The sequence below is a fragment of the Mucilaginibacter sp. P4_D1 genome (assembly GCF_056401935.1).
The window spans coordinates 57,672-103,312 of sequence record NZ_JBFUIJ010000023.1; the positions used below are offsets into that span (position 1 = coordinate 57,672).

At 41.7% G+C, this 45,641-nt stretch carries 28 protein-coding genes (1 of these 28 only partly in view); 7 read left to right on the plus strand and 21 right to left on the minus strand.

What is annotated here, in order from left to right:
• The 12 genes from AC1DV1_RS18950 to AC1DV1_RS19005 form a co-directional block, all read right to left on the minus strand.
• Positions 1-105, minus strand: the 5' portion of a protein-coding gene (locus AC1DV1_RS18950) for a cellulase family glycosylhydrolase (RefSeq protein ID WP_477362066.1). It extends 1,431 nt beyond the left edge of the window; 105 of the gene's 1,536 nt are visible here — the first part of the coding sequence; its start codon is at positions 103-105; the stop codon falls past the left edge of the window.
• A gap of 77 nt (positions 106-182) precedes the next feature.
• Entirely contained in the window at positions 183-1,655 is a 1,473-nt protein-coding gene (locus tag AC1DV1_RS18955; RefSeq protein WP_477362068.1) for a glycan-binding surface protein, read from the minus strand.
• 26 nt (positions 1,656-1,681) lie between these two features.
• Positions 1,682-3,298: a RagB/SusD family nutrient uptake outer membrane protein gene (locus tag AC1DV1_RS18960; RefSeq protein ID WP_477362070.1), complete on the minus strand. Its 1,617-nt coding sequence runs from the start codon at positions 3,296-3,298 to the stop codon at positions 1,682-1,684.
• Between the two features lie 29 nt (positions 3,299-3,327).
• Entirely contained in the window at positions 3,328-6,501 is a 3,174-nt protein-coding gene (locus tag AC1DV1_RS18965; protein ID WP_477362072.1) for a SusC/RagA family TonB-linked outer membrane protein, read from the minus strand.
• An 895-nt stretch (positions 6,502-7,396) separates the two neighbouring features.
• Positions 7,397-11,599, minus strand: coding sequence for a two-component regulator propeller domain-containing protein (locus tag AC1DV1_RS18970; protein WP_477362074.1), 4,203 nt, complete (start codon positions 11,597-11,599; stop codon positions 7,397-7,399).
• Positions 11,600-11,932: 333 nt separating this feature from the next.
• Complete coding sequence (locus tag AC1DV1_RS18975) at positions 11,933-13,612, minus strand: cellulase family glycosylhydrolase (RefSeq protein ID WP_477362076.1); 1,680 nt, start codon at positions 13,610-13,612, stop codon at positions 11,933-11,935.
• A gap of 657 nt (positions 13,613-14,269) precedes the next feature.
• Positions 14,270-15,817: a carboxylesterase/lipase family protein gene (locus AC1DV1_RS18980; RefSeq protein ID WP_477362078.1), complete on the minus strand. Its 1,548-nt coding sequence runs from the start codon at positions 15,815-15,817 to the stop codon at positions 14,270-14,272.
• Between the two features lie 202 nt (positions 15,818-16,019).
• A complete protein-coding gene (locus AC1DV1_RS18985) occupies positions 16,020-17,033 on the minus strand; it encodes a zinc-binding alcohol dehydrogenase family protein (RefSeq protein WP_477362080.1) in 1,014 nt (337 codons plus the stop codon).
• Positions 17,034-17,043: 10 nt separating this feature from the next.
• Complete coding sequence (locus AC1DV1_RS18990; RefSeq protein ID WP_477362082.1) at positions 17,044-17,379, minus strand: L-rhamnose mutarotase; 336 nt, start codon at positions 17,377-17,379, stop codon at positions 17,044-17,046.
• 14 nt (positions 17,380-17,393) lie between these two features.
• Complete coding sequence (locus AC1DV1_RS18995) at positions 17,394-18,410, minus strand: aldo/keto reductase (RefSeq protein WP_477362084.1); 1,017 nt, start codon at positions 18,408-18,410, stop codon at positions 17,394-17,396.
• Between the two features lie 16 nt (positions 18,411-18,426).
• Positions 18,427-19,695, minus strand: coding sequence for an L-fucose:H+ symporter permease (gene fucP, locus AC1DV1_RS19000; protein ID WP_477362086.1), 1,269 nt, complete (start codon positions 19,693-19,695; stop codon positions 18,427-18,429).
• Between the two features lie 9 nt (positions 19,696-19,704).
• Entirely contained in the window at positions 19,705-21,348 is a 1,644-nt protein-coding gene (locus tag AC1DV1_RS19005; protein WP_477362088.1) for an alpha-L-fucosidase, read from the minus strand.
• Between the two features lie 330 nt (positions 21,349-21,678).
• Here AC1DV1_RS19005 and AC1DV1_RS19010 point away from each other — a divergent pair, with 330 nt between their 5' ends.
• From AC1DV1_RS19010 to AC1DV1_RS19020, 3 genes are all read left to right on the plus strand, one after another.
• Complete coding sequence (locus AC1DV1_RS19010; protein WP_477362090.1) at positions 21,679-22,560, plus strand: helix-turn-helix domain-containing protein; 882 nt, start codon at positions 21,679-21,681, stop codon at positions 22,558-22,560.
• Positions 22,561-23,343: 783 nt separating this feature from the next.
• Positions 23,344-26,487, plus strand: coding sequence for a SusC/RagA family TonB-linked outer membrane protein (locus AC1DV1_RS19015; RefSeq protein ID WP_477362092.1), 3,144 nt, complete (start codon positions 23,344-23,346; stop codon positions 26,485-26,487).
• Between the two features lie 11 nt (positions 26,488-26,498).
• Entirely contained in the window at positions 26,499-28,052 is a 1,554-nt protein-coding gene (locus AC1DV1_RS19020; RefSeq protein WP_477362094.1) for a RagB/SusD family nutrient uptake outer membrane protein, read from the plus strand.
• Between the two features lie 842 nt (positions 28,053-28,894).
• Here the strand turns inward: AC1DV1_RS19020 and AC1DV1_RS19025 are convergent.
• Entirely contained in the window at positions 28,895-30,364 is a 1,470-nt protein-coding gene (locus AC1DV1_RS19025; protein ID WP_477362096.1) for an RICIN domain-containing protein, read from the minus strand.
• Between the two features lie 919 nt (positions 30,365-31,283).
• Here AC1DV1_RS19025 and AC1DV1_RS19030 point away from each other — a divergent pair.
• Both AC1DV1_RS19030 and AC1DV1_RS19035 read left to right on the plus strand, forming a co-directional pair.
• Positions 31,284-35,354 (plus strand): two-component regulator propeller domain-containing protein, encoded by a 4,071-nt coding sequence (locus AC1DV1_RS19030; RefSeq protein WP_477362098.1) that lies wholly within the window; start codon positions 31,284-31,286, stop codon positions 35,352-35,354.
• Between the two features lie 312 nt (positions 35,355-35,666).
• Positions 35,667-37,490, plus strand: coding sequence for a glycoside hydrolase family 35 protein (locus AC1DV1_RS19035; RefSeq protein ID WP_477362100.1), 1,824 nt, complete (start codon positions 35,667-35,669; stop codon positions 37,488-37,490).
• A 379-nt stretch (positions 37,491-37,869) separates the two neighbouring features.
• Here the strand turns inward: AC1DV1_RS19035 and AC1DV1_RS19040 are convergent, their stop codons facing one another.
• Together AC1DV1_RS19040 and AC1DV1_RS19045 are read right to left on the minus strand one after the other, a co-directional pair.
• Positions 37,870-38,130 (minus strand): hypothetical protein, encoded by a 261-nt coding sequence (locus AC1DV1_RS19040; RefSeq protein ID WP_477362102.1) that lies wholly within the window; start codon positions 38,128-38,130, stop codon positions 37,870-37,872.
• A 263-nt stretch (positions 38,131-38,393) separates the two neighbouring features.
• A complete protein-coding gene (locus AC1DV1_RS19045; protein WP_477362104.1) occupies positions 38,394-38,966 on the minus strand; it encodes a hypothetical protein in 573 nt (190 codons plus the stop codon).
• A gap of 193 nt (positions 38,967-39,159) precedes the next feature.
• On the opposite strand from AC1DV1_RS19045, the gene ppnP reads away from it, so the two are divergent.
• Together ppnP and AC1DV1_RS19055 are read left to right on the plus strand one after the other, a co-directional pair.
• Entirely contained in the window at positions 39,160-39,441 is a 282-nt protein-coding gene (ppnP, locus tag AC1DV1_RS19050) for a pyrimidine/purine nucleoside phosphorylase (RefSeq protein ID WP_477362106.1), read from the plus strand.
• Between the two features lie 62 nt (positions 39,442-39,503).
• Positions 39,504-39,833 (plus strand): YbjQ family protein, encoded by a 330-nt coding sequence (locus AC1DV1_RS19055; protein ID WP_090652012.1) that lies wholly within the window; start codon positions 39,504-39,506, stop codon positions 39,831-39,833.
• A gap of 96 nt (positions 39,834-39,929) precedes the next feature.
• On the opposite strand, the gene AC1DV1_RS19060 is transcribed toward AC1DV1_RS19055, so the two are convergent.
• From AC1DV1_RS19060 to AC1DV1_RS19085, 6 genes are all read right to left on the minus strand, one after another.
• Positions 39,930-40,127 carry a hypothetical protein gene (locus AC1DV1_RS19060; RefSeq protein WP_147052093.1) on the minus strand — a complete coding sequence of 66 codons (198 nt, stop codon included), beginning with the start codon at positions 40,125-40,127 and terminating at the stop codon, positions 39,930-39,932.
• A 34-nt stretch (positions 40,128-40,161) separates the two neighbouring features.
• Positions 40,162-40,653 carry a hypothetical protein gene (locus AC1DV1_RS19065; RefSeq protein WP_477362108.1) on the minus strand — a complete coding sequence of 164 codons (492 nt, stop codon included), beginning with the start codon at positions 40,651-40,653 and terminating at the stop codon, positions 40,162-40,164.
• Between the two features lie 260 nt (positions 40,654-40,913).
• Positions 40,914-41,102 carry a hypothetical protein gene (locus tag AC1DV1_RS19070; RefSeq protein ID WP_295716248.1) on the minus strand — a complete coding sequence of 63 codons (189 nt, stop codon included), beginning with the start codon at positions 41,100-41,102 and terminating at the stop codon, positions 40,914-40,916.
• A 424-nt stretch (positions 41,103-41,526) separates the two neighbouring features.
• Positions 41,527-42,126, minus strand: coding sequence for a GIN domain-containing protein (locus AC1DV1_RS19075; RefSeq protein WP_477362110.1), 600 nt, complete (start codon positions 42,124-42,126; stop codon positions 41,527-41,529).
• A 269-nt stretch (positions 42,127-42,395) separates the two neighbouring features.
• Complete coding sequence (locus AC1DV1_RS19080; RefSeq protein WP_477362112.1) at positions 42,396-44,288, minus strand: RecQ family ATP-dependent DNA helicase; 1,893 nt, start codon at positions 44,286-44,288, stop codon at positions 42,396-42,398.
• Positions 44,289-44,428: 140 nt separating this feature from the next.
• The gene (locus AC1DV1_RS19085; RefSeq protein ID WP_477362114.1) at positions 44,429-45,598 is read right to left on the minus strand and encodes an alpha/beta hydrolase-fold protein; all 1,170 of its coding nucleotides are present in this window, start codon (positions 45,596-45,598) and stop codon (positions 44,429-44,431) included.
• Positions 45,599-45,641 lie beyond the last annotated feature (43 nt).

The following is a 45,641-nucleotide window of genomic DNA, read 5'->3' on the forward strand; positions in this document are numbered from 1 at the left end:
TAGCTGTGCGGGCCCTGTTGCCGATTTTTTACAGGAAACCACCACTAAAATTGCAAAAAACACGCCCAGTATCTTATAGGCCGTCTCTATTTTCATTATCTTCATATCCGTTTTTTATTAAAAAATCATCTTTCAATTAGTTAAGCCCCACAGCAATGTGCTACCGTGGGGCCTAAGCTGTTTTATTTAATTTTAACAACTCTAAAATTGTCAAAAGCACCGTAAAAACCTGTGGCTGTAGCCGAAGCGCTATAGTTGTGTATGTACACAAAGCACGATGTATTTCCTGATGAGGTTACCAAATCGGCAAGTTTAGTTATAGATTCCCCTTTGCCCTCGCCAAGCGTACCATCTGGTTTACGGAACGATGAAAGAGGAATAGTTACCGTTATCCACCCTTTTGTTGAATAAGGTGCCGTGGTAGCAGCGTCTTTTTGCCATGGCTCCCACCTGGCTATAGGGCTGCTATCTATCCCGCTTAGAATATCAATGGTACCACCATTCCAGGGTTTTGAAACATTAACTTCAAATTTAAATGCCCAGTTGCTAACGGGATCATTAATATTGGCTGTTGGTACCCACTGTGCTCCATTCATACGTATTGCATAACTGGAGTAAGTATTTCCTTCGCCCGCAGCCAAAACACCAGTTTTCAGCACCATGTATTGACTTGAATTGCCAGGAAAATCAGAGCTGCCACTTGTATAATAGGAACCGCCCCACCATTGCCAGTTAAAATTTCCGCCCCATTCCCAATCTGATATTCTGCCGGTTGCAACATCGTTTACATTGTACACGGTAGCAGTGTTACCAAACTTTGTAGTTACAGCTGCCGGCCCGCTTTTGCTTAGTGCAGGCAAAACAAAACGAACAGAACTTCCATCACTTGTTTCTTTAAAAGAAGTAATTGGGGTACCTGCAAATGATAGTGACTGGATGTTTTTAAGATATGTACCATAAACAAATACCGAATCGCCCTGGCTGGCATTTTCGTTTGAAATGCCGGTAATGGTTGGCGTGGCAACTATTTTTAAATTAATAGTACCAGCCTTGGCTACTATTAATAACTGATCGGTAGGCGTTGTTGCCGGCATAATAAAGTCGAGGGAAGTGCCGTCGGAGTTTGATTTAAACGATGTAATTGGAGTTCCTCCATACACAAAGCGTTGAACCAGTACTAAATTTACACCATAAATGTGAACAGAATCTCCCGGGGCGGCAAATACGTTAGATATAGCCGTAAATACAGGTGCTGCCGGGCCTAATTTGAAAGCGAACGTTGCTGAACCCGCCGTTGTAACATACTTTACTGTATATAGTTTGGCAGTATCAATTATTGAAAACTGTATGGCTGGGATTTTCACCACAGCACTGCCGGGGGCAAATAAAGCAATGTTAAAAGAGGCGGGAACTCCGTCAAAATAAATTTGAGTTGCATTTTGCAAATTCTGCCCGGTTATTACCACCCATTGGCCATTGGCCACAGCGCTATGCAAAACCGTATCATTAGGCGAGGCTACATAACTTTTAATAGCTGCGATAACCGGAGGAGCACCGCTGCCGCCATCAGCATTCTTTTTACAAGCTGGTGATAAGGCCACTATCATGAATAAAAGCGGCAAAAAAAACAAGCTTAGGTATGATTTCTTTTTCATAACAATTTATTTAAAGTGTTTCTTAATTAATAATATGGTACCGGTGGAGCTGCCAATTTGGGATCGGAGGATAATTCGGATGCCGGAATTTGCAATGTAAATGAACTGATGGATGCCGGAACCGTAGATGGAGCAGTAGTAGTATCCCTTGTGGCCTTACGCGTTGTAGCATCATAACTAAACGTTTGGCGGCTGTGGGTGGCATCCTGATCGTTAAGCAACTTCACAGCTGCCATCGGACTGTAAAAAGAATACCTAACCAGGTCTATCCAATATTGCCCTTCAAAAGCAAGTTCAACTCTTCGCTCTTTAAGTATTGTAGTGCCGTCCAACTTATTCACAGGGGTTACGCCAGCCCTTGTCCGCACCTTATTAAAATAGGTTAAGGCATCCATGTCTACCGTAATACCGTTGTTACCCAAAATAGCTTCGGCATACACTAAATACACATCAGCCAACCTGAGTACTGCGTCATGCTCAATGGATGACGTATAAGTCATTGTTGGGGCGTTGTTATCCACTTCGTTGCCAATAATGTGTTTTTTCAAGCCAACGCCTGTTGATTTAAAACCACCACCTGCAGCATTCAATTCGGGATAAAAATCTCCGTTGAGCATTATAGTGGCTTTGCGCCTTATTGTATCATCAGCCGAGTACATCTTATACAGATCCCAGGTTGGAGCTAAGCCAAACCAGGCACCGTTTTTTTGAGGATTTATAGCATTGCTTGGTGAAAAGGTTAAATACATGTTACCAGTTTCCCAACTCGTTTGATCTGGCGACCACTGAAAAGCAAACAATGCTTCGGGGTTATCGTTGTATTGCGACMTGAAAAGATTATAATAGCCGAGGTGGTTCGGGTCATCCTGCCCAAGAAGCGTTAATCCGCTGTTTTTACATACATTGCCTGCGTATTTTTTTGCACTGTCCAACAACGCCTGGTTGCGTTGCCCTTCCTGTTTGCTGCCCACACCTGCCATTGTTAAATAAGCTTTGGCCAGCATTCCTTGCGCCGACCAGGTGGTTAGCCTGCCTTTGTCATCTTTTAAAGGAAGGTATCGTGCGGCATAAGTTAAATCGATGGTGACAAATTTAAATACATCACCAACAGTATTACGATTAAGCATTGGGTTGTTTATCAATTTGGAATTGTCCTCGATAATGGGCACAGCTCCCCAATAAACAGCAAGGTGGTAATAAGCTACCGCACGGATGAACTTAGCTTCGGCAATAGCAGCATTCCTGGTTGCCTGCGGGATAGATGCCGACGCTGTTTGCTGTATGGCATTAATAACATTATTGCATTGACCGATTACGATATACAAACCTGTCCAACCCTCATTTAAAATGCCATTATTCGCCGTAATTGTGCGACTAAAAAGCTGGCCCATATCGTCGTTATAGCCTACATGACCGGTTCCGCTCAATATATCGCCCAATTGCAGCAATGCATTATAATGCCATTGCCCCCAGGGCGCGCCACCGTACAGACTGGCAGTGGCCAACCTTAAATCATTGGGGGTTTTGTAAAAATTAGTAGAGCTGATTTGAGAGTTGGATGGACGGTTCAGGAATTCCTTTTTACATCCGGCAATTGCAGCTCCGAGTAGCAAAAAAAGTACAATTTTATTAATTGGTTTCATAAAATATCTTTTTAAAATTGGTAATCATTTTATTTGTTAAAGGTTAGGCTTGCACCAATCGTAAATACGCGTGGCAGCGGATAGTTACCGCCATCTATACCACCCTGAAGGGGATTCCATGTACCAATTTCAGGATCCATCCCTTGATATTTTGTGATTACAAATACGTTGGATACGTTAGCATATACACGTACCGAATGCAAGAAGATTCTGGACAACATGCTTTCTGGAAAACTGTAATCTAACCTGATATTTTTACAACGCAGGAATGAAGCATCCTCGATCCACAAATTAGAAGGGCGGTTATTAAAGTTGGTGACGTTATCCTGTCTTAAACCCACAACCGATGTATTCGGGTTTGAAATATATACGTTGTTGATATCAGATGATGAACCTTTGGGATCTACCATCGCATATTTGGCGTAATCTAACACCTGTACAAAATAGGACGTGTTATTTTGTGAACTGGTTTGTGATACAGCCAATTGGTTATAAACTTTGTTGCCATAACTACCACTGAAGAAGATATTCAGGCCGAAATTTTTGTAAGTAAATGAGTTGTTGAACCCATATTGGAATTTAGGGAGAGGCGAGCCCAGGAAAGTTTGGTCTTTTGTATCGATAATACCATCACCATTCAAGTCTTTAAACATACGGTCGCCGTACCAGATACCGCCATAAGCAGGAGTAATTGGGTAAGGTTTTCCGCTTTGATCAGCACTCCGTGCATGGTTTTGAAAATCACTTGGCTTTGCAAATATGCCATCATATATGTAGCCGTAAAATTCGCCGATTGGTTGCCCCACTACGGTTTTTTGAACAGAGGTAGTTAAGCTTGCATCACTTCCGCCAGAGCCTAAACTGAGTACTGTGTTCACATTTCGTGAAAAGGTAAAGTCAGTTTTCCATGAAAAGTTTCTGATGTTGGTATTAGTAGTGCTAATACGGAAATCAAATCCTCTATTGCGAATAGAACCAACGTTTACATAAGGTGCAGCCATGGCCCCCGGCGACCAATTGGTGGTAGTACCGCTAAATTCAGGAAGAGGAACTTTTAATAAAAGCCCTTTTGTTTCGCGGTCGTAAGCATCGAACGACAAGTTTATGCGGCCGTTAAAAAACGTTGCGTCAAGTCCGGCATTATAATAATTTGTTTTTTCCCAGGTTACATCTGGATTTGGCAAATTGCTTTGAAACTGCGAAACACCTGATAAACCGGTTGGAACTGTTGTAAGTTGGGTTGCATAAGTATTGCCCGGGATACCCTGGTTGTTGGTAAGCCCATAACCAAGTCGCAGTTTCAATTCATCTATAGATTTTACACTTTTTAAAAATGCCTCGTTATTAATTTTCCAGGCAAATGCTCCTGAATAGGTAACAGCCCAATTATGGTTAACCGGAAAGTTTGAAGAACCATCGTTGCGCAGGTTACCGGTGATCAGATATTTATCATCCCATGAAAAATTAACCCGGCCGAAATAAGATTCAGATGCGCTACCGGGACCATGATCGCCACCATTTGTTACTACAGTAGGATCACCGGCACTGATGGCCTGCACATTATTTGAAACAAAATTTTTACGCCCGGCGCTTATATTTTCATAATAATCTGTATTTGCTTCGTGCCCTCCTAAAATACTGAATTTAGATTTCTTGAAATTATGGTTGAAAGTTAAATATTGGCGCCATGTGGTGGCGTAGTCGTGATTCATATCCGAGCCGGCACTGTTGACGGGGTTGGAGACATTGTTAGTTGCTGTTCCAAATAGAAAAACCGGGTTAAAAGTATTGTGGGAACCAAATGTGAAGTTACCAGATACTTCTGTGCGGAATGACAGATCCGTAGTAAACTGTATTTCTGCATAAGCGTTGGTATAAGCCTCATATCTTGCAGATTCGTTTTTTAGAAGCGAGGCTAAGCCTACGGGGTTTGCAACAGGTGGTACCCAACCATCCGACGTGGTAACACCACCATAGGAACCGTCGGCGTTTTTTACTGCAACATCGGGTGTCATGCTTAACGCCTGGCCAATTACACCGCCGTCAGTGGCAACTGTGTTTTCATAAACACGAAAAAACTGAAGGCTGGTTCCCAGTTTTAACCATTTAGTGGTTTTAGTGTCCAGGTTCAAACGTACCGAGTATCTTTTGAAAGCGGACCCAAGCGCTATACCTTGCTGGTTGAAATAAGACCCCGATATATAATATTGGGTTTTTTCATCACCACCGCTTACAGAAAGTGTATGACTTGTCATCGGTGCTTTACGGAATAACTCACTTTGCCAATCTGTACCCTTACCTAAATATTGCGGGTTAGCTAATTCCGGCCTTGTACCGTAGCCCCAAACTTGTGCGCGGGCATTCAAAAATGTTGCTAACTGTTGTAAGTCTACGGTAGGGAGCCGGTTACGAATCTCCTGGTAACCGGTATAAAAATCGTAATTTACTGTTGGGCGCCCTGCTTTGCCTCTTTTTGTGGTAATAACAATTACACCATTGGTAGCCTGCGAACCATATATGGCCGTTGCGGAAGCATCTTTCAACACATCGAGCGATTCGATGTCGTTAGGATTGATACCACTTAAGGGGTTGGAACCGTGACCCGGGTCGGTAGCCGGAGGAATAATAACACCATCTATAACCACCAATGGCGCATTAGCCCCTGATATTGACGATACGCCACGTATTTGAATAGATACGCCACCACCCGGCTGGCCTGATATCTGTTGCACTACTACACCTGCAACTTTCCCTTGCAGAGCCTGATCAAAAGTAGTGGGTTGTGTTTGGCGCAATTCGGTACCTGATATTGAACTGATAGAGCCCGTTACATCAGGCCTTCGCGATTTACCATAACCAATAACGACTACTTCGTTTAAATTACTGGATGTTGAATTAAGCCTGACGTTAATTTCTCCGGCTTGTTTAACAGTTATCTCCCGTTTCGCGTAGCCTAAAAAATTAAAAACAAGCACTTTGCCCGGTTCGGCAGCTATATTATAGCTACCATCAACGCTGGATATGGTGCCGAGGCCTGTGCCTTTAACTTTAATGCTTACTCCCGGTATTGGCTGGCCGTCGTCTGCGCTTGTTATTTTTCCGGTGATATTGACGGTTTGTGCATGGGCTGAAAAATAAAGAAATATGCCCGCGATAATTAATGAAAACTGGTATTTCACTCTTCTTTGTAAATTTTTATCCATCTGGTAACAGGATTTTAAGGTTTGATAATTGGTTCATTGTTGTTTTGGTTAGTACTTAATTGGTTTTTCTTTCATTCATAATTATCTTAGTTATCACAACTTTTTGGTTAAAACACATCCAAAAAGGCACCTGAAACTATCTACCTGATAGGTTCTTCACATGAAACGACTGCCTAAACAATCGGTAAAAACTTCAGGTGCAGCCAGAGACATGCTTATTAATTCAAAAAAAATTAACTGTTGGTCCTATTGGTAATTGGTGGTACATCGTACAAAAGCAACTTCTTTACAGACATTACCTTAAACCTTTGTTCCGGGGGATGAAACTATGATAACTTAAAAAAGGGGACGTGGCAGAGTTGAGCAAAAATATAGACCAAATGTTCAAAAAAACATAACTCATTGTAAATAAATAAATTACAAATAAAAAACATGATCATTACACCTTGTATCGTTATAAAAAACTTATATAATAATTCGGGGCCAAGGAATCCCTGGAGGACTTTGTGGACTATTAGCTAATTGGAGCCAAACACGAAATGGATAACGGCGTTACAACGATGTGAAACGGGGCAAACGCATCTAAATAGTTAACGGCGATAAGTGTTATTTAATAATAGCTAACGGAGTAAGCTTATAGCGTCGGGAAAGTATAAGCATCAAACAATACCTTGTTTCTATTGGCTGGTCCTGGTTACATGATCCAGGCACCAACGGGACTTGTGTTGGCTAACAACAGGCACAAGTATTATGGTACAACTAAATTTTGCGATCAGTTTAGTGTTAACCATGTTTAAATATAAAATATTGATTATAAAATACTTACAAAAAAAATATCTGAAATGTGTTAAGTTATGTTAACCCAATTAGATGTGTTTACCCTGTGATGTGAAAGCTATTGTTCTTCAGCTTCGGATAGTTTCTTCTGGCGAATAGAACTGATATAGGATGAGGGAAGCATGTTATACTCCTCTTTGAATAGCTTTGTGAAATATTTGGGGGTGTTAAATCCTACCTCATAGCAAATCTGGCTAATGGTCATCTGGCTGTTTTCAAGCAGATACACCGCTTTTTTAAGCCTTATAGAACGAATAAACTCGACAGGCGATTTGCCGGTAAGCATTAATACCTTGTTATAAAGCGATCCACGGCTCATGTTCATTTTGCGACTTAATTCTTCTACCGAAAGGTTATCATTTAAAATATTGAGTTCTATATACTCAACTATACCCCTTAACAGTTTCTCATCTTCATTTGGCAAACGTATTTCCTGTAATTGCACATCCATTTGTTTTTTGTAGGTACGTTTATAGGTATCCCGCAGCGTAAGGATGTTTTTGATTTTGGAGAGCAGTATTTCGAAATTAAATGGTTTTGTCATGTAATCATTCGCGCCAATTTCCAGTCCTTTTACCTGTTCTGCCTCGCCGGTCAATGCGGTTAACAAAACAACGGGAATATGCGACGTGCGCTTATCATTTTTTAGTTTTTTGCACAATTCAATGCCGGTCATCTCGGGCATACTGATGTCACTAACAATAATGTCCGGATGTTGCGAAAGCGCTTTTTGCCAGCCTTCCCTTCCGTTTGAAGCTTCGATTAAAAAAAATATATCCTTTAAATTATCTTTCAGATAAAAACGAAAATCATCATTATCCTCAACCAAAAGGACCACAGGCATCTTATTTGTACGCTGCTGTTTGGATACAACTTTACTTTCAGAATTAATGACGTCGTTCGGGCTTTCACTATCAACTTCATCTTCAACCGGTAGTTCAATCGCCGTGCCGTCATAAATAATCAGCGGCAGTTTAATAATAAAACAGCTGCCGTGATCCGGCTCACTTTCTACTGTTATTTCTCCTCCATGCATCTTTACAAACTCCCGTGTTATAGCAAGGCCGATGCCGCTGCCCTGGTTAATCATCGACTCGGGAATATCGTGCTGAAAAAACCGTTCGAAAATTTTATTCTGCTTTTCTACCGGAATGCCAATACCTGTGTCTATCACTTTTATTTCAAGAACAGCATCACTATCGCTCTGCTTATCCATATTAAGTAAAACACTTACCTGGCCGCCGGCCTGCGTAAATTTGAAGGCATTTGATATCAGGTTGAACAGTATCCTTTCTATCTTATCATGATCAAAGCTGGTAAACAACAAATCAACCGTAGTGTCAAATACAAAAGCAATATCTTTTTCTTCAGCAATATCTGTGAATGACATGCTTATTTCGCTGATGAACTTTACTATATCGCCCGGCTTACTGTGCAGTTTCAACTCCTGGACTTCCATCTTACGAAAATCGAGCAGCTGATTTACCAGGTTTAATAGCCGCCTGGCATTTTTTCTTATCATACTCAGCTGTTGCTTTTGTTCCTGGTCAGCACGGGTAAGCATTTTATCAACCGGCGCCATGATTAATGACAGCGGCGTCCTGAACTCGTGACTAACATTGGTTAAAAACTTAGTTTTCAGCTGGTCAAGCTCCTGCATCCGTTTAACCTCCTGGCGCTCCTGTTCAATTATTAATTTTGCTTCCTGCTTCTCTTTTTCAGCCTCGAATTGTCTTTTAATTTTTCGGATTCCTCTTTGCCGGATAAGCAAAAGTATACCCAGGCACACTACAAGGTAAATAACATAAGCCAAAGTTGATTTCCAGAATGGTGGCAGTACTTTTATCCTTAACGAAATGTAATTCGGATTCCACACGCCCTCCGAATTGGATGCCCGTACCCTAAATACATAATTCCCCCCATCCAGGTTAGTATAATTTGCTTTTCGTGTTCTATTATCCGCGTTTACCCACCCTTTGTCGAAACCCTCCAGCGTATACTGATATTTTATTTTGCCGGGATTAAAAAAATCAAGAGCAGCAAACTCTATTGAGAAGACGTTTTCGTTATGATTAAGTATGATACTGTTTGTTAACGACATAGCTTTAGAGAGTACCACATGATTATTTATAGCCTCGTTGGCTGATACACTTTTATTGAATAACTGAAAATCGGTAAATATTAATTGCGGCTTATTGGTATTGAATTCTAAGTTTGCAGGATCAAAAATATTAAAGCCATCAACACCGCCAAATATCAACTCCCCCCTGCGTGTTTTTAAAGCGGAATTCATATTAAATTCGCGGCCCTGCAAGCCATCTGTTTCGTCGAAGTTTGCGAAATGAAAATTAAACCCATTACCTTTTGGGGTTAAGGTGATATGGCTCAACCCGTTTGATGTGCTTACCCACACAGTTCTGTTATTATCTTCCAGTGTTTTCGATATTGAATTTGCCGGGAGCCCATTTTTTTTTGTTAACGAGGTAAAAATATTTGTCTTAGGATTAAAAACACTCAAGCCGCCTGCTGTCGCTATCCAAATCAGGCCACGGCTATCCTCGTTAATACTGTTTATCGTGTTGTCAACTAAATTATTTACGTCGCTACTATTTGAGATATAATGAGTAACTCCTTTTCCATTTTTTAATATTACATCTACACCCCAATATCCTCCAATCCATATATTGCCACGCTTATCCTCAAACATTGCTGTTACCATCGGCGATCTGATGTCGCTTTGTTTAAAAGGATGATAAAAGGTTTTTTTCGTGCGGTCGAAAATTTCAAGACCACCTGCAAACGTCCCTACCCACAAACGGTGCGAGGAGTCTTCCAGGATGGTCCATATTCTGTCGTCGGCAACACTGGTGGCTATATTATCATCATGTTTGTGATGGGTAAATGTGGTTCCGTCAAAACTGTCAAGACCGCCAAAATAGGTACCTATCCATAATTTTTGATCATGATCTACATATAAGTCAAGAATAATATCATTGCTCAGGCTATTTGCATTTCCGGGATCGTGTTTATATTGCGTAAACCTGCCTGTATTGCGGTTAAAATAAATCAAGCCGCCCCCATTGGTGCCAATCCACAGGTTTCCACGCTCATCTTCTATGAATTTGTAAACATCGTTAAAACTCAAACTACCAGGATCTGAGGCAAAATGCCTGTAGAGTGGGAACCTAATAATATTCTTATGATAATAACTTACTCCTTTTTTAAAAGTGCCGGCCCATATAATACCTAAATTATCCTTATAGAGTGCCACGCTGTTTTGCTTTAATGATTTGGGATCATCTTCCCGGTTTAGCAGGTAAGCAATTTTGAAAGTTTTTTTATCAAGTATGTTTATACCGCCATGGTCAGTTGCAATCCATATCAAGCCATCATCGGTCTGAATAATATTATTAATTACCTTCGCGTTTAACTTTGCTCCGGCCGATTCCTTATCAATATGCCGCAAAGCCCCCGTTGAAGGCCTGTAGTAAAATATACCCGATTCCGCATATAATGTATAAAACCACAAATCATTATCCCGATCTACGGTTAAAGAATAATACCCGTCTTTATTGTTTGTTGCCTTACTAAAAACGTCTGTGTGATAGCTAATTTTACTACGCTTAACATCAAACATCTCCACCACGCGCTTACTGTATACTATCCATATGTTGTCTTTAGCATCAGTGGTAATGTCAGTAATGGACCCTGAGTATAATGATGGGATGGAATTAACATGATGATTATAGTGCTTAGTCTGCTTGCTTATGGCATTATACCTGTAAATCCCAGAATCGGGTATCAAAAACCAAAAGTCCGCTGAGCCAGACCGCACTATCTTAGAGACGTACGGATAAGCAGGAAGTTTTAAAGAGCGGAGCAACGAGGGCATATCCCTATTAAACTGTTCCGTTTCCGGATCATAAAAACAATACCCACTACGGGTTAATATCCATAGTTTTTTATCAGGTCCTTCAAAAATTTTGTTTATATAATCGTCGCTAACGGAATTCTTATTATTGCCATCGTGCTTAAATACTTTAAAAGTATAACCGTCATACCGATCAAGGCCCGATGCAGTGCCAAACCACATAAAGCCTTCTGAATCTTTAAATATGCAATTAACCTGGTTATGTGAAAGTCCGTCGCTAATATCAAGGTGCGAAAACCGGTATTGGCTACTTTGCCCAAAAGCATTTGCACATCCGAAAATCAATATAACCGCTAGGAAGAAATAATATTTTACGCGAGTGGAGATCATTATTGAAGGCCCAAAAACAACAGATAAACTTTTTAAAGTCAACACACTAAGGTAGTACAAATGTTATATAATAAGCGGCCATGTTTCAATTTTTACTCCGATTGTCAAAGGACGGGTTATAAAATAAAAAATGCGTCCGTATCTCACCCCGGACGCATTGACCTGCCTTTTTTCAATTAAAATCACAGTATTTACCGTGACGTCTTAAAAAATGTGTCCGTATCGCACCCCGGACGCATTGACCTGTCTTTCTTCAACTAAATCACAGCTATGTTGTGATATCCTGGATATTTTTAAACTTATTGTTTAACCGGTTTGTATTCCGCTTATCCTTTATATTTTCACAAATCCCCATTGCTGATTCTTGCCTCCGGTGTAATCCGATTGATCAACCGCTCCCCCATTTTTGAGCGAAGATTGTTTAACTTCCAAAGCTTTGCCACTATTAACATTGATAATTTTAAAATATCCATTGTCGGTTGGCTGAACTAACCACTTTTGATTATTCCCGCCTGTGCCTGTATAATCCCATAAATCCGCCTGGCCACCGTTAGCATTATTCCAGCCATATATTTCCAAACACTTACCAGAAACGTGCATAGGTGTTAACAGGTAACTGCTGCCTCCGGCAGATTGCACCTTAAATTGTTGGTTTTGTCCGGCTAAATAATCCCATTGATCTGCAGCTGTTTGATTAGCAGTTCCCCAGCCAGCAAACTCTAAAGCTTTAAAACTGTATCTATTAACTATCTGGTAAACGCTTCCGACCTGAATTGCTGAGGATGAGGCCGTCTGCGTTCCTTGCACGAGTGCGGTCAACTGCTGTCGATCTTTTATAGCATACGTCGACCTGTCAATGATAGAGCCGGTGTCCCAAAGAAATGGCAGCATGCCGTTTGCCAATGCCTGGTGCATAACGTAATTATACCAATAGGCTCTGGAAGCAATATGGAGATCATAAGCATCTCCTGTAAGAGACCGGCGCCCGGCCGCAAATTCTCCCATTACCACCGGGATGCCGTGATCAACAAACTTCGTCTTCATCGACTGAAAATATCCATTGAGGTCCGACTCTTCGCCATAGGTGGCGTTGCGCGTAGGATCGGCAGTGGAGTGATATCCCGAACCCCAATAATAAAACATGTTTCCCCATGATGCATCGCCGTCCATCAAGCAAAAGTTGTAAGGGGTATAATAATGCACTTCAACCATCATACGATTGGAAGCCGGATCTGTTGGAAGGGTGTTCATCAAATTGTTCGTCTTTACAATATCTGTACTTGGCCCCTGGATAAGCAAAGTTCTATAACTATTGTGCCCACCTGTTGATCTGACAGCATTGATAAAAGTTTGATGATAGGAAAGCAGAATGTTCATCCCTGTGGCATCTGCAGCAGGAGGTTCGTTCGCGCTGGCAAAAATCAGGTGTTGGTCAAAACCACGCATTTTCGTTGCAATCTGTTCCCAAAGTGCCTTCTGTTTGGCGTTAACTGCAGCCTGCGCGGTTGTTGTAATATTGGCATCCAGCCATCCGCCGTCCCAATGTATATTTAATATCACATACATCCCATCATTAATGCAGTATTGAACAACCTGCTGCACACGGGCGAGCCAGGCCGGATCTATTTTTGCAGTTGTTGAATCCGGTACATGTGACCAATTCCAATTACAAGGAATCCGTATCGCGTTAAAGCCGCTTTGTTTTAACTTGTCAATCAGCGCCTGGGTAATATTGGGATTTCCCCAACCATTTTCATTAGGCGCTGCTTCCATTGTGTTGCCTATGTTATATCCTAATGTGATATTTGCAGCAAGTTGGGCCGCCGTACTGCTCATCCCCGTTTGATCGGGCGCCAATGGCGAAATGTTATAACTCGGATAACTGGTTGCAGTCAACGTCTTTTTACTCGTTTTAACAAACGGCGTAACTGCCGAGCCGGGAGTTTCCTGTTTGTGGCATCCACACGCCACCAGCATGATGGCGATACCGAAAAAATAGTTTAGTGTTCTCATATATTGAATTTAAAATTGGTTTCTTGTAAAAAATGACACCGGCAGTTATGAATATCACATATCCATATAGCTGCCTAATTACATGCCCGGCACCATCTGGGTTGGTTCATATGATAAAAAATATATAATTGGTAATTAATTGTATTTGTTTCCGGTCATAAAAACGACTGCCGACAATACGCTGTCCACTTAATAACAATGCTTTTGTTTCCTATCCGGAAACAAAAGCATTGTTATTATTATTTTGAAAATGCGCTCAGATTTATTGATCTGGCAGCCAAAAATATAGACCGGAAAAGTAGATGAGGGGGTACAAAAGTGAATAAATAGGGCACGAAATGTTCAAAATAACAAAACTTTCCAGCAGAGGTAATTGCGAGACCCTTAATTGAGTACTTTTAATATTATTTGAAAGCGCACCGGTGCAAATGTTGCCAACCTCAACTCAAATTAAGGTTAAAACGAGAACTGTATAATGGATAATGTGTTCATTACTGATCTCAAATAGTTTAGTTTATGGAGCTTAACTTGTCCTTATCTTAAACAATATTCAGTTCAGAGCTTTTGCCTGGCCGTATTTTAGCAGTGCCTCTATATCATTAAAAATAATGATTGCCCTTTGAGATTATGTGCGTATGTTGGTTTATCGCATAAATGTTATTTAATCCCGGTTCCGCCATCGGGCGAAAGCCTCCACTTGAAATAACCATCCAACACTTTTAATGATGTGGCACCCGGTACAGGGCCAGTATGTACGGTTTGCGAAAAGTACAACACAACGGGGTGAGCATCGTTAAAAGCGGGCCATGCTGGCTCTCCCATGCCGTTCGGGTCGCCATACTTGGCAAAATTTGTCCAATATGTGCCCATCGCGTCCGAGATGGCCAGGTCTGTTTTAGTGGTTTGCGGGCTTGAAGTATCGAGCGTACCAAATACATAAGCTACTTCTTGTCCATGCGACGATCCATACCCGGCAAGGGGCGAACCTTCAGGATAGCTGGGATGTTGATCAAAATAATAATAAAAAACCTTCGATTTACCTCTTGACTGTAACCTTGCCCAACTCCAGGTATGCCAACCAAACGCGGCATCCCGCATTAGGTCGCGTGCGGTTTTTGCAACCTTAACGGTACCGGCAGGATAAGCTTTAATAAGCTCGTCGGCAAACTTACCATAGCGGTCTTTTACCGCCGCAACATAATTTTCGGGAGTTTTTGGGGGTGAGAAACTGGCGCCCTCATCGGAGTTATAACCCACCAGGATGGGTATATCGTTATATTTCCCCTCTTCATAGCGTTTATATTGGTCGCCAGGTATTAGCCAACCGTCAATAACTGGCCACGCTAATCCACGCACCGCAGGCAGTTTATCTGCATCAACCTTTCTCAAATCAGCAATCGAAGTAAAGCCGGCCTCTTTAACGTACGCTGCACCCGCGGCTTCAGCAACAGGGAGGCTTTTCATATTTTCACCCGGATAAGTTGTAGCACGCGTAGGCCCAAATGAACCACCGCTTTCGGATATTGCGCCCTTAAAAAGGCCTTTAGTCAAAGGGCTTGCACATAACATACTAACGGCTATACCACCTGCCGACTCACCAAAAATTGTAACTTTATTGGGGTCACCGCCAAAGGCGGCTATGTTTTCTCTAATCCATTTAAGGCCGGCTATCATGTCCAACAAACCATAATTTCCCGAAACATGGTTGGGGTTTTCGGCGCTAAGTTCGGGATGCGCTAAAAATCCAAGCTGCCCTACCCGGTAGGCGATGCTTACCAATATCACACCTTTTTTTGCCAGCTTCTCCCCGTTATAAGTTGGCTCGGCGGTCCCTCCAAAGTTAAAAGCACCGCCATATATCCACACCAGCACCGGTAGTTTGTCGGCAGGTGATTTAGCTGGCGTCCAAACGTTCAGATACAGGCAATCTTCGCTTTTTTTTGAAGCGGGGTTGCTGCCGCCTTGTATAGGTTCCGGAGCAAATTCATCGGCCCGGCGAACACCGTCCCATTTTGCGGCGGGCTGTGGAGCGCGCCAGCGAAGTTGCCCCACCGGAGGCATTGCAAAAGGAACGCCTTTATAAATGGTAAGGCCATTTTCAGAAGTTCCCTGTAACACCCCTTCCTTTACCTTAACAGGAACAGGCTGAGCTTGCGTGAATTGATCAGCAAGCATCGCCACAAGCAAAAAAATCAGATATCTCATAAATATTTAATTGGCTATCAAAACTATTACTGAGTTAATAGTACTAAGTTAAAAGATAAATATTCTTGACTTAGTACTTAAAACTTTCGGCTAAAAACTATCCGTCATTACACGAAAACTTAACACCACGTTAAATGAATGATCTTGCACATTCTATTTCTTAAAGTTTTATCAATTTGCGGCCGCATTTTGAAAGTGCCCGTTATAGCTCTATCATCGCTTTAATTACACCGTTAGCCGGATCGAGCCAGCTTTCAAACACATCTGGCACCGCATCAAATTTTACCCGGTGTGTAATGTAATTAGCCGGTTGTACCAGGCCTTTTTTCATCGATGCAATAACATGCTCAAAATCTTCCCGGGTAGCGTTACGGCTGCTCATTAAAGTGGCCTCGCGCTTGTGAAATTCCGGGTGGCTTACACTAATATCCCCTTTTTGCAAACCAACCAGCACATACCTGGCTCCATGCGCCATATATTGAAAGCCGCTATTAATCGCTTTCAAGCTGCCTGTGGCATCAATCACCACTGTAGGCATATCCCCTTCTGTTATTGTAGACAGTCGCTCCAGTACATCTTCGGTAGATACATTAATAATATGATCTACCTGCAGTATGTTCCTGCAAAACTCAAGCCTCTTTGTGTTAATATCCATTGCAATTACTTTTGCCCCGGCAATGCGGGCAAACTCCATTATTCCGAGGCCTATTGGCCCTGCCCCTATCACCAATACGTATTCGCCGGGTTTTACATCCGCCCGCCTGATACCATGAGCCCCTATCGCCAAGGGTTCTACCAACGCCAGTTCATCATAACTTAAACCCTCGCCATGTACCAGCGAATATGTTGGTACATTCAGATATTCGGCCATTCCCCCGTCTACATGAACACCACAAACATTAATTTTTGCGCAGCAATTAGGCTTTCCCGATTTGCAGGCAATACAAACACCGCAATTAAAGTAAGGGATGAATGTAACGATATCGCCTTTTTTAAAACCGGGCGCTCCATTCGGCTCTACCAATTCACCTGAAAGTTCATGTCCCAAAACGCGGGGATAACTAAAATAAGGCTGTGTCCCTTCAAAGGCATGCAAATCGGTACCGCAGATACCTATCCTTCTGATCCTGATCTGGGCGTAGTCTTCTCTTATTGCCGGCTTATCGCGATGACCGAGTACCAGTTTTCCGGGTTCTTCGCAAACTATTGTGTACATATTATCTATTTTAAAGCTGAAAAATTTGTTCCATCATTACCCACTTCTCCCCTTCTTTGGCCCAGGGTAAGGGCTGCTGGAATTTCCACATTAATTGTTCCCAATCCTGTACTTTAAGGTTAACTGCATCCATTAACGCTTTTCTTTCCGCTACATACTGGTCGGTGGTTTCCATTATCATAAATAAACGATTTCCTGTGCGATAGATCTGCATATCCGTAATCTCAGCATCAAGTATACTCTTCCGTATTTCCGGCCATCCATTTTCAGCTTTATGCCAATATTCATATTCGGCTATCAGTTGCGGGTCATCCTTCAGGTCAAGGGCTAAACAATATCTTTTCATAGTTTATCTCGTATTTATAAATATGTGGAAGCGAAGACTTTGTCAATCAACCCTTGCCCCTTCATTTCATTCCAAAACCCTTCCGGGATTTTTAAAGAAGCCACTGCAACATTCAGCGCTACCCTATCTGCATTAGTGGTATTTAATGCAATGCTTTTAACACCAGGCGCTTTTAGTCCAAAAGCAACACATGCATCTACCGGGCTAATATTAAAATCTTTACACAACTGGTAAAACAGCGCCCGCCACTGATACAAGCTTTGGTCTTTCACAGGGTCTTTCAACTGATAGTTATAGTACGCCGACCCGGTTAAAAAGCCTCCGTTAAAAACCGCGGAGTTTATAATTGCAATTTGTTGTTTTTCAAGTTCCTCCATAAACTCTACCAATTCCTTTGGATGACTGTGAATAGTCATACTGTTGGCTATCATTACCCAATCCAGCTTTACATCATGGGTTATCTTTTTTATGATCCGCCAATCTTTTGACCCTACGCCTATTGCTTTTACTTTGCCTTTTTCTTTTAGTTCATGCAAAGCCCGGTAAGCTTCCAGTATATCGTGGTAACGCCGTGTTTGATCTGCCTCATTCTTTGCCGCTGCGAGGTATTCATCCGGGTCATGTACCGATATCAGTTCGGCACGGTAATCGCCAAGCAGCTCATTACCTTGTTCATAACATTCCAGGATGCCTTCGTAGCTTATTTTTTGCACCGCATCATGTTTCAGGTCACGCCAAACCCCAGGCTCGAAAGTAGGTTCGGCTGTTTTCAGCTCAGTACGCAGCCAGCCCAGTTTATTGCTTATCAGCACATCTGACGGGTTCACATTCAATTGCTTTAAAGATCTACCCAATGATTCCAATGCCAACCCGGCACCGTATTTACCTGCCGAATCAAATACAACCGGCTTCCGCGAGCATTTTATACTCTGGGCAACAATGGCCAATTTGGCTTCTTCCGAAAGGGGCACATATAAATTGCCTAATCCGCTGGTTCCGAAAATCACTTTGGGGAATGTGATATTTTGCATATAAAAATTGGTTATTTTAAAAAACAGTTGAAACAGGTAAACTTTCCGGCTTCACTTTTACGCGATGACCTTTAAATCCAAAAAATGCTACCACCACAAAACAGAGCAATGGCACCACATAGCCATATTGAATATTACCTGTGGCATCGCTGATATAACCAAACACCCTTGGCAAAACAGCTCCGCCGACGATTGACATAATGATGAGGCTACTTCCGAATTCGGTATCAGCCTTTAAATCTTTTATACCCAAGGCAAAAATGGTTGGGAACATAATGGACATAAAAAAGCAGATACCGATGACCGTGTAAACTGTAACCATGCCATGACCTAAAATGGCGATGACACAAAGTAAGATATTAATGCCTGCATATGAAGCCAGTAAAACTGCCGAGCTGTAATACCGCATTAAAAACGTACCGATAAATCTGCCGATCAAAAATGCAGCGCCGCATACACCTAAATAGTAGGTCGCCTTTACTTCTGTAAGGCCGGCTGCTTTTGGGGCGTACAGGATAAACAAACTGAATACACAAACCTGCGCCCCCACATAAAAAAATTGCGCGGCAACGCTCCAGGCTAAATGGCGGTGCTTTAAGGCATGAAAAATATTTTTACTGGCCTTATGACCTTCGTGGTGCTGAATTTTGGGCAGGCGGGTGAAGGCAAACAGGATGGCGATAAACACCAGCACGCTACCCAATATAAAGTAAGGCATTTTCACAGAAGAGGCTTCGGCGGCAAGTGCAAGTTTGCGGCCCTGCTCTGTCATTACGCTTAATTGTGCCGGTGTGTAACCTTTGGTAAGTATAATACGGCCCCCAATTATAGGCGCCAGCGTTGTAGCCAGCCCGTTAAACGATTGTGCAAAGTTAAGCCTTTGGGTAGAGGTTGCCGGATCGCCTAATGAGGAAGCATACGGATTGGCGGCGGTTTCTAAAATGGTGAGTCCGCAGGCAATGATAAACAGGGCAACCAGGAAAAACACGTACTGCTGCGTATTGGCGGCCGGTATAAACAAATAGCACCCAATTGCAAAAATGAGCAGGCCCGTGATAATGCCTGTTTTATAACCATATTTTTTCATAATAAACCCCGCCGGCAAAGCCATCAAAAAATAGGCTATGAACACCGCCGAATCTACCAACGTCGCCTGAACGGTTGTCAAGGTAAATGATTTCTTCAGGTGTGGTATTAATATAGGGTCGAGGTTATGCGCAAAGCCCCATAAAAAAAACAAACTGGTAATCAATATAAAAGGGAAAAGAGTTTTATTCTTTGTCATGATTTGATATTAAATAACCCCTTCAATTTTTAAAACAAACGCATCTTTACCGGGAGCTTGCTCAGGCAATTTTACTTTGAGGCCGGCTGATGTTTGCTCAAAAGTCAAATTACCGTTTCCAAGTAAGCTTACCTTGCTTACCTTGCCCGCTTCATTAGCTGCTAACTTTTTAATCAAAGCTTCGTTCCCTGTCGGCCAACCTAACATTGTGGCATAAAGGCTTTTACCTTTTACAGTAAATCTGATATCTTCGGCTACAAAGGGTTTTCCCTTACCTTCGTTAAAACCCTGCGCATTGATTGGTGCTGCCGATTCAATTGCCGGGCCTTCGCCAAATACTTTCCAGGGACGGGTACCGTAAATCGCCTCGCCGTTAACCTGCATCCACGCTCCTATGTTTTCAACTACGGCGCGTTCTTCACTGTCAATGGTACCATCACCACGTACCGGAATGTTCAACAGCAGGTTGCCATTTTTGCTTACTATATCAACAAGTGTATGCACCACGGTTTTTGCACTTTTATAGCCCTTATAATCAAATATACGGCGGTCATAATGCCAGCCACCAATACAGGTATCCGTTTGCCAGGGCAAAGGTTCTATCTGGTTGCTTTGTCCGCGTTCTATATCCCATATCATGCATTTACGCTGTTGTTCATTCAGTACTTTGCCAAACAGCGCCGCTTGTAGTTTCCCATGCTTTTTAATGCTGGTATTGTACATATGCGCGGCAATTTTTAAGCCGGCATCGCTTACCGGCCAAAGAGGTAAAGCAGTATCATCAAAATAGATCAGCTCAGGATCGTATTTATCTATCAGTTCAATGGTGCGGTTTAAAAATTTATCGCAATAAGCTTTGTTGGGTACACTGGCGCCACTGCCCCAATCCCAGTGGTGGCCCATACTATTATCATCAAGGCTATCCTGGCTCAGGGCGTGGTTTTGCGCGTATAATTCCTGCGGATCGTAGCCATTCCACCATTTGCCAGCACCATTTGCCTTGGTAAGTTTGCCATCATAAGGAATACCCGCATAAGGTCCACTTTTATCAGCGCGCTGGGCAACCTCGTACCAAGTCCAGGGGTGTGATGCATGTACACTGACGCCAAAAGGCAGGCCCTGTTCTTTAGAAGCCTTGGCCCAGCCGCCAATCAAATCTTTTTTGGGGCCTATTTTTGTAGAGTTCCAACTTTGGTATTTGCTATCATAAAGGTCAAAATTGTCATGATGATTAGCCAATGCCATAAAATATTTGGCGCCGGCACGTTTATATAACCCTACCAATTCGCTGGGATCCCAGTTCTCGGCCTTCCATTCATTAATCACATCCTTGAACCCAAATTTTGAAGGATGTCCATATTTTTCAACGTGGTATTTATACTGATCGCTGCCTTCCTGGTACATTCCGCGGGCATACCAATCGCCGCGCTCTGGCTGGCATTGCGGGCCCCAATGCGCCCACATACCAAATTTGGCATCCCTGAACCACTCGGGAACCTGATACCCGGCCAATGAATCCCATGTTGGTTTAAACGGCCTGGCGGCAATGTCCGGGTTTGCATGTGTTTGCAACAAATTGTTAGCGTAAAGTTTTGACAGGTATAAGGAAGATACTCCTGTGGCTAAACCTTTTATTAGTGTTCTTCTGTTCATAATTGGGGTTTGGTAATTCTTAAATATATCTTGAATGCCCGGGCGGTTATCTATAACCCGGAGCGGTGAGTCAGTATTCTTTGGTACATCATAATAATTGGCTGATGAGCAGGTTTTATACCTGCCATCTGATTGAAAGATCAAACTTACTTTGAAATAGCTATCAAATAGATGGCCTAATGGGACTTTTTTTTATACAAAACCGACATTTTGTTTAATATTGCTCTATCGACAGCACGAAGCATCTTTGGGATTTCGCCCCTTAAACCAATTTAAAGATACCCGGACAGGTGAAACAATAGTTTAAAAACAACTTATTTACTGCACATTATGATTAAAAGAGCATTAAAACAAACATATACGCTATTGAATGTAGATCATGTGAACCTTGGCCCTAAATGGAATTACAAAAACGTGATCAGTCCATATTTCAGACTTTATTATATTGATGCCGGTGCGGGTGAAATTTCAGATATTTCAATCACACTAAACCTTGAGCCAGGTTTTTTATATCTGATACCCAGTTTCACGTTGTGCAACCTTATTTGCCAAAATCACCTGAGCCAGTATTTTATCCAGTTTTTTGAAGAGTCATCTGATGGGATCTCCTTATTTGTCAACAACCGGTCTGTCTTTAAAGTAAAAGCAACAGACGTTGACATTTTGAATTTCGTCCGCTTGTTAGAAATAAATCCAGGGAGGGGCATTAACCGTTCTGATAATCCCCGGATATATGAAAAAAATATCTTTTACAAAGAGTACCAGGAACTTAATAACCAGCAAAACATGGCAACTTTTACCGAGACCCATGGCATTCTTTTGCAACTGGTCTCTCGCTTTTTAATACCGGAGATATTTAAACATAAAGAAGTCAACCACATACCGGTTAAAATCCTCGACGCAATCAGTTATATCCAATTGAACCTACACGAGGAATTGTCTGTAACAAGCCTTGCCGAAAGAGCGAATCAGCATACCGATTATTTCTCGCGACTGTTTCAACATTACACCGGAGAAAGGCCCCTAAAATACATTCATGAAAAAAGGATTGAACGGGCCCAATACCTGATGGTTACTACCCAGATGACGTACGCCGAAATAGCAGTTCAGACGGGGTTCGAAAACATATTTTATTTTTCCAAAATATTTAAAAAGATGACCGGCATGTCTCCAGGTAATTATAAAAAACAAATCGATTTTGTCCGCTTTTAGAGATCTGCAAACGCAAGTGCATCCGATACGGGCTAAACTGTCCAGAACTATTAATGCCGCGGTCTAACCTACAACTACATATATATGGTTTATTGCATATTCCGGATTTCTTCGGTAATAACAAAGCCTGTAAATCGTATGATTTACAGGCTTTTAATACGTTTTGACAATCTTTCCAGCGGCGAGGGATTCGAACCCATCTAAGTTTAGAACTGTAAATCAATCACAAGTTTACAAAGTGACTGGCTTTGGCGTAGTAATGTTCGCTTGAATGGAGAAGACTGAAGATACTTACTTCAGCACAGCAATACTCAAAAGATGATAGATGACCGCGAATGCGATATACTATCTTTTTAAAAAAACTTTCACTGCGAAATCATTAAAAAGGATTCTTCAATCTAAAACTCCCTTTTTGCCCCTTCTTTTTTGCAGGTTAGCCCCTTTTGTTTTTAGCGTTTTTCAAAGACTTTGCCCTCTTGAATGGTCGTCTCAAAATGACAATTCATATTAACCAATTACGCTATTAATTAAACACCATCATGAGGAAAATTCCAAGAACAGCTTATGCTTTTAAAAAAGAGAAGCCACCGGCGTCTTATTAAAAACACATCAACGAAAATGCCGGGATAGATTCCTGGCCCGGGCAATTGCTTGTTATTGTTAACTCCGGAGGCTGTGTTGGTATGCCAATATTACGTTTGCCTATGTGCCATCGTCAACAGTATTAACATATAACTGCGCTTGCCTACTGAACCAACCAACTTAAATTTTAATAACCCAATTATGAAACGAAAATTACTTTTCCCAAATTATTTGTATTCCAGAGGGGTTCGCACTACGTTTAAAACTTTGGCATTATTTATATTGCCAATTGGCGCAAACGCGTTAACCCCCAATTTAATAACACATCCCAATAGGCATATAACGGCCCAGATAACACCCGTTAAGACTGCAATAAGCGTAAAAGGATCTGTAGTAGATGCTCTTGATGGCCAGCCGCTGGTGGGTGTTTCTATCAGTATAAAGGGAACTAACAAAGGTACCCTGAGTGACTTAAAAGGCGACTTTCAACTTTTGAATGTGCCCGAAAATGCCGTACTCGTTGTAACCTATATATCTTACGAGAAAGTTGAAATTGTAGTAAGTGGAAAAACTGATATTGCAATAAAGCTTCAACCTTCAATGAAAACCTTGAACGATGTGGTAGTGGTAGGTTACGGAACGCAGAAGAAAGAAAATCTGACAGGATCGGTTGGTGTTGTAAATACAAAGGATTTAGAAAGCAGACCATTGACAAATACCGGGCAGGCGTTACAAGGCACGGTTTCTGGTGTTTTTGCGCTGCAAAGTTCAGGTAAACCCGGCGATGATAATACAGTTATAGACATTCGGGGGGTAGGCACTTTTGGAGATAATTCCCCATTGGTGTTAGTTGATGGCTTTCCTGGCAGCATAGGAGACGTAAACCCCAGCGATGTTCAATCAATTTCGGTGTTGAAAGATGCTGCATCCTCGGCTATCTACGGAAGCCGCGCGGCAAACGGGGTTATCTTAATTACTACCAAGCGTGGATCGGCAGGCAAAATACATGTTAACTATAGCGCATATGCAGGTATTCAAAGCCCAACAAGGCTACCCAATGTATTAAACTCTGTTCAATACACTACACTTTACAATGAGGCCGCGGTAAATACCGGATCGGCACCTGCGTATCCGGATTCGATTATTCAAAAATACGCGGCGCACAACAATCCATTATACCCCGATATCAATTATTTCAAGGTATATTATGGTAATGCCTATATGCAAAATCATCGTGTAAGCGCAACAGGGGGAAGCGACAACGTCAATTATGCATTTATGCTGGGTCATCTGGATCAGGATGGAATCCTGGTGGCAACCAATTACAAAAAAACAGATTTTCGCCTCAACCTTGACACCTACCATCTTAAAGATAAAAGGCTTCGTGTTTCTGGTAATGTATCCGGAAATTTGGGTGTAAAAAGCGAACCGACTGACCTTTGGAATGCCGAATGGTATTCTACCCTGGCGCCTATACATCCGCTTAAAGATGCGAACGGAAACTGGGTATCAGTAAATGGCGAACGTAATTACTACGGTGAGATTAAAGAAGGTAGCACAAGCCTGCAAAAACGTTACGACTTTAACGGGCAGGCAGAAGCCGAGTATAAAATTTTGCCGGGGTTAAGTGCACAGCTTACTTACGGTTATAATGCCATCTATACAAATACAAATGCTTTTCACGCCAATGTAACGTTGCAAAATCAAAATGGAACAACTACACAATTGCCTTCAGACCTTAATGTAACCAACGAGATTGATGGCCATTCGCTGCTTACTGGTTTACTGAAATACAATAAGACAATTAACCGTCATTCATTCAACTTATTAGGCGGGTATAGCGAAGAGGAATTTACCTACGATTGGCAAAGCGGCTTCCGTTCTCATTTTGTTAACAACACGCAACGCGTGTTGAATCTTGGCGATGCGGCCACACAAACCAATAACTCTGGCAGCTACGACCTCGGCCTTCGCTCTTTTTTTGGCCGTTTGAACTATGCGTTCGACGAAAAGTACTTATTTGAAGCAAATATCCGGAGAGACGGTTCTTCCAGGTTTGCACAAGGTAAGCAATGGGGAACATTTCCGTCGTTCTCTGCAGCCTGGGTGTTATCAAAGGAAGATTTTATGAAAAGTGTGAGCTGGCTGGATTTTGCAAAAATCCGCGCCTCCTGGGGGCGTTTAGGCAATCAAAATATTAATAATTACTATAATGGCAGTGATATCCTGAGTTCGGGCCAGAATTACTCGTTCGGCGGAACACTTTACTCGGGTGTTGCCGTTACGGCTATGACCAACAAAGATTTGACCTGGGAAACAGCTCAGCAATTAGATTTGGGGCTCGACATCTCTTTCCACAATAACATTGAAATTACCGCCGATTATTTTGATAAAAGGACCAAAAACTTATTGTTGACCCAGCCAATCCCACTAACAATTGCTCAGTCGGCCCCAATGGCTAACGCCGGCGAAGTGCAAAACAAGGGTTTTGAACTGGGTATTTCCTATAAAACAACGTTTAGCAATGGTGTTAAATTAAGAACTTCTTTCAACGTTTCTCACATCGTCAACAAAATCACCAGCATGAACGTGCCTCAGCAGTATAGCTCGCCAAAAGCGATTGTTGTTGGCTCGGCTATAAATTCATTCTACGGTTATCAGATGACGGGCATTTACCAAATCTCCGATTTTACATGGCAAAACAACAGCGATGCATCTATTCCTTACGCAAGCCGCAGCTATACGCTTAAAACGGGTGTGGTTAAAGTAAGCGACTACAGTGCGCAGCCCGGCGACATTAAATATGCAGACCTTAATGGTGATGGCATAGTTGACCAAAATCACGACCGCAAAATTATAGGTAAGCAATTTCCTGACATAACCTATGCTTTTAACTTTAACGTAGCCTGGAAAGGCATCGATCTGGGGGTATTTCTGCAAGGCGTACAAGGCATGCAAGGTTATACCTACTATGAAATAGCTTCGCCTTTTAGCGGCTTTGCAAATGTTGGTTCCTGGTGGTTAAACAGGTGGACGCCGCAAAATCCGTCTAATACCTATCCCCGTGTCACATTGGATGGCGTAAGAAACAATATCCACTCTTCCTTCTACGTGGAAAACGCATCATACCTAAGGGTTAAGAATATTGAATTAGGGTATACTTTAAGTCCGGCTGCTATAAAGAAAATAGGCTTAAGCTCGCTTAGGATATATGCCAATGTGCAAAATGCTTTCACATTCACCAAGTTCAAAGGCTTTGATCCGGAACAAACTTCTGATCAAACAAGAGCTGAGGCATATCCGCAGGTTCGGGTAATGACTACAGGTATAAATGTTAATTTCTAAAGGATAAAATCATGAAGACTATATATAAAATCATAATCTTAGCATCTGTTATTAATCTTGCCGGCTGCAAGAAAAACCTTTTGGACAAGACGCCAAAAGACCGTTTGTCGCCCTCGACATTTTACCAAGACGAAACCCAGGTAAAAATGGCGTTGGTGGGCATTTACAATGCGATACAACCGAATGCCACCCCGGCGCATTTTTTTCAATTTGAATTTGAATCGGATAATGCCTATTGCCAGGATGCGTGGCAGGGCTCAAAGGAAGTAGGAGCATGGCAAACCACAACCAACAGTTGGGCGCCATATGCAAAGTGGAACCAGGATTACACCATTATTTCAAGGGCCAACGAGTTTTTGCAGGATGTTGCCAATGCAAACATTGATGCTACCGTAAAAACCCAAATGTCGGCCGAGGCGAAGTTTTTACGGGGATACGCCTATACGGATTTGACTACTTATTTTGGCGATGTACCCTTAATTACCAGTGTGCTGTCCCTATCGGATGCATATGTTGCAAGGACTGCTAAAGCTACCGTGCTTACCCAGATTATAACCGACCTGACAGCAGCAGCCACCGCACTGCCTGCCTCCTACTCGGGTTCTGATGTTGGCCGGGTAACAAAAGGAGCTGCATTAGCTTACAAGGCAAAAGCGCTGTTGTATAACGGAAAGTGGGCCGATGCTGCGCAGGCAGCACAAGATGTAATTAATCTTAATGCCTACAGTTTATACCCCAGCTATGGTTCGATGTTTGATGAATCGCATGAAAATAATAGCGAAGTGATATTTGATATCCAGTATATACCAACCACCCAACCACAACCCTGGCCATCATCTGCATTATCGTTAAGCGTTTGGCCAACTCCAAACGTTACTGCCGATTTGATCGATTCGTATTACATGACTAATGGATTGCCGGTTACCAACGCTGCTTCGGGTTACAATGCTCAAAACCCTTATGTCAATCGCGACCCAAGGTTGGCAGCTTCGGTAGTATTACCGGGCTCTTTATGGGGCACAACTACCTACGTGCCTGCCACTGATGTGGTGCCATCTGGTGCGCGCCCCCGTAAATATGCGGCGATAGGTATTGCCGACCCGAATAATTGCTCTCTCAATACTATTTTGATGCGTTATGCCGACGTATTGCTGATCCGTGCCGAGGCGCTGATTGAATCGGGAAGCACCGCAACGGAAATTTATACACTAATTGACCAGGTGCGGGCAAGGGTAAGTATGCCCAAGGTGGAAAATGTGGAAGGTTCCGGCTTAAACCAAACCCAATTAAGAGCGATATTACGGCATGAGCGTCGGGTTGAATTCTTTATGGAAGGTACCAGGTATGCCGATATGCTGCGATGGAAAGATCAGTCCCTGGTTCATGATGTATATGGTTATGACAAATCATTGCTGAGTAATCCGGCAAGTGCTGCTACCTGGCAGTTTAAGCAGGTTAAGTTAGATACCCGGACATTTGATGCAGGTAAAGGATGGTTATGGCCAGTGCCGCAAGCCGACATTGACATTAACAAAAAATTACTACCCAATAACCCTGGATATTAAGGTGTTGTGGTATTACATTGAATGATATAATTCCCTCTTGCCTTAGCGATACCCCCCGATAGAGCCGCCCATTGCGTTCTATCGGGGTTTCGTTTTAAATACGATATATCTGCTTTGTACATGTTTTGAAATTTGGCAGCTCCCACAATATCATGAGTACTGCAGCAAGGCACTTAATCCTATAGCGCCCGCATCTAACATGGTTAACATAACTTAACACATTTCAGAAAAAATATTTATAAATATCTGATAATCAATATATTATATTTTATCATGGTTAACATTAAACTTAGCGCAATTTAGGCGCATCCAAATGTTTGTGCCTGTTGTTGGCCAATATAAGCCCCTTCGGTAACCGGACCATTTAACCAGGATCAGCCAATAAAAACAAGGTTTTGTTTGAAGCTCGTATCATCCCGATGTCATTAGCTCATTCCATTAACTATTTAGATGTGTTGCGCTGCTATAATGCCGCAAAAGATGCATGTTTTCCCGCATTGTAGGTTGTTTTCCATCCTGCTACATTCAAGATGATACAGCTTTCAATTTCCTTTGCCTGCTTTATAAGCGCTACTTAGCGTTAAGATGCCCCTTGTTGAAACTATGAACTAAACCAATTTAGCAGATTTCAATTTCAACTCCCGATGAGTACAGTGCTTTGCAATTTTCAGTTATCAATCGCAAGGTAAATAAATCGCAAAATAGAAAAGGCTGCCTTTTTAAGGCAGCCTCGCGATGTAGTATAATGTCGTCGATAAATTGACGGATAATTTTAGCCGAGAGTTCTAAGTCGAAAAAAGAAAAATTCAACTTTACACTTACGACTTGGTACTACAGACTTTTTATTGCGCTATAAGCGCCCATTGCTGGTTGTAGCTCGAACCGCTTGTCCACTGTTGCATAACAGATCCGTTGGCAGTCAAACCTCCTGTATCAAGGCATTTCCCTGTAGTAAGGTTAACTATCTTGTAGTAACCGCTTCCGGCCGAAACTATTGACCAGCGCTGGTTATTACTGGTGCCTACGGTGTATTGTTCAACTGATGATCCATCAGCTGTATTACCCCCGGTATCCAGGCACTCTTTACCGGTTACGCAACTCAACGTATAATAACCTGCGGTATAGCTTATATTCCATTTCTGGTTAGCACTTGTTCCGGATGCCCATTGAGCTACGGTAGCACCATCGGTTGTACTGCCCAGATTATCAAGCATCAAACCGGAAGCGCGGTTTTGAAGCTTGTACCGTCCGTCGGCAATCGGCCCTTGCCATACAGGTGATGCAGTAAGTTTCCATGACCACCTGAACATATTGGCGGTGCCCGGGCTAACTTCCACAAGATTGTTATTCGCTGTATACCAACGATAGGTATCAATATCATTAACACCCGACCATGCTATAGTGCCCATTGAATTGTCGCGGGCATAGGTAAGTGATCCGGTCAGGAAAGCCTGGTCAACATATACGCCTGTATCCCATTGCTGATAGAAACTCATGTTTCTGAATGTTTCGATACCAACCTCTGTTACTACAGTACGTGAGGCATAGGAACCGGTTCTGGCCGACATGATATTGTAATAGCTTGACCAAACGTTGTAGGAGCCCCAGAACCACCAATAGCAGTGCAGGCCCAGGTATTGATTAACTAATCTTGAATCGGCGCCAACAGTAGTTACATCAGCTGCGTAACCGGTGCCATCCAGGATGCATTTGCCGTCTGCGGGGCTAAATGTGGTCAGGAAACCTGCATACAAATTATTTAAATCGGTACTTGAATAGTCAACCGGCTCGTTAATGGGCTCATATAAAACAGATGTATTGTTTTTATAAACATTATTTACAGTTGTCCACATGGTAGTCCATTGGGTAGTATCCGGTACATGATGCACGCCTACAGGCCAATAGCAAAGTATTACCTTGCAGCCATTGGCTATAATTGCATTAATTGCAGCCTGGTAAACAGGCCAATAGGTAGAGCTTGAGGCCGTCCATGGATTTATGGGCATTCTGATGGTGGTACCGCCGCTTGTTTTAACTGCGCTTGAAATACTGGTTGCTAAAGTAGCAGCCTGGGTAGCGGTGAGCGATGTTGTCATGCCGCTGGGTAATACAACCCTTCCATCGCCTTCGTTGCCATTAGGGTCGGCCCAGTTTATCCCACGAAAGCTATTGGTGTTGGTAGTTGAAAGGGCAAGGTTTTGCTTTGTAGACAAGCCTGAGATATCAGGGTTCTTTTGAATGGTGTTTTTAGAACAGCCCATGATAAAGGCTAACAAGCAGCATAGTGCCTGGGTGGTTAAATTTTTTCTCATAAGTTTTATATTAAAATATTAGATAATTGGTTCTTTATATGCAGTTAGTTTTGATTTGTAAATATGGCGGAGATCTACCCGGCATGGGTACAAAACAGGTAACGACATCGGTTAACTGCAAAACAACCGAATGTATATGCAGCAACAGTTTTAATATTTTCATGGTAGGCGTGTTAAAAAATTCAGATTTCCCGAACCAATAACTATTCATCAACCGCTGCCGGATACAATCGTCAGCAATCTGGTTAGCCGGTGAAAAGGGCTGTAAGCAATGGTGGAAAAAAGAAATCCGTGTTTATATGGTTTAACCTAAATGTCCCATAAAAAGCATGGATTGAAAAGGGGCAAAGTCTCAATATTGCGGGGATAAAGTGTCATTTCAATTGGTTTTTAGAGCGATAGTTCAACTTATTTCCATTTTATCAATAATAGTTTATCTCGCGGGCGCAAAAATTACCCTTCTCCGGATGGCAGGCAATTATAATTATTGTTATAAACACAATTAATATTTACTTAAATTTGATTGCCATATAAACTCAATGTTTCTAATCATACTATAGATTCGGGTATAAATTTAAAAGGACGGATGAATCATCTAATTTGGGTTAAATGACGTTCTACTTTTAATCCGGAGGCGAGAAGTGTCTCAAATAAAGAGTCGACACTTCAATCTTAAAAGATCATTTGCCTGCGCTTTTAAGATGCCGGGAGGCTGTGTTTCGCACTTGCTGAAACATGGCCAACCAATAATATATAAGTGTATTTAGTACAATATTTATTGTACTACTGACCAAAAAAAGGTTGTGAAGCTTATTTTACACTGGCGCAAAATACCGGCAATAAACCGGTATAGTATTTATCTAATTAAAAGTGAAACGGATTTATGTATAAAGCTGTCTTGTTCTTAGTAATTAATCTTTTGTGTATAACTAGCCTAAATGCACAAAACCTGCCTGCCCTTCCAACCAACGACACCAAGAATTTTGCCTTAAAATCATATAATACGCATGACGGACTGCCATCCGAAAATGTAACCGTAGCACTTAAAGACAGGCGTGGATATATGTGGATAGGAACAGACAATGGCCTTTGTAAGTTTGATGGCTACTCCTTTGAAAATTTAGTGAACATTCCCGGAAACACCACAAGTATAAGCTCAAATTATATTAATGCGCTGGCCGAAGATAAAAACGGTAACATATGGGTGGGTACAATGGATGGCTTAAATGTTTTAGATCCCAATACCGAAAAATTTGAGCGGTTTTACCATAGCGACAATATCAAGCAGTCAATAAGTAACAACAAGATTTTTTCGATCCTATGCGATAGAGAAGGAACTATCTGGATAGGAACAGACGATGGTTTTAATCAATATGTTGCGGGTAGCCGGTCATTTATTACCTATAAACCTAACTCAGAAAACAAGTTTTCAATAAAAGGAAAGTCGGTAAATGCCATTGTTGAAGATAATAAGAAAAACCTGTGGTTAGGGAACTGGAATGGCGGGTTAAATAAATTCAATAAGGTGGGTAAGCGTTTTACCAATTATCCGCAAACCGAATCTTTGCATAAAAAAAGCCCTAATGATATTTGGAGCCTTTACTACGATCAAAAAAACGGTTGTATTTGGGTAGGCGCCTATTGGAGCGGCCTTTTTTGTTTTGACCCTAAAACTCAACAATATACCGCATTCCCCAGTCATGACAATCTTAATATAGGCGCTTTTAGCATCGATAATGCAAATGACTCCACCTTAGTTGTTGGAAGCAACGCCGGGTTTTACTTTATAAATAAGGGCACTGGCCAATGGCATAAAATTGGCGATGTTAATAGTACGGCCGATGGCTACGTTTACAATGATAATGCCGGAATTATGTGGCTCTGCGGTAAAGATGCCTTAACAAAAGTCGATTTTACGCAATACAAATTCCATTTCATTCCATTATCAATAAAACCGCGCGAAGTAAAAAGCATGCTGTTGCAAGGTAACATGTTGTGGTTGGCAACAAACAACGGACTTTATCAGTTTGATTTAATAAAGAAAACCACCAAACTATTTAATCACACAAATGATCCTTCAAGCATAAGCAGCAATCAGGTTGGCAAAATATATTTAGATAATGATGGTGTATTATGGGCCGCTACCGAAAACGGTTTTGATAAGTTTGACGTTAAGAACAACCGGTTTATACACCACTTTCATCATTCGGCCCTGAGCAATTTTTTTAATGAAGACGTTTTCAGGGATATTCTTGAAGTAAGGCCCCATGAATACTGGCTCGCGACAGACGCCGGGCTTAAGATATACAACGAAGAAAAACAGCAATTCAAACATTATTATAACGATGATAAAAACCCCAATTCAATTGCCAGCAACCATATTTATAACCTTTTAAAAGATAAAAAAGGCAACGTGTGGATTGGAACGAATGGAAACGGGGTTGATCGTTTAGATCAGAAAACGGGCGTTTTCCATCATTATGCTTATAACGACAAAAATGCGAGTAGCCTCAGCAATAATATTGTGCACTGTGTATTTGAGGATAGTAAAAACAATATTTGGATTTGCACGGCCGATGGACTGAATAAATATGTTCCGGAAAATGATTCTTTTATTGTTTACTCCAGCAAAGATGGATTTGCAAGTAATGTTTTCAATAACCTGGTTGAGGATAGCTTCGGGAATCTTTGGATTAACTCTGCTACCGGGATATCAAAATTTACTCCTCAAACATTAACTGTTACCAATTTTGACGAAGGCGACGGCGTGTTTTCCCACTCGCTCATTTACAAGTCTGCAGACGGCCAGATTTATTTAGGTGGAAACTCTGGTGTAGTTGTTTTCGACCCCTCAAAAATTAAATTGAATAACAAGATCCCCCAGATTTACCTGTCCGATTTTCAGGTTTTTAATAAATCGGTAAAGCCGGGTAACAATTCGCCGTTGAAAAAACCGGTTAGCATAGCCGATACTGCGTTGCTTAGTTACGACCAAAATGTATTTTCAATTGAATTTGTTTCACTTAATTATACCCATTCAGAGAAAAATGTTTATCGGTATAAGTTAGAAGGCTTTGATGAAAAATGGAATTTTAACAGCAGCCAGCGAAAGGTTACTTACACCAATCTTAATCCGGGAACTTATACATTTAAAGTAATTGCAAGTAACAACGATGGCGTGTGGAACAGAACGCCTAAATCCTTAATCATAATTATTTCGCCACCATGGTACCAAACCTGGTGGGCGTACACTATTTACACCATATTTATTGCAGGGTTGGTTTATTTGTATTTGTTATATAGGGACCACCAGGCCAAATTAAAATACGAAATTCAGATTGCACACTATGAAAGTGAAAAGGAAAAAGAGCTAAGTGAACGAAAGCTTGCTTTTTTTACCAATATTTCTCACGAGTTCCGGACGCCATTAACATTAATCATTAACCCCGTTAAGGAGCTCCTATTTAGCGAAAAGAAGGCTATGGATGCCTCCAGTTTAACCATTGTTTACAGAAACGCGCGCCGGCTATTAGGCCTGGTAGATCAACTGCTGCTTTTCAAAAAGGCCGAATCAGAATCAGACCAGCTTAGAATAAGCAATGTTAATATTGTTGATTTGTGTAACGAGGTTTATTTATGTTTTGTACATGAAGCTAAAAGAAAACAAATTCATCTTGAGTTTGCATCGACAGCCGAGTGCCTGAATATTTATGTAGATAGAGAAAAAACAGAAATAGTGTTATTTAACCTACTCTCGAATGCTATAAAATTCACTCCTAAGCATGGCAAGATTCGCATCTATACAAAAGAGGCCGAACAAGCAGTATCAATAATGGTTGAGGATAATGGATGCGGAATCCCGCCTGAAGTTGGTGAAAAACTGTTTAGCCGTTTTTACCAGGTACCTGATTTAACCAGCACACCAACCGGGGGATTTGGTCTTGGACTATACCTTGTCAAAAATTTTGTAGAACGCCAGGCCGGAACTGTTGAATATCAAAGTCAGATTGGAAACGGTACCTCATTCACCATCACTTTTAAAAAAGGCAACTCTCACGTTAAAGACCAGGTTATTTTAGAGCAACCATCCGCTACCTCCGGGTTTTTAAAGGAGCTGATTGATTCTGAAACCACAGCCAATGATATAGTGTTGGCAGCAGACCCCGTTGAAGATCAATCATTGTCTCACTTCAAAACGTTATTAATCATCGATGACCATGAGGATATGAGAGAATACCTCCGCCAGATTTTTAAGCTTGAATACAATGTTCTGGTTGCGTCGAGCGGTGAAGACGGAATAAAAATAATAAACGAACAATGGCCGGATATTGTTATATGTGATGTAATGATGCAGGGTATAACAGGTATCGAAGTTTGTGCGGCCATTAAGGGAAATATGACAACCTCACACGTTCCGGTAATTCTTTTAACGGCCAGTGCATCAAATGAGATAAAGCTAAAAGGTATTGAAGGTGGCGCTGATGATTATATCGGAAAACCTTTTGACAAAGATATCCTGAAAGCAAAAGTCAATGGGCTACTGAAGAGCAGGAATACCCTTCAGCAATATTTTTATAATGAAATTACGCTGAACAATAACCCACACAGCATCTCGATAGAGTACAAACGATTTCTGGATTCCTGCATCCGAATTGTTGAGGATCATATCACAGATCCAGATTTTAACCTTCAATCCTTAGCCTCCGAATTAAATATGTCTTATTCCGGGATCTATAAAAAAATCAAAATGATTTCGGGGCAATCCGCAAATAGCTTCATAAGGTCTATCAGGTTGCGAAAAGCGGCTCAGTTATTTGTACATAGCGATTTAAATATATTGGAGACCGCTTATGCTGTTGGAATAAAAGATATCAAATATTTTCGTGAGCAGTTTAAAAAAGTGTTTGACTTAAAACCCTCTGAATACATTAAAAAATTCAGAAAGAACTTCAAAAACGCGATGGTTAACCAGGTGGCTGAAAGAAAATAAGTTGGTGATCAATAACTCGGTCTGCCTCTATTTGAAATATAAAAAACATTCTCCAGCCGGCAATCTAATGCGCGTTGTGCAATGATATCCTCTTTTTGAGTAGCAGAATTTTACGAAAATAATTTTCATGTTCCCTTTTTAGTGCTTTACCCCTTCAATTTTGCTGGTTAGCCCCTTTTTATTAATTGATTTTACATCCATTTTAGCGGCATCAGCCAATAGCGAGAGGTATTAGTGACGCTTAACCGCGTCTTTAATGCAATTTGAGAAGTGTGCCAACTATTTAATCAATTATACTTTATTTATTTTTTAATGAGATCAATTATTCTTTTTTTAATAACGACCATTTTTCTGGCGGGCGGCCAGGTCGCGGCTCAACCTAAACACCAATTCACTTTAGGCGATAAAGACTTTCTGTTAGATGGCAAGCCTTTACAGATGATCTCGGGCGAATTACACTATCCCCGCATACCACGGGAGGCGTGGCGCGATAGAATGAAAATGGCAAAAGCCATGGGCCTTAATACCATAGGCACCTATGTTTTCTGGAACTTGCACGAGCCTCAAAAAGGGCAATTTGACTTTGCCGGCAACAATGATATTGTTGAGTTTGTTAAAATAGCCCAGGAGGAAGGTTTGTGGGTAATTTTGCGACCAAGCCCTTATGTATGTGCCGAGTGGGAATTTGGCGGATATCCATATTGGCTGGAAAATGAAGAAGGGTTAATCGTAAGGAGTAAAAATCCGCAGTATTTAAACGAATACGACAAGTACATTAAAGAATTGGGGAAAAGATTGTCCCGCTACCAGGTAAATCACGGCGGTAACATCCTGATGGTACAAATTGAAAATGAGTATGGATCATACGGCTCTGACAAGGATTACCTGGCCGTTAATCAAAAGATGTTTAAAGACGCGGGATTTGACGGGCTGTTATATACCTGCGATCCGGCCGCTGATCTGGTGAAAGGACATTTACCAGGTTTGCTGCCGGCAGTGAACGGCTTAGACAACCCGGCTAAGGTAAAGGAACTTATCAATCAAAACCACGACGGTAAAGGCCCCTACTATATTGCCGAATGGTATCCGGCGTGGTTCGACTGGTGGGGTACAAAACACCATACGGTGCCGGCCAATCAGTATACCGGCCGCTTAGACTCTGTACTTGCAGCCGGCATTTCGATAAATATGTACATGTTTCATGGCGGAACTACGAGGGGATTTATGAATGGGGCCAACTATAACGACCAGGCCCCGTTTGAGCCACAAATAAGCAGTTACGATTATGATGCGCCAGTTGATGAAGCCGGAAACGCAACACCTAAATTTTGGGCTTTTAGAAACGTAATTCAAAAACATTTACCCGCCGGCGTTAATTTGCCTGCTGTTCCGCCGGTTAAGCCCACCATCATAATACCTCAAATTGAGCTCAATAATGTAGCAGACCTTGACGACTTAAAACTTGAAAGTAAGACTAGTCAAAATCCATTAACCTTTGAGGATATGAAACTTGATTATGGTTTTATGTTATACCGCACCACGATTCCGGGAGGGAAATCCGGAATAATAAAGCTTAAAGATCTCAGAGATTTCGCCGTAGTAATGATCAACGGAAAAACGGTGGGAAACCTTGACCGCCGTACCGGATTGGATAGCATGAACGTGAGTTTACCTGGTGGAAATGTGACATTGGATATTTTAGTCGAAAATCTTGGGCGCATCAATTTTGGTAAATACCTGTTACAGAACAAAAAGGGAATTGTTGGTAAGGTATTTTTTCAAAACGATGAAATAACGGGTTGGCAAAACTTTCCTTTGTCATTAAAAACGGTGGGTAGCTACAAACCTAAACCTGGTTTGGCAAGTTTAAACACACCTGTTATGAAAAAGGGGAGTTTTTCATTGGTCTCATTAGGCGATACCTACCTCGACATGACCAATTGGGGTAAGGGCATGGTTTGGATTAACGGACATAACTTAGGCAGATACTGGCGAACCGGCCCTCAACAAACGCTGTATGTACCACGCGAATGGTTGCATACCGGTAAAAATGAGGTATTGGTTTTTGAACTGATAAAACCCGAAAACCAAAAACTGTCGGCAGTGAACAAACCGATTTTAGATCGCTTACAATAAGCCAGTTAAAAAGGTTGATTTTTCTAAAGTAGGGGCGATTTACACATTCGAATAAACTTCGCGCAAGAAATTGCATGACCAGGGTTTCCGAAGTCGCTAATTAAAGCGAAAGATTTCAAAATCACTCAAAACCTGTCATACGGCTTAAACGCTCCAGATCTTGCACAAATTAGTTTGAAAATCTCTTATTTTCGGATACCTAAAAGCCACTTGAAGGAGTGGCTTTTTTTTTAATTATAAATCAAGTAATTAGGCCAAAAAAATCACAGTTTCAACAGCCCTATCCCGCTATAAGTTTTGTAGTTAAATATATAATTACCAGACGATTATGTAATTATAATATTATTTCACAWAGGGTCTGATCCATGGCAAATAAGGGTTAGTCAGTGATAATATTTTGTAGTTCTTGAACATGACTTTGAAAAAGAGAAATTATTTCTTCGTAATCCAATTCATTGATCACGCCACGAATCAACATATCCCGGGCACGCACCAATTTAGCTCGTTCAGCACCTATAGTTCCTTTTTTCATTTTGCCAGCCAAACTCTTCTCAAAATGTTCTTTCAAAATTGCCCTGAACAATTTCGTGAACTCATCTTTAGGTCGGAAATCGGCGGCAAGGCTGCGCTTCTGCTGCATTCAAAATTGACGAAAACCGGCCGCATACCTGTCAGATTTACATCCAAATGTTTCGGATAGTTTCGGGCTTCGTTTTGCAAAATTACCCACATCATAGTGCCTGATCTGCTTCCTGTTCGTCAGGCCGGAGATTTACCGCCGGCTGCCTTCAGATTCGCAGTCGCCCGCGACACTTCGACCCTATAGTTTGCGCCCGGGCCGGGCGCACAAAAAAAGCCCACTGTTTTTCAACAGAGGGCTTTAATATTTTTTAAAACAGCTGGCTATAAATTACCATTTCCTAAAACATAAGGCAATTTATCAAACGTGCCTAAAAGTATCTGCGATATTTCTATAGATTGATAAGTACCATCGGGATTAAGGTTAACCTTTTTTGAGGTAAACGAATAGGTTCCGGTAATTACTTTGGCAACTGTGTCAATAGCTGTTATAGTAGCCAATCCGGAACCACTCTCAACAATACCGGTTTGCACATATACGTAATTTCCGGTATCATCTTTCTGAAGTGTGTAATAAGCCATATTTAGCTTGCCTGTGCCATCAACTTTGTAGGTAGCCAAAGGAAAACTATTGGTATTTGTGCTATTAGACACATTTATATTAAATATAACCCGTTTTGAATCGGCCGTACCAATTACCGAAAAGGTTTTAACCTTTGTAGCATCGTTAAAAGTAATTCTTGCGGTAACCGTATCAGGGTACCAAACAACACCATTAATATTTGCAGCCAGTATTTTATCAGATGTGGTAGAAGCAGAAGTAACAACGTCTTTTTTACAGCCTTGGAAGTAGATAGCCGATATAAGTAACAGAACAATAAGTTGAATTTTCCTCATATATAAATTTTGTGCAAACAATGCGCCTTGCAGATTTTATGCAAATAACGCTCTTTGCAGATTAATAATTACAACCAAAGTTAATTTTTTCACATATTTTAACATTCGGCAGTTTTGGGTGAAATTATTTGAGGCCGGCATTTATCAAACAAATGGTTTTATTTAGGCATATTAGGCGTTTAATATTATAAACATGATTCACGTAAACGAATATTTTGAAGGCACAGTAAAATCACTGGGTTATACCAGCGCCGAAGGGAAAAGCACCATTGGTGTAATGGAAAAGGGCGAGTATGAATTTGGCACATCGAGCCATGAGAGTATGACCATTATTGAGGGCCATCTGGAGGTGTTGTTACCCGGCGAAGAAGAATGGGAAAGCTATACGGCCGGCCAATCATTTGAAGTTGAGGCCAATACCAAATTTAAAGTAAAAACAAACGTACAAAGTTCCTATTTGTGTAAATACAGGTAAGTAGCTACTATTGTAACATTTAAGCTTAGCGGCGCTCTAATAATCATAAACTAAATAAAACAATGGATACTTCGCTTATTACAACCAGTACCGGGTTAGACGGGTACCGGATAGTTAAACATTTAGGTGTTGTACGTGGTATTACCGTACGCAGCCGCAGCGCCCTGGGCAATATTGCCGGTGGTTTTCAGTCGCTTTTTGGCGGCAGGCTTTCTATTTATGTCGAGCTTTGCGAAAATGCACGTGAAGAGGCTTACCAGCTTTTAATTCAGCATGCACAGGCTATTGGGGCAAATGCCATTATCAACATGCGTTACGATGCTAACGAAGTAATGCAGGGCATTACCGAAGTATTGGCATACGGTACTGCTGTTGTGGTTGAAAAAGTTTGATTAACGCATTAATACAACAGCCCAAAGTGTTAAGCTACAAGTTAAATTCAGCTTAAGACTTTGGGCTATACCGTTTATTGTAAGGTTAGCGCTACGCTAATTAAAATACGATAGCGGAATTGTACGCCACAGTCCATGGGCAAGATGGCCAATCAGTAATTCGTACACCAGGTAAACCGGCCAGATCAGGTAATGAATAAGCAATAAAATAGGCGAATGGTTATAATGCCAACTGATCATGAGTGTATACAAACCTAATACGAGATAAAGTATGCTGGTGTCCCTGGTCTTCATTTTTTGATGGTGATAATTTTATCTAAATTAATAATTACTTACAATTTTTCATATTGTAAATTACGTTATAAGCAGCCGCGCTGTTGGTTTGCTGCCTGCCGGTTTTAGGGTTATAAGCGTATGGCTTTTGTGCAAGCGCATTTCCGCGAAGCTGAAATTCAACAGCCATGGTGTCGGCGCTGCCTTCCTGGTTAAAGCTCCATATAGCCTTAATGGCGTTACCTGCCAGCGTACCTGTTAACGTTCCCTTGCGGGCGTCTTTCTCCTTCGGCGTCCAGTTCATATTGCCGGTAACTTTATCGCCATTTATATAAATACTTACAAGTGTAGTATCCTGTGCCTTGTTGCCTTCCGTATAAAAAAAGCAATACCGCATGTTTACAGCTGGGGCATTGGCCGCGCTGGCCAGTTGCGTATCTGCAGGCTGAAGTGTTGAAACTGTTGTATCATCATTGGCAGCATTGCGCCCGCCAGAACAGGATGCAAGCAAAGCAAAACAAGCAAGCAAGTAAAAATTAATTTTCATAGCAGTTTAATCGTAGGTGTTTTTTAGGTACGACAATTAAAAACTAAAAAGGTTCAATTTAAATATTGCAGAATTTTGAAGTGTCATTTGCGATAGTCAATCTTTTCAATGCCAATCGCTGAAAAATTTTACCGCCAACAGATTGGTGCGGTAAGTAACGATAACAAATGCTAAATGGGGAGTAATTTAGCCGTTACAATTTTTTATGTAGTGTAAACATTCCTTGTGTTACACTACATAATATTGTAAGGCAGGCGAGGTTATACTTTTTTTTCGGGGGGAGTAGATACAATTTCGCCAAACTCGTTCACGTAAGCCATCATGCTTTCCAGATCGCTGCCGCCGCCGTTTTGCTGACGCTCCTGTTTACGTTGTTCTTTATCCTCTTTTTTTTTCTGACGATTTTTTTCGAGTTGTTTTTTCATGAAGGTTGCCTGAGATTTAGCCATGCTTATTAAAATTTAGTTAAACAATGCGCATTTCCTGGTTTACACCTGTATCAATCTGATCAACTGAAATAACATTCAGTATCGGTAACACATGAAGAGGATCTCATTAATTAATTTCCGGGCAGCAACGGTATCAGCGGGGATAAAATGAACCCTGATCAATAAAATTGACAGTGGGTGGCTATGAGGAAATAGCTATAATTTTCCGTTATTATGCAAATATACGATTTTTTAGCACATTTCATTGGTTCATTGTCATTGGTCATTGGTCATTGGTCATTGGTCATTGGTCATTGGTCATTGGTCATTGGAACGCGGGCATGCCGGGCAAAAGCTTAAGCTACAATAAAAAAGTTCATCGGCCCTGACTGGTAATTCAACCAGACAAGACCAATGAACTAATGAACCAGTGAACCAATGAACATTATAGGCCTGCATATTCGGTGGATTTGGCTGGTGCACCGGTTAATTTATCGGTAGCAGTTTCGGTTACCAGGTATGTTCTGTTAACGCTTGATGCTATGTTGTGTACAAGGCTGTATTCGGTTACATTGCCACTTAAATTTGCTTTTGAACGATCATTCATGGTAACGCGGGTGCTGTAAGCGTCTAATTTTAAATCGGCAGATGCGTTGTTGTATAATTTAACATCGAGTTCTATGGCAGATAGGTTTCCGAAAGATTTAATTTCGGCATTATCATAAGCGGTTATTGAAGATAGCTCTTTTGCAGTAACCCAAACAACCAATTTTTCGGTTTTGTATGATGAAATTCTCAATACACCTTTTTTTGATTGTACCAAAGCACTTTCGGTATAATATTGGTTGTAAACCTTTACCTGGTCGGCTGCGCCGGTAGTAACGTATACCTGTACGTTACCGTAAACTTCTATTTTATTGATGTTGCTGATATCTGTTAAAACCACGCCTTTATTGTTGCTGTTATCTACAGCTGCGTAAGTTGAATTTGTGATGCCCAATACGGTAACTATTACTGTAAAAATGGCTATTAAGTTAGTTTTCATGGTATTAATATTTTGATTGTCAAGTAATTATTTTTGTTATTTTTTAAATACACCTATATGACGATCTCCAATAAAAATCGTTACAGCCGTTTCCGGTGTATTAGTTGTACGCAGGTTTTTTGTCGGTGAAGTGTATAATTTACACGGTGAATTGTGGGAGAATTTTTGTTACCAGGAGCGAGTTTCGAGTACCTGGTCGCAGAAATTTACATGATGACTAATGACAGCGCAGCAAATGACCAATGACAGCGAAGCGAAATGACCAATGACTATAAGTAATACTTCTCGCCGTCTGTTTTTATTTTCCCGGCATCAAGCAGCAGGCGGATGGTTTCAATTTTATCTTTTTCGGTACCGATGTTGATGGTAGTTATCAATGTGCCGATATCGGGGGTTGAGATGCTGAGCAGTTGTACAACCTCGTTGGTAATGTTGTCAAAAAGTTCATCTTCGTTTTTGTGGCGCTTTTCGTCAAGGCAAACATCGCAGATGCCACATTTGCGGGCGTTGGGCTCATCAAAGTAAGCCAGCAACATTTGGCTGCGGCACTGTTTATGAACAGCGTACGCAAAAACCGCCTCCATTTTTTGGCGATAGGTTTCCTTACGCTCCTGGATGTAGTTTTTATTGATAAACAGCCTGTTTGATTGCTGCCGTGCTTTTAAATAAGTAACCTGTGGCTTATCTGTTTGCTGCAGGTAGCTTATTAAGCCAAACTGCTGCAGCTGTAACAACCCTTCAACAACCTGCTGAACGCTCAATGTTGTACGTCTTGACAGGTCATATTCCTTTATTTTAACATAATTTTCAAAGGCGCCACCGTACGACCGCAACAGCGTTTTAATAAAGGGGTCCCAACCGGCATTCTGGATCTGGAAATTGTACAGCACCTCGTTAACCACCTCAAACCTGAACCGCGATGGCAGAAAAACACTTTCATTGAACGACAGATACTCGTCTTTTTCCAAAAACTTTAGGGCATTTAGCGTTTTTATAGCATCCAGCTTAAAACGGCTGCAAAAGGCACCCAGGTCCAAATCAAAGCTGAGGCCTTCGCCTGCATCGTATGCCAGTTGATAGTAGTTGGCCAGGCAATGGTAAACGTGCTTTATTTCATCAACAGTTGGAAAATTAAGTTCAAACAACTTTTCCTGCCGCAGCCTGTCGGCATGCGTATATAGTAATACGCCATAAGCCTTTTGCCCGTCGCGGCCTCCCCTGCCGGCTTCCTGGTAATAGGCTTCCAGGCTTTCGGGCATATCCTTATGAATAACAAACCTAACGTCGGGCTTGTCAATACCCATCCCAAAAGCATTGGTGGCCACAATTACCTGCGTACGGTTATTTTTCCAGTCCTCCTGGCGGTCAGCCCGTTCGTCCATGGGCAGGCCGGCGTGGTAAAAATCGGCCTTGATGCCATTTTCGTTGTAATACCTGGCAATTTCGGCGGCATCCTTGCGGCTGCGTACATAAACAATACCGCTGCCTTTAACCCCTTTGGCAATATCCAGCATCCGCCTGAATTTATTTTCGGCATCCTGAACAACATAGCTGATATTGCTGCGCTCAAAACTTTGCTGGTAGATAACAGGATTTTTAAATTGCAGCTTATCCTGGATATCCTGTTTAACATCAGCCGTGGCCGTTGCGGTAAGGGCAAGCACAGGCACATTGGGATGCAATTGGCGTAAATCGGCAATGTGCAGGTACGGGGGGCGAAAATCATAGCCCCATTGCGAGATACAGTGCGCTTCGTCAACCGCTATCAGGTTAACCTTCATGTATTTTATCCGTTCCTGAACCAGCTCTGATAACAGCCGCTCGGGCGATAGATATAAAAATTTAACGGTGCCATAAATACAATTATCCAGTGCCAGGTCAATCTCGCGCCTGCCCATGCCCGATACGATGGCTACGGCATTAATACCCTTATCTTTCAGGTTTTCAACCTGGTCTTTCATTAGGGCAATCAGTGGAGATATGACGATGCAAACACCCTCCTTGGCTAACGCGGGCACCTGGAAACAAACAGATTTACCCCCGCCTGTAGGTAGCAAGGCCAAAGTATCATGACCTAATAAAACAGATTTGATAATCTCGGCCTGCATCGGCCTGAAATGATCATGGTTCCAGTACTGTTTTAATATTTCTTCTATGGTCATGTGTTGAGTCGGAAAGTCCGTAAGTCAGCAAAGTCCGTAAGTCCGGAAAGTCCGAAAGATAATAAATGTCGGTCAGGTACAATGTCGTGGTTTACAAAAAAAGTAAAAATTGCCAGATATCCCGAACCTTAGATCTGAGGCTACTTCCGGACTTTCCCGACTTTCGGACTTTCCGACTCTATCAACCAATTGTAAAACTCAGGCCAGTCGCCGTGCCATTGTTTTTCGTTGTGGCTGGCACCTTTGATGATAGTTACGGGGGCGTTTTCGGGCTTAGCACCCTTGTCCTTTATTATCCTAGCCATTTTTTGCATATCGGCAACCATGTCTTCACTTTCGGCATCGCCGCAAACAAAATAAAAACGGGTTTTATTGCTGATAGTTTTCTGTTTAGCCAAATCGTAAATTGGGGGCGCTATCCAAAAAGCGGGCGAAAATACGCCGACGTTGCCAAACACGCCCGGATATTTTAATGTGGCATACATTGATATCAGCCCTCCCATCGAACTGCCTGCTACTGTTGTATGTTTTGCATCGGCCATGGTTTTATAATGTGTATCAATGTAGGGTTTCAACGTTTTTGCCAGGAACTCCACATAATCATCGCCGCGTCCTTTGCCATATTTTGAGTCGTAAGGATCGTATTCGGTGATCCTAAAACCGCCGCCATGATCAATTCCCACTATAATACATTGCTTTTGTGGTGATACTTTATCCAGCAATTCGTCAATCCCCCACTCCCCATAGCCGCTGGTATAATCATCAAAAAGGTTTTGCCCGTCGTGCATATAAATAACCGGGTACCTTTTTTTCGATGAAGTATAATTTACAGGCAGGTAAATCCAAATGCGGCGTTCCCTGTTCAGCTGTGGCATCACAAATTTATCGCTGATAATATGCACCTGTGCGGTAGCTGTATGTTTCTTTTCCGCAGGGGCAAAATTATCCTGCCAGGCGGCAACATCTAAAACTATCGTGGTATCGCCGGTAATTATAAGGCTGCGGTTATCGGCCGGCTTGCCGGTTACAGTGCATTCCACTTTATCCCAGCTGCCGCGGGTTATTTTGTAGTTATAAATACCTTTAGGCATCGTTGTTAAAAGCTGGTAGCGTCCATTGCCATCCGGAATCAGTTTCCAGGCGCTATCGGCCGGGTTCCAACCATTAAAATTACCTGCCAAAAACAGGCCTTCGGATGAGCCTTTCAAGAGTGCTATTTTACCCGTTTTGAAGGCTGTTTTTACCTGCCCGAAAAGCAAAAAAGTTTGGGCAAAAACCCAAAACGCGCAGAAAAATATTTTTTTTATCATTATTAATTGTTTTATTGACAATTGTTTTCCGGGAACGTTCCCG

Excerpts from the sequence above, each read along its gene's own strand:
- ppnP (WP_477362106.1), top strand. The coding sequence starts at position 39,160 with ATGATTCACGTAAACGAATATTTTGAAGGCACAGTAAAATCACTGGGT.
- AC1DV1_RS18975 (WP_477362076.1), bottom strand. The coding sequence starts at position 13,612 with ATGAGAACACTAAACTATTTTTTCGGTATCGCCATCATGCTGGTGGCG.
- AC1DV1_RS19055 (WP_090652012.1), top strand. The coding sequence starts at position 39,504 with ATGGATACTTCGCTTATTACAACCAGTACCGGGTTAGACGGGTACCGG.
- AC1DV1_RS18985 (WP_477362080.1), bottom strand. The coding sequence starts at position 17,033 with ATGTACACAATAGTTTGCGAAGAACCCGGAAAACTGGTACTCGGTCAT.
- AC1DV1_RS19035 (WP_477362100.1), top strand. The coding sequence starts at position 35,667 with ATGAGATCAATTATTCTTTTTTTAATAACGACCATTTTTCTGGCGGGC.
- AC1DV1_RS18990 (WP_477362082.1), bottom strand. The coding sequence starts at position 17,379 with ATGAAAAGATATTGTTTAGCCCTTGACCTGAAGGATGACCCGCAACTG.
- AC1DV1_RS19045 (WP_477362104.1), bottom strand. The coding sequence starts at position 38,966 with ATGAGGAAAATTCAACTTATTGTTCTGTTACTTATATCGGCTATCTAC.
- AC1DV1_RS19020 (WP_477362094.1), top strand. The coding sequence starts at position 26,499 with ATGAAGACTATATATAAAATCATAATCTTAGCATCTGTTATTAATCTT.
- AC1DV1_RS19065 (WP_477362108.1), bottom strand. The coding sequence starts at position 40,653 with ATGAAAATTAATTTTTACTTGCTTGCTTGTTTTGCTTTGCTTGCATCC.
- AC1DV1_RS19010 (WP_477362090.1), top strand. The coding sequence starts at position 21,679 with ATGATTAAAAGAGCATTAAAACAAACATATACGCTATTGAATGTAGAT.
- AC1DV1_RS18980 (WP_477362078.1), bottom strand. The coding sequence starts at position 15,817 with ATGAGATATCTGATTTTTTTGCTTGTGGCGATGCTTGCTGATCAATTC.
- AC1DV1_RS19070 (WP_295716248.1), bottom strand. The coding sequence starts at position 41,102 with ATGGCTAAATCTCAGGCAACCTTCATGAAAAAACAACTCGAAAAAAAT.
- AC1DV1_RS19025 (WP_477362096.1), bottom strand. The coding sequence starts at position 30,364 with ATGAGAAAAAATTTAACCACCCAGGCACTATGCTGCTTGTTAGCCTTT.
- AC1DV1_RS19040 (WP_477362102.1), bottom strand. The coding sequence starts at position 38,130 with ATGCAGCAGAAGCGCAGCCTTGCCGCCGATTTCCGACCTAAAGATGAG.
- AC1DV1_RS18955 (WP_477362068.1), bottom strand. The coding sequence starts at position 1,655 with ATGAAAAAGAAATCATACCTAAGCTTGTTTTTTTTGCCGCTTTTATTC.
- AC1DV1_RS19075 (WP_477362110.1), bottom strand. The coding sequence starts at position 42,126 with ATGAAAACTAACTTAATAGCCATTTTTACAGTAATAGTTACCGTATTG.
- AC1DV1_RS18965 (WP_477362072.1), bottom strand. The coding sequence starts at position 6,501 with ATGGATAAAAATTTACAAAGAAGAGTGAAATACCAGTTTTCATTAATT.
- AC1DV1_RS19005 (WP_477362088.1), bottom strand. The coding sequence starts at position 21,348 with ATGAACAGAAGAACACTAATAAAAGGTTTAGCCACAGGAGTATCTTCC.
- AC1DV1_RS19080 (WP_477362112.1), bottom strand. The coding sequence starts at position 44,288 with ATGACCATAGAAGAAATATTAAAACAGTACTGGAACCATGATCATTTC.
- AC1DV1_RS19015 (WP_477362092.1), top strand. The coding sequence starts at position 23,344 with ATGAAACGAAAATTACTTTTCCCAAATTATTTGTATTCCAGAGGGGTT.
- AC1DV1_RS18995 (WP_477362084.1), bottom strand. The coding sequence starts at position 18,410 with ATGCAAAATATCACATTCCCCAAAGTGATTTTCGGAACCAGCGGATTA.
- AC1DV1_RS19085 (WP_477362114.1), bottom strand. The coding sequence starts at position 45,598 with ATGATAAAAAAAATATTTTTCTGCGCGTTTTGGGTTTTTGCCCAAACT.
- fucP (WP_477362086.1), bottom strand. The coding sequence starts at position 19,695 with ATGACAAAGAATAAAACTCTTTTCCCTTTTATATTGATTACCAGTTTG.
- AC1DV1_RS19060 (WP_147052093.1), bottom strand. The coding sequence starts at position 40,127 with ATGAAGACCAGGGACACCAGCATACTTTATCTCGTATTAGGTTTGTAT.
- AC1DV1_RS18970 (WP_477362074.1), bottom strand. The coding sequence starts at position 11,599 with ATGATCTCCACTCGCGTAAAATATTATTTCTTCCTAGCGGTTATATTG.